General features: G+C 68.9%; 46 protein-coding genes and 1 pseudogene. 27 read left to right on the top strand and 20 right to left on the bottom strand.

Annotated elements, in window-relative coordinates; all coding sequences use genetic code 11:
- The first annotated feature begins 50 nt into the window (after positions 1–50).
- The 6 genes from HUW53_RS19030 (at position 51) to HUW53_RS19005 (ending at position 4174) form a co-directional block, all read left to right on the top strand.
- On the top strand, positions 51–662 hold the full coding sequence (locus HUW53_RS19030; protein WP_237347337.1) for a 50S ribosomal protein L25/general stress protein Ctc: 612 nt from the start codon (positions 51–53) through the stop codon (positions 660–662).
- Positions 663–768: 106 nt separating this feature from the next.
- A complete protein-coding gene (gene pth / locus HUW53_RS19025; protein ID WP_237347336.1) occupies positions 769–1377 on the top strand; it encodes an aminoacyl-tRNA hydrolase in 609 nt (202 codons plus the stop codon).
- A gap of 160 nt (positions 1378–1537) precedes the next feature.
- Positions 1538–2635 (top strand): redox-regulated ATPase YchF, encoded by a 1098-nt coding sequence (gene ychF / locus HUW53_RS19020; protein WP_237347338.1) that lies wholly within the window; start codon positions 1538–1540, stop codon positions 2633–2635.
- 15 nt (positions 2636–2650) lie between these two features.
- Positions 2651–3133: a MaoC/PaaZ C-terminal domain-containing protein gene (locus HUW53_RS19015; RefSeq protein WP_237347335.1), complete on the top strand. Its 483-nt coding sequence runs from the start codon at positions 2651–2653 to the stop codon at positions 3131–3133.
- A 115-nt stretch (positions 3134–3248) separates the two neighbouring features.
- The gene (locus HUW53_RS19010) at positions 3249–3713 is read left to right on the top strand and encodes a MaoC family dehydratase (protein WP_237347334.1); all 465 of its coding nucleotides are present in this window, start codon (positions 3249–3251) and stop codon (positions 3711–3713) included.
- Positions 3710–4174 (top strand): MaoC family dehydratase, encoded by a 465-nt coding sequence (locus HUW53_RS19005; protein WP_237347333.1) that lies wholly within the window; start codon positions 3710–3712, stop codon positions 4172–4174. The genes HUW53_RS19010 and HUW53_RS19005 overlap by 4 nt, the downstream gene beginning before the upstream one ends.
- Before the next feature lie 140 nt (positions 4175–4314).
- On the opposite strand, the gene HUW53_RS19000 is transcribed toward HUW53_RS19005, so the two are convergent.
- The 7 genes and pseudogenes from HUW53_RS19000 to HUW53_RS18970 all read right to left on the bottom strand — a co-directional run bounded on the left by HUW53_RS19000 (position 4315) and on the right by HUW53_RS18970 (position 10164).
- Positions 4315–5256 (bottom strand): prephenate/arogenate dehydrogenase family protein, encoded by a 942-nt coding sequence (locus HUW53_RS19000; RefSeq protein ID WP_237347332.1) that lies wholly within the window; start codon positions 5254–5256, stop codon positions 4315–4317.
- Positions 5253–6383 carry a histidinol-phosphate transaminase gene (hisC, locus tag HUW53_RS18995; RefSeq protein ID WP_237347331.1) on the bottom strand — a complete coding sequence of 377 codons (1131 nt, stop codon included), beginning with the start codon at positions 6381–6383 and terminating at the stop codon, positions 5253–5255. Before hisC ends, HUW53_RS19000 begins: the two co-directional genes overlap by 4 nt.
- Before the next feature lie 104 nt (positions 6384–6487).
- Positions 6488–7324, bottom strand: a complete 837-nt coding sequence (locus tag HUW53_RS18990; protein ID WP_237347330.1) for a chorismate mutase — start codon at positions 7322–7324, stop codon at positions 6488–6490.
- 95 nt (positions 7325–7419) lie between these two features.
- Positions 7420–7974, bottom strand: a complete 555-nt coding sequence (locus tag HUW53_RS18985; protein ID WP_370877818.1) for a hypothetical protein — start codon at positions 7972–7974, stop codon at positions 7420–7422.
- 17 nt (positions 7975–7991) lie between these two features.
- A pseudogene (locus tag HUW53_RS18980) lies at positions 7992–8135 on the bottom strand (VOC family protein); the annotation flags it as partial.
- An 82-nt stretch (positions 8136–8217) separates the two neighbouring features.
- Positions 8218–9477: a dual-specificity RNA methyltransferase RlmN gene (rlmN, locus tag HUW53_RS18975; RefSeq protein WP_237347328.1), complete on the bottom strand. Its 1260-nt coding sequence runs from the start codon at positions 9475–9477 to the stop codon at positions 8218–8220.
- A gap of 141 nt (positions 9478–9618) precedes the next feature.
- Positions 9619–10164, bottom strand: coding sequence for an invasion associated locus B family protein (locus HUW53_RS18970; protein ID WP_237347327.1), 546 nt, complete (start codon positions 10162–10164; stop codon positions 9619–9621).
- Between the two features lie 353 nt (positions 10165–10517).
- Between HUW53_RS18970 and HUW53_RS18965 the strand changes: the two genes are divergently transcribed.
- Complete coding sequence (locus HUW53_RS18965; RefSeq protein ID WP_237347326.1) at positions 10518–11495, top strand: NADPH:quinone oxidoreductase family protein; 978 nt, start codon at positions 10518–10520, stop codon at positions 11493–11495.
- 17 nt (positions 11496–11512) lie between these two features.
- Here HUW53_RS18965 and HUW53_RS18960 read toward each other — a convergent pair whose 3' ends face one another.
- The 3 genes from HUW53_RS18960 to HUW53_RS18950 form a co-directional block, all read right to left on the bottom strand.
- Complete coding sequence (locus tag HUW53_RS18960) at positions 11513–11917, bottom strand: YkvA family protein (protein ID WP_237347325.1); 405 nt, start codon at positions 11915–11917, stop codon at positions 11513–11515.
- 204 nt (positions 11918–12121) lie between these two features.
- The gene (thpR, locus tag HUW53_RS18955) at positions 12122–12655 is read right to left on the bottom strand and encodes an RNA 2',3'-cyclic phosphodiesterase (RefSeq protein ID WP_237347324.1); all 534 of its coding nucleotides are present in this window, start codon (positions 12653–12655) and stop codon (positions 12122–12124) included.
- A 124-nt stretch (positions 12656–12779) separates the two neighbouring features.
- The gene (locus HUW53_RS18950) at positions 12780–13496 is read right to left on the bottom strand and encodes a GyrI-like domain-containing protein (RefSeq protein ID WP_237347323.1); all 717 of its coding nucleotides are present in this window, start codon (positions 13494–13496) and stop codon (positions 12780–12782) included.
- 187 nt (positions 13497–13683) lie between these two features.
- Here HUW53_RS18950 and dapF point away from each other — a divergent pair, with 187 nt between their 5' ends.
- From dapF to ftsY, 3 genes are all read left to right on the top strand, one after another.
- Positions 13684–14541 carry a diaminopimelate epimerase gene (gene dapF / locus HUW53_RS18945; protein WP_237347322.1) on the top strand — a complete coding sequence of 286 codons (858 nt, stop codon included), beginning with the start codon at positions 13684–13686 and terminating at the stop codon, positions 14539–14541.
- Positions 14541–15815: a tRNA (N(6)-L-threonylcarbamoyladenosine(37)-C(2))-methylthiotransferase MtaB gene (gene mtaB / locus HUW53_RS18940; RefSeq protein ID WP_237347321.1), complete on the top strand. Its 1275-nt coding sequence runs from the start codon at positions 14541–14543 to the stop codon at positions 15813–15815. Before dapF ends, mtaB begins: the two co-directional genes overlap by 1 nt.
- Positions 15816–16106: 291 nt before the next feature.
- Positions 16107–17420: a signal recognition particle-docking protein FtsY gene (ftsY, locus tag HUW53_RS18935; RefSeq protein ID WP_419836132.1), complete on the top strand. Its 1314-nt coding sequence runs from the start codon at positions 16107–16109 to the stop codon at positions 17418–17420.
- A 91-nt stretch (positions 17421–17511) separates the two neighbouring features.
- On the opposite strand, the gene HUW53_RS18930 is transcribed toward ftsY, so the two are convergent.
- Together HUW53_RS18930 and HUW53_RS18925 are read right to left on the bottom strand one after the other, a co-directional pair.
- A complete protein-coding gene (locus tag HUW53_RS18930; protein ID WP_237347319.1) occupies positions 17512–17793 on the bottom strand; it encodes a hypothetical protein in 282 nt (93 codons plus the stop codon).
- 223 nt (positions 17794–18016) lie between these two features.
- On the bottom strand, positions 18017–19018 hold the full coding sequence (locus HUW53_RS18925) for an aldo/keto reductase (protein ID WP_237347318.1): 1002 nt from the start codon (positions 19016–19018) through the stop codon (positions 18017–18019).
- A gap of 136 nt (positions 19019–19154) precedes the next feature.
- On the opposite strand from HUW53_RS18925, the gene HUW53_RS18920 reads away from it, so the two are divergent.
- The 4 genes from HUW53_RS18920 (at position 19155) to HUW53_RS18905 (ending at position 23759) form a co-directional block, all read left to right on the top strand.
- On the top strand, positions 19155–19919 hold the full coding sequence (locus HUW53_RS18920) for a TetR/AcrR family transcriptional regulator (RefSeq protein ID WP_237347317.1): 765 nt from the start codon (positions 19155–19157) through the stop codon (positions 19917–19919).
- Between the two features lie 129 nt (positions 19920–20048).
- Positions 20049–20471, top strand: coding sequence for a nucleoside-diphosphate kinase (gene ndk, locus HUW53_RS18915; RefSeq protein ID WP_237347316.1), 423 nt, complete (start codon positions 20049–20051; stop codon positions 20469–20471).
- 229 nt (positions 20472–20700) lie between these two features.
- Positions 20701–21429, top strand: coding sequence for a TerC family protein (locus HUW53_RS18910; RefSeq protein WP_237347315.1), 729 nt, complete (start codon positions 20701–20703; stop codon positions 21427–21429).
- 206 nt (positions 21430–21635) lie between these two features.
- Positions 21636–23759, top strand: coding sequence for a molybdopterin-containing oxidoreductase family protein (locus HUW53_RS18905; protein ID WP_237347314.1), 2124 nt, complete (start codon positions 21636–21638; stop codon positions 23757–23759).
- 21 nt (positions 23760–23780) lie between these two features.
- On the opposite strand, the gene purN is transcribed toward HUW53_RS18905, so the two are convergent.
- Positions 23781–24434: a phosphoribosylglycinamide formyltransferase gene (gene purN, locus HUW53_RS18900; protein WP_237347313.1), complete on the bottom strand. Its 654-nt coding sequence runs from the start codon at positions 24432–24434 to the stop codon at positions 23781–23783.
- Positions 24431–25513 carry a phosphoribosylformylglycinamidine cyclo-ligase gene (gene purM, locus HUW53_RS18895; protein WP_237347312.1) on the bottom strand — a complete coding sequence of 361 codons (1083 nt, stop codon included), beginning with the start codon at positions 25511–25513 and terminating at the stop codon, positions 24431–24433. The genes purN and purM overlap by 4 nt, the downstream gene beginning before the upstream one ends.
- Positions 25514–26028: 515 nt before the next feature.
- Between purM and HUW53_RS21880 the strand changes: the two genes are divergently transcribed.
- The gene (locus HUW53_RS21880; RefSeq protein ID WP_272904319.1) at positions 26029–28893 is read left to right on the top strand and encodes a carbohydrate-binding family V/XII; all 2865 of its coding nucleotides are present in this window, start codon (positions 26029–26031) and stop codon (positions 28891–28893) included.
- 341 nt (positions 28894–29234) lie between these two features.
- Here the strand turns inward: HUW53_RS21880 and aqpZ are convergent, their stop codons facing one another.
- Positions 29235–29924 carry an aquaporin Z gene (aqpZ, locus tag HUW53_RS18885; protein ID WP_237347311.1) on the bottom strand — a complete coding sequence of 230 codons (690 nt, stop codon included), beginning with the start codon at positions 29922–29924 and terminating at the stop codon, positions 29235–29237.
- A 307-nt stretch (positions 29925–30231) separates the two neighbouring features.
- On the opposite strand from aqpZ, the gene HUW53_RS18880 reads away from it, so the two are divergent.
- From HUW53_RS18880 to HUW53_RS18840, 9 genes are all read left to right on the top strand, one after another.
- Positions 30232–32727 (top strand): carbohydrate-binding family V/XII, encoded by a 2496-nt coding sequence (locus tag HUW53_RS18880; protein WP_237347310.1) that lies wholly within the window; start codon positions 30232–30234, stop codon positions 32725–32727.
- A 231-nt stretch (positions 32728–32958) separates the two neighbouring features.
- A complete protein-coding gene (locus tag HUW53_RS18875; protein ID WP_237347309.1) occupies positions 32959–33513 on the top strand; it encodes a DinB family protein in 555 nt (184 codons plus the stop codon).
- 529 nt (positions 33514–34042) lie between these two features.
- Positions 34043–35617: a 2-isopropylmalate synthase gene (locus HUW53_RS18870; protein WP_237347308.1), complete on the top strand. Its 1575-nt coding sequence runs from the start codon at positions 34043–34045 to the stop codon at positions 35615–35617.
- A 452-nt stretch (positions 35618–36069) separates the two neighbouring features.
- Entirely contained in the window at positions 36070–36783 is a 714-nt protein-coding gene (locus tag HUW53_RS18865) for a CoA transferase subunit A (protein ID WP_237347307.1), read from the top strand.
- Entirely contained in the window at positions 36783–37424 is a 642-nt protein-coding gene (locus HUW53_RS18860; RefSeq protein WP_237347306.1) for a CoA transferase subunit B, read from the top strand. Before HUW53_RS18865 ends, HUW53_RS18860 begins: the two co-directional genes overlap by 1 nt.
- Positions 37425–37748: 324 nt before the next feature.
- On the top strand, positions 37749–38966 hold the full coding sequence (locus tag HUW53_RS18855; protein WP_237347305.1) for an acyl-CoA dehydrogenase family protein: 1218 nt from the start codon (positions 37749–37751) through the stop codon (positions 38964–38966).
- The gene (locus HUW53_RS18850) at positions 38963–39985 is read left to right on the top strand and encodes a phosphotransferase family protein (RefSeq protein WP_237347304.1); all 1023 of its coding nucleotides are present in this window, start codon (positions 38963–38965) and stop codon (positions 39983–39985) included. Before HUW53_RS18855 ends, HUW53_RS18850 begins: the two co-directional genes overlap by 4 nt.
- A 174-nt stretch (positions 39986–40159) precedes the next feature.
- Positions 40160–41236, top strand: coding sequence for a 3-hydroxyacyl-CoA dehydrogenase family protein (locus HUW53_RS18845; protein ID WP_237347303.1), 1077 nt, complete (start codon positions 40160–40162; stop codon positions 41234–41236).
- Positions 41237–41314: 78 nt separating this feature from the next.
- Positions 41315–42499, top strand: a complete 1185-nt coding sequence (locus HUW53_RS18840) for an acetyl-CoA C-acyltransferase family protein (RefSeq protein ID WP_237347302.1) — start codon at positions 41315–41317, stop codon at positions 42497–42499.
- A gap of 145 nt (positions 42500–42644) precedes the next feature.
- Here the strand turns inward: HUW53_RS18840 and HUW53_RS18835 are convergent, their stop codons facing one another.
- Positions 42645–43433 (bottom strand): TetR/AcrR family transcriptional regulator, encoded by a 789-nt coding sequence (locus HUW53_RS18835; RefSeq protein WP_237347301.1) that lies wholly within the window; start codon positions 43431–43433, stop codon positions 42645–42647.
- Between the two features lie 342 nt (positions 43434–43775).
- On the opposite strand from HUW53_RS18835, the gene HUW53_RS18830 reads away from it, so the two are divergent.
- Positions 43776–44492 carry an RICIN domain-containing protein gene (locus HUW53_RS18830; RefSeq protein WP_237347300.1) on the top strand — a complete coding sequence of 239 codons (717 nt, stop codon included), beginning with the start codon at positions 43776–43778 and terminating at the stop codon, positions 44490–44492.
- 45 nt (positions 44493–44537) lie between these two features.
- Here the strand turns inward: HUW53_RS18830 and HUW53_RS18825 are convergent, their stop codons facing one another.
- The 3 genes from HUW53_RS18825 to HUW53_RS18815 all read right to left on the bottom strand — a co-directional run bounded on the left by HUW53_RS18825 (position 44538) and on the right by HUW53_RS18815 (position 48875).
- Positions 44538–45800, bottom strand: coding sequence for a cytochrome P450 (locus HUW53_RS18825; protein ID WP_237347299.1), 1263 nt, complete (start codon positions 45798–45800; stop codon positions 44538–44540).
- Positions 45784–47508 carry a di-heme-cytochrome C peroxidase gene (locus HUW53_RS18820; protein ID WP_237347298.1) on the bottom strand — a complete coding sequence of 575 codons (1725 nt, stop codon included), beginning with the start codon at positions 47506–47508 and terminating at the stop codon, positions 45784–45786. Before HUW53_RS18820 ends, HUW53_RS18825 begins: the two co-directional genes overlap by 17 nt.
- 230 nt (positions 47509–47738) lie before the next feature.
- Entirely contained in the window at positions 47739–48875 is a 1137-nt protein-coding gene (locus tag HUW53_RS18815; protein ID WP_237347297.1) for a helix-turn-helix transcriptional regulator, read from the bottom strand.
- Between the two features lie 277 nt (positions 48876–49152).
- Here HUW53_RS18815 and HUW53_RS18810 point away from each other — a divergent pair, with 277 nt between their 5' ends.
- A complete protein-coding gene (locus tag HUW53_RS18810) occupies positions 49153–50628 on the top strand; it encodes a peroxidase family protein (protein WP_237347296.1) in 1476 nt (491 codons plus the stop codon).
- A 20-nt stretch (positions 50629–50648) separates the two neighbouring features.
- On the opposite strand, the gene HUW53_RS18805 is transcribed toward HUW53_RS18810, so the two are convergent.
- Positions 50649–51077: a potassium channel family protein gene (locus tag HUW53_RS18805; RefSeq protein WP_237347295.1), complete on the bottom strand. Its 429-nt coding sequence runs from the start codon at positions 51075–51077 to the stop codon at positions 50649–50651.
- 166 nt (positions 51078–51243) lie between these two features.
- Here HUW53_RS18805 and typA point away from each other — a divergent pair, with 166 nt between their 5' ends.
- Positions 51244–53073: a translational GTPase TypA gene (typA, locus tag HUW53_RS18800; protein WP_237347294.1), complete on the top strand. Its 1830-nt coding sequence runs from the start codon at positions 51244–51246 to the stop codon at positions 53071–53073.
- Positions 53074–53182 lie beyond the last annotated feature (109 nt).

The raw sequence follows: 53182 nt of genomic DNA, 5'->3' as shown, positions 1-53182 counted from the left end.
ACAAGCGGCCGCTGGCTGTTTTGGACCCTCAAGATTTCAGGATATTTGCCATGACCGCCATCAAGGAACTGAAGGCTGTGGCGCGCGCGCGGGCCGGCAAGGGGGCCGCCCGTGCTGAGCGCCGCGCCGGACGCGTGCCCGCCGTGATCTACGGCGAAAAGCAGGAACCCGTGACGATCTCGCTGAACTTCGTCGAGATCAACAAGGCCATCTATGCGGGCCACTTCCTCACCACCCTGTTCGAGATCGACGTGGACGGCGCCAAGCACCGTGTCATTCCGCGCGACTATCAGATGGACGTGGTGAAGGACTTCCCCATGCACGTGGACTTTCTGCGGGTGTCCAAGGGCACGACCCTCACCGTGGAAGTGCCGGTTCATTTCGTGAACCAGGACGCTTCCCCGGCGCTCAAGGCGGGCGGCACCCTCAACGTGGTGACCCACGCGGTGGAGCTCGATGCCCCGGCCGACTCGATCCCCGAGGCTGTGGTGGTGGACCTGACCGGCGCCAATTTCGGCGACATCTTCCACCTGTCCACGGTGCAGCTCCCGGCGGGCGTGACCTGGGCCGGCCATGGCGACGACACCCTCGCCACCGTGATGGCGCCGACGGTGGCTCCCGAGGCCGCGGTGGCTGCGGCTGCGGAAGAGACCAAGGCCTGAGCCTGGCCCTGAATTGGGTGAAGACCGGCCTTTAAGGCCGATCTTCACCTGATCCCCAGCGGCCACGAAAAGGTCGATCGGACACGTTTCGGGCCGGAGGCGCCTCATGTTCCTGTTCGCAGGGCTCGGCAATCCCGGCCCGAAATACGCCGGCAACCGGCACAACATCGGCTTCATGGCGCTTGACGCCATTTGCCGGCGACACCGTCTCGGCCCGCTGCGCCGGCGCTTCCAATCCATGGCGGCGGAAGGCGAGATCGCCGGGGAAAAAGTGATCGCGCTTTTCCCCGAGACCTACATGAACGAGAGCGGGCGCGCCGTCGGCGAGGCCATGCGTTTCTACAAGATCCCCCTCGACCACATCATCGTCTTCCACGACGAGCTCGACCTGCCCCCGGCCAGGCTGCGCATCAAGAAGGGCGGCGGCAACGCCGGCCATAACGGCCTGCGCTCCATCACCGCCCAGTGTGGCAACGAGTATTGGCGGGTGCGGCTCGGCATCGGTCATCCCGGCGACAAGGCGATGGTGATGCCCTATGTGCTCGGCGATTTCGCCAAGAGCGAAAAGGGCTGGCTCGATGCCCTGTGCGACGCCTGCGCCGATTTCGCCGATCAACTGGTGACCGGCCGCCCGGACGAATTCCAGAACCGCGCGCACCTGTTCATGGAGGCCCAGGGCTTTTCCGATCCGAAGCGGGTGGGCGAAAAGGGCTGAGGGCGCGCCCTCGCGACGGGAAGTGTCCCGGTGCGGCGGATGCGGGGTTGCGCGACAAACCTCTTGGACGATATGCGAGGGGCGATCCCAGGCCGCAGGCCATTTTCCTTCCCGTCACCCCGCCGAGCGATCGAACGGCGGGGCAACCTTGAGTATCGTCATGGGCTTCAAATGCGGCATCGTCGGCCTGCCGAACGTGGGCAAGTCGACTCTCTTCAACGCCCTCACCCAGACCGCCGCGGCCCAGGCCGCCAACTATCCGTTCTGCACCATCGAGCCGAATGTGGGCGACGTGGCGGTGCCTGATCCGCGCCTCGACACCCTGGCGGAGATCGCCGGCTCGGGGCAGATCATCCCCACCCGCCTCACCTTCGTGGATATCGCGGGCCTCGTGCGCGGCGCCTCCAAGGGAGAGGGGCTCGGCAACCAGTTCCTGGCCAATATCCGCGAGTGCGACGCCATCGCCCATGTGGTGCGCTGCTTCGAGGATGGCGACGTGACCCATGTGGAGGGCAAGATTGCCCCCATCAACGACATCGAGACCATCGAGACGGAGCTGATGCTGGCCGATCTCGACAGCCTGGAGAAGCGCTTCTCCACGCTGGAGAAGAAGGCCAAGGGCGCCGACAAGGAGGCCAAGGAGACGCTGGACCTCGTCACCCGCGCGCTGGTTCTGCTGCGCGAGGGCAAGCCGGCCCGTCTCGCCGAGGTGAAGCCGGAGGAGCGCAAGCTGTTCAACCAGCTGGGCCTGCTCTCCGCCAAGCCGGTGCTCTATGTGTGCAATGTGGAGGAGGGATCGGCCCAGGAGGGCAATGCCCTTTCGGCGCAGGTGTTCGCCCGCGCCAAGGAAGAAGGGGCAAAGGCGGTGGTGGTCTCGGCCAAGATCGAGAGCGAGATCGCGGTGCTGCCGCCGGACGAGCAGCGGGAGTATCTGGAGGCCATCGAGCTTGACGAGCCGGGCCTCAACCGGGTCATCCGCGCCGGCTACGACCTGCTGCAGCTCCTGACCTATTTCACTGTGGGGCCGAAGGAGGCGCGGGCCTGGACCATCACCGCCGGCACCAAGGCCCCGGCCGCGGCCGGCGTGATCCATTCCGACTTCGAGAAGGGCTTCATCCGCGCCGAGACGGTCGCGTTCGAGGACTATGTGAAGTTCAAGGGCGAGGCGGGTGCCCGCGAGGCCGGGCGGTTCCGCCTGGAAGGCAAGGACTATGTGGTCGCCGACGGCGACGTGCTGCACTTCCGCTTCGCCAACTGAAGGCGCCGAAACCTCATGGACGCCGCGCCGGTGGAGATCGGCCGCTTCACCTTTACGGAAGCGGAGATCACGCGCTTCGCGCTGAATTTCGATCCGCAGCCTGTCCATGTGGATGCGGAGGCGGCACGGCACGCGCCTTTCGGAGGGCTGGTGGCGTCCGGCTGGCATGTGGTGTGCGTGTGGATGGGCTTTTTCGTGCGCACGCAGGGCACCGGCGGCAGCGCGCCGGCGGTGCCCTCTGACCATCCGCGGATCGTTTCGCCGGTGGGCGTCGGCTTCGGCCTGCGGGCGCTGCGATGGACGGCACCGGTCCATGCCGGTGATCGCCTCGTGTTCCTGACCGAAGTCCTGGAGGCGCGCGCCAGCGGCAGCCGGCCGGGATGGACCATCGTCCGCCGCCGCAACAGCGCGCGGCGGGAGGACGGCGCCGAGGTGATGGCGTTTGAGCTCAGCCACCTGGCGCCGGAGGGCGAGCCCGCAGCGCGGATCCGGGGGTAGCGGTCGTGCTTCGCGTGGGCGCGCGCCGGCGGCCGGTGTTCATGCTCTTCCCCACGGCACCTTGACGTTTGCGGCGTCCTCCCCTTGGATCGGCGCGAACAGGGGGAGGCGTGCGTTGGCGGATTTCTTCTTTGAGGACTTCATCGTCGGTGAGGTGAAGACGTTCGGGTCTCACACCATGACCGAGGAGGAAATCGTCACCTTCGCGCGGGAGTTCGACCCCCAGCCCATGCACATCGATGCCGCGGCGGGGGCGAAATCGGTCCTGGGCGGGCTCGCGGCCTCGGGCTGGCACACCTGCGCCATCATGATGCGCCTCATCTGCGACGGCTTCCTGCTGCGCACGGCGGGCATGGGCTCGCCCGGCGTCACCGAGAACAATTGGCTTGCCCCGGTGCGGCCGGGCGACACGCTGACCCTGCGCCGCACGGTGCTGGAGGCGCGCACCTCCAAGAGCCGGCCGGAAATGGGCCTCGCCACGTTCCGCTTCGAGCTGGTGAAGCCGGACAAGACCGTCGTCGTGGACCAGACCTGCGTCATCATGATCGGACGCCGCAACCCGGGGGCGCGCCTCGCATGAACTATTTCGAAGACGTGGAAATCGGCCTGTCCGCCGTTCTCGGCAGCCACACCTTCACCCGCGAGGAGATCATCGCCTTCGCCAGCGTCTACGATCCGCAACCTTTCCATGTGGACGAGGAGGCGGCCAGGCGCTCGCCGTTCGGCGCCCTGTGCGCCTCCGGCTGGCACACCGCGGCCACCTGGATGAAATGCCTGATGGACTATCAGGCACGCACCCTCGCCGAGGGCAAGCCGGTGCGCGCCGCCGGCGCGTCTCCGGGGTTCCGCAACATGCGCTGGCTGAAGCCGGTCTATGCCGGCGACACCATCACCTACACCTCCGAGGTGACGGAGAAAACGGCGAGCCGCAGCAAGCCGGAATGGGGCGTGGTGCGCTCCCACAACACCGGCACCAACCAGCACGGGGATCTGGTGTTTGATTTCGAGGGCGCGGTGCTGGTGCGGCGGCGCAACGTCTGATTCGCTGCCGCCGGGCTCTTGCCCGCAGGCTCTTGCCCGGAGGCGTGGAGCGCGGGCGATCCGGGTTCCCATCGGGTCACGGCGCGCGCCTGGAGCGCCCGTGTCCCCCGCCCAGAGAGCGGGATCGGCCCCGCCCGCCCTCAGCTCTGCTCGTGCTTGGGCTTTTCCGCCGCGCGGCGGCCGAAGTCGGGAGCGGCGGTTTCCTGACCCTGCTCGATGATGGAGCGGCGGATGGCGCGGGTGCGGGTGAAATGGGCGAACAAGGTGTCGCCGTCGCCATAGCGGATGGCGCGCTGAAGCGCCGTCAGGTCCTCGGTGAAGCGGCCCAGCATCTCCAGCACCGCGTCCCGATTGTAGAGGAACACGTCGCGCCACATGGTGGGATCGGATGAGGCGATGCGCGTGAAGTCGCGGAAGCCGCCGGCGGAGAACTTGATGACCTCGGAGGCCAGCGTTTCCTCCAGCTCCGCCGCCGTGCCCACGATGTTGTAGGCGATGAGGTGGGGCACATGGGAGGTGATGGCGAGCACCAGGTCGTGGTGCTGGGCGCTCATGAATTCCACATTGGCGCCCATGCCCCGCCAGAGCGTGGCGAGTTTCTCCACCGCCTCGGGGTCGGCGCCCTCGGGCGGGGTGACGATGCACCAGCGGTTCTCGAACAGGCTCGCGAAACCCGCGTCCGGGCCTGAAAATTCCGTGCCCGCCACCGGATGGGCGGGGACTAGGTGGGCATGGGCCGGCACATGGGGCGCCATGGCCTCCAGAACCGCGCCCTTCACCGAGCCCACGTCGGAGAGGATGGCGCCGGGCTTCAGCTCCGGCCCTACCTCGGCGGCGATGGCGCGGGATGCCCCCACCGGCACGCAGGCGATGACCATGTCCGCGTCGCGCGCGGCCTCGGCCGCGGTCGCCGGAACCTCATCGGCGAAGCCCAGCTCCATCACCCGGCGGCGCACGGCCGGGTCGCGGTCCGCCACCACCAGGGTCTCGGCCAAGTGCTTCTCGCGCACGGCGCGGGCGAGCGAGGACCCGATGAGCCCCGCGCCGATCACCGCAAGGCGCTTCACGCGCGGCACGCTCACGCCGGTTTTCCTTCCAGGAAGTCCTTGAGGGCCTCGACCACCTTGAGGTTGGCTTCGGCGCTGCCCACCGTCATGCGCAGGGCGTCGGGCAGGCCATAGGACGCGACCGAGCGCAGGATCAGCCCGCGCCGGGTGAGGAAGGCATCCGCCTCCTTGGCGGTGCGCCCCTTCTCCGGCGGGAAGTGGATCAGCAGGAAATTGGCCACCGAGGGCGTGACATTGAGGCCGAGCTTGCCAATCTGGGTGGTGAGCCAGGGCAGCCACTCGGCATTGTGGGCCACCGCCTTTTCCACATGGGCCACATCCTCGATGGCGGCGGCGCCGGCGAGCAGGGCCGGGGTGTTCATGTTGAAGGGGCCGCGCACCCGGTTCAGGGCGTCGATGATGGGGGCCGGTCCCACCGCCCAGCCGATGCGCAAGGCCGCGAGGCCGTGGATCTTGGAGAAGGTGCGGGTCATCAGCACGTTCTCGGCCGACAAAGCGAGTTCCAGCCCGGTCTCGTAATCGTTCCGGCGCACATATTCCGCATAAGCGGCGTCGAGCACCAGCAGCACGTTCGGCGGCAGGCCGGCGTGCAGGCGCTTGACCTCGCTGAAGGGAATGTAGGTACCGGTCGGGTTGTTGGGATTGGCCACGAACACCACGCGGGTGCGCGCGGTGACCTTGGCGAGAAGGGCATCCACGTCGGTGGTGAGGTTGGCCTCCTTGGCCACCACCGGCACGCCGCCGGCCGCAAGCGCCGCGATGCGGTACACGAGGAAGCCATGCTCGGAGAACAGCACCTCGTCTCCCGGTCCCACGAAGGTGTGGGTGACAAGGTTCAGCAGCTCGTCGGAGCCGGCGCCGCAGATGATGCGGTCCGGATCGAGCCCCTGGGCGCGGGCGATGGCCTCGCGCAGCACATGGGCGGCGCCGTCGGGATAGTCCTGGAGGGTCCGCGCCGCCGCGTTGAAGGCGGTTACGGCCTTCTCGCTCGGGCCGAGGGGCGTCTCGTTGGAGGAGAGCTTGAACACCTTCTCCACCCCCGGCGCATGGCTCTTGCCCGGCACATAAGCCTCGATCTGGAGCACGCCCGGACGCGGCTGCGGACGGGAGGGGATGGCGGGGTCATTCAGCACGGCGGACATCGAAGGCAACTCCAGGACACTTTCGGCCCGCGGCGGCACGCCGCAGCAGGGCCAGCTTCCGGTTCGGCGCGCCCGTGGCAGGGACGAGAACCGGCTTTACGCGTTCACGCGTGAACCTTGTGGATGGCGGCATGGCTGCCCACGGCGCACATGCCGCGGATGCCGGCGCCCGCGCCCTTCAGGGCGGTGAGCACTTCGCCAATATCATGGCCCGGCGGCAGCGACACCAGCAGGGCCGCCCCGTCGAGGGCCTCATCGGGGGCGATCAGCACCTCGGCGAAGGCCGGCAGGGCATGGCCGGCGCGGGCGCTCCAGCCCGAAACCCGCACCGAATAGACCCGTACCTCGGTGACCGCCGCGTCCGGAATGGGATGGGACACCACGAATACCGGCAAGGCGGCGGGGTGGTCCGCCCGCTCCACGAACGGCAGGCGGGCGATGATCTTCGGCGCGCGCTCGGGCTCCAGCGCGGTCCACCAGGGGATGGTGCCGACGGTGGCCGGCAGCAGGCCGAGGTCGCCCTTGGAGGCTTCCACCGCCTCGATCACCCCGCTCGCCCCCATGTGCGGCACGAACGGCACGGTGAAGCCGAAATGGAAGCGCGCGCTGTCGCGCATGGCCGGCTCGCCCACGGCGAGATCGGCATGCACGGCATAGGGGGCCTGCACATAGGTGAAGGTGGCGATGATGACCCGCCAGATGCTTTCCACCGTGTCGAGGGGCAAAAGGCCGTGGTGGCGCTCCACCAGGCGACGCATCATGTCGGCCTCGCGGGCGGGGCGAAAGGCGGAACCGCCCTCGGTGCCCTGGCTCCGCTTCACCTGCACCAAGCGATCGATGATGGCGCTGCGCTCCATGAGGAGGTGATGCATGGCCGCGTCAATGCGGTCGATCTCGGCGCGCAGATCGGCAAGGGAGGGGGGGGCTGAAGGGTGTGTCATGATGGTGCCGGCTCGTGGCGAGGCTTAGCGGGAACGGTGGCGAGAATCAAAGGAATGTTGGCCTTCGCCCCTCTCGCACGCGGGAGCCGCAAGCATCAGGCCGCCCCCGGGGGCGGCGGGTCGGGCCGCGGCGGGTCTGGCTGCGGCGGGTCTGGCTGCGGCATGTCCGGTGCCGGGCGCCGCCGGCGGGCGGCACGCTCGGCGGGTGAGAGCAGCACCGGCTTGAAGAAGCCGGCGGTGGACCCCGCCACCACCCAATAGGCAAGTCCGCCCGCCAGCCCGGCGGCGAGGATATAGAAGCCGTCGCCCACCTCCAGCGCGCCGGCGTCCTTGGCAAAGAGCTGGTTCGCCACGAAGGCCGAGACCGCGCCGTTGGCCGCGTGAAACAGCCACGAGCGCACCGCGAACGCTTCCGAGAACAAGATGCCCACCGACGCCACCAGCCACATCAGCGACAACAGCAGCATCAGGAAGGTCACGGTGGAGATCACCGCGATGACCATGCCCAGCGCCACGTCGTCGGGCGGCAGATCGTCGAACAGGGTGCCGATCCGCCATTGGCCCACCACGATCACCACCGCGCCGGCCAGTACGGCGGCGAAGTAGCCGAGTGGCACCAGCAGCAGGCGCAGCAGAAGACGGACGAGCATATCCACGGGCAGTTTCCTCAGGCCGGCCGACGGCAGACGACTTCCACATTGATGCCGTCGGGGTCGAGCACGAAGGCCGCATAATAATCGGGGTGGTCAGGGGGCCGGAGGCCCGGCGCACCATTGTCGCGCCCGCCGGCCGCCAGGGCGGCGAGATAGAACGCCCGCGAACGCTCGAGATCGGTCACCGAGAGGCCCATATGGTCCAGCATCCGCCCGCCCCCTCGGCCGCGGCGCGCCGGCCTATTCCGCCGCCTCCGCCGCGGCGGCCATGGCCCGATAGGCGAGGCGCTCTCGGGCCGAGAGCTTTTCGCTCTCGCTCTTCAATTGCCCGCATGCGGCGAGGATGTCGCGCCCGCGCGGGGTGCGCACCGGGCTCGCATAGCCGGCCCGGAACACGATGTCCGAGAAGCGCTCGATGGTGTCCCAGTCGGAGCATTCATATTGCGTGCCCGGCCAGGGGTTGAAGGGGATGAGGTTGATCTTGGCCGGCACCCCTTCCAGTAGCTTCACCAAGGCGCGCGCGTCGGCGGGCGAATCGTTGACGCCCTTCAGCATCACATATTCGAAGGTGATGCGCTTGGCGTTGGAGGCGGCGGGATAGGTGCGGCAGGCCTCCATCAGTTCCTTGATGGGGTACTTCTTGTTGATGGGCACCAGCACGTCGCGCAGGTCGTCCCGCACCGCGTGCAGCGAGATGGCGAGCATGGGGCCTACCTCGGCGCCGAGCCGCTCAATCTCCGGCACCACGCCGGAGGTGGACACCGTGATCCGCCGCCGGCCGAGGCCAAGGCCATCGCCATCGGAGAGGATCTCGATGGCCTCCTTCACGCTGTCATAGGCATAAAGCGGCTCGCCCATGCCCATGAAGACGATGTTGGTAACGAGGCGATCGCCCTCGGTGGGCAGGCCCGGCCCCACCGCCCGCGCGCGGCCGGGATAGTCGCCGAGCCGGTCGCGCGCGACCATCACCTGGGACACGATCTCGGCGGCGGTAAGATTGCGCACCAGGCGCTGGGTGCCGGTGTGGCAGAAGGCGCAATTGAGGGTGCATCCGACCTGGCTCGACACGCACAGGGTGCCGCGGTCGCTTTCGGGGATGTAGACGGTCTCGATATCGTGGGGCTTCTCGCCCGGCTGGTCGGCGGGAAAGCGCAGCAGCCACTTGCGGGTGCCGTCCTGCGACACCTGCTCCATCACGATCTCGGGGCGGGCCAGCGTGAAGTGCGCCGCGAGCTTCGCCCGCAGATGCTTGGAGACGTTGGTCATCTCCTCGAACTCGGTGGCGCCGCGCAGATAGATCCAGTGCCATAGCTGGTTCACCCGCATGCGCCGCTCGCGCTCGGCAACCCCCGCCACGCCCAGCGCATCGGCGAGCTTCGCCCGGTCGAGGCCGATGAGGGAGGGCAGCGCGCCCGCGGGCGCGGCAAGGCCGTCCTCGGGCGAGGGACAGGGGGGCGCCACGGCGGCGTCGGCGAGGTCGGGTTCGAAAGCGCGGGTCATGACGTCACACATAAGCTGTCCCGCCGCACCTTTCCACAGGCACGACGGGTCGGGAAGACGCCTTCAACCAGCATATTGGGGCGCCGCCACGGCGGATGCCCCAGATCGCTCCTGCCGTGGCCACGCCTGTCGCGGGCGCGGCTACTTGCACTCCTGCGTCGCGCGATCGAGCGCCTGGCCGATGCCGGAGAGGGAATATTTGTCGGTGGTCGGGTTGCCCTTGGCCGAGGTGCTCACGACGGTGAGGTCGCGGCCCTTGCGCATGGCGTCCACGAGCTTGGTCTCGTCCGCCACGTTGCGCACCCAGGCCCCCTGGTCCTTGGTGTAGAGCTGGAGCGTGAGCGAACCCACGGTGAGGGTCGCATCCGAGCCCTCCTTCATGGGGAAGCCGACGGTGATGCTGACCTCGTTCTTCACGCTCTCGCCGGGGCGGGTGGACACGAAGAAATAGGCCGGATCACGCTTCAGCCCCGCCGGCAGGCGGGTCTTGGGCTGGGAGATGGCGTAGCAGACCTTCGGGCTCGACGTGGAGGCATAGACGCTCCAGTCGCCGAACTGGGCGATCGGCTTCGACTGCCCCTGCCCCTGCGCCGCGGCCGGCGTGGCCAGGGCGGCGGCGGCGAGAACGCCGAGGAGCGACAAAAAGCGCGGAAAAAGGCGCGTCGGACGGACACGACGGGGTGCCATAGCTTCTCCTTTTCGTTGCGGCCCGCGGTGGCGGCGCGGGCTGGCGAAATTGAGGGGTGAGCCTGTGTGCCGCGTGAGCGATCGAGGCGGTGCCGGCAGGATGACGAACATGCCTTGCGTTTTCTTAAACCGGCGACCGCGCTCACCTCAATGTGTGCAAAACTCGAACTTCCATGATCGAAACGCGGCCGCGGATCTTGCGCGATGCCGCCGGCCATGGCGCCAATTCGACGGATTGGAACGCATTCCGCGCCGCCGGACCTCGCGCCCTGGCGGGCCACCCTAGCCGCCAGTCCTTTGCGAAAAGGTAAACCAATGGTGAGCGGGCGCGGTCGAGACCGGAGGCTGGTGCCATGAAGGCGGTTCTGTGCGTGCGTCATGGGCCCCCGGAAGCCCTCGATGTGGTCGATCTGCCCGATCCGGTGCCCGGCCCCGGAGAGGTGGTGGTGGACGTCGCGGCGATCGGGCTCAATTTCTTCGACACGCTGATCATCCGCGATCTTTACCAGGTGAAGCCGCCGCTGCCCTTCTCCCCGGGCGCCGAGTTCGCGGGCCATGTGTCCGCCTTGGGCGTGGGGGTGAGCGGGCTTGCCGTCGGCGACCGCGTCTGCGGCTACATGACCTCCGGCGCCGCCCGCGAGAAGGTGGCGGTGGCGGCCGAGTTCCTGGCCCGTGTGCCCGACGATCTTGACCTCGTGAAGGCGGCCGGCCTCGTCGTGACCTACGGAACCGCGGTCTATGCCCTCAAGGATCGCGGAGAATTGAAGGCCGGCGAGACCCTGGCGGTGCTCGGCGCCTCCGGCGGGGTGGGTCTGGCGGCGGTGGAGATCGGCAAGATCCTGGGCGCGCGCATCATCGGCTGCGCCTCATCACCGGACAAGGTGGCTTTCGCACGCGCCCATGGAGCGGACGAAGGCTTCGACTATGGGGCGGGCGACCTGAAGGCGGGATTGAAGGCGTTTGCTGGCCCGCGCGGGCTCGACATGGTCTACGACCCGGTGGGTGGGGATTTCGCCGAGCCGGCCTTGCGGGCGTTGGGCTGGCAGGGGCGCTTCATGGTCGTGGGGTTTGCCGCGGGCGCCATTCCGAAGATCCCGCTCAACCTGCTGCTGCTGAAGAATTGCGATGCGCGGGGCGTCGCCTTCGGCGCGCAGGCGAATTCAAGTCCCCCCTGGCTCAGGGACACCATCCAAGAGCTCATGGGCTATGCGCGGGAGGGCCGCATCTCGGCCCATGTGGACAAGACCTTCCCCCTCCACCGATGCGCGGAGGCCATTGGCGAGATCGCGGGCCGCCGCGTGAAGGGCAAGGTGGTGCTCACCACCGGGTGAGGCCGCCCCGCGCGCCCTCAATGGGCGCTGCGCATGTCATCGAGTGCGTCGCGGGCGGCGTCGTGATGGTGCGGCTTGATGTGGTCCGACAGCAGCCGCATGGCGGTCATCAGCACCGCCGCGTCGTCGGTGAAGCCCAGCACCGGGAACACGTCCGGCACTGCGTCCACCGGCAGGATGAAATAGGCGAGCGCAGCCAGCAAGGTCGCCCGCACCTTCATCGGCGTGGTGCGGTCGAAGGCCGCGAAATAGGCCGCCGTCGCCTCTTCGGCGAAGGGCACATAGGTGGCCTGTCGCCGCAGCTTCTTCCAGAATCCAGTGCGAACGCGCGCCTCGTCCTTGGCCGCACTCGCCCCATCGGAACCCTTCCCGGCCCGCCACTCCAAAGCGGCGAACGAAGCGGTATTGGAAGACGTCGTCATGGCTCACTACTCGGTCGCGGCCATCGGACACACAAGATTTCGCGGGCACCGCGCTCTCAATCGCGCCGACGACCTTTGGTCATTTGATACAGATCATGTGTCAGGAAAATGAATTCTGCGCCGCAGCGCAATAACAAGCTGCATCAAGGTCGCCAAATAATAGCGCTTCTAAACTGAGGGCATCCCGATCTTCCGTGGGGGGTGTCATCCCAACGGATAGACCGCCTCCACCAGATAGGGGCCGCCGCCCACCGAATCCCGCGACGAGAACAGGACGAAGCGCGGCACATGGAACACGGTGCTGCGATAGGGCCCGCGCAGGGCGAGATAATCGGCCACCTGCCGGCTGGAGGCGTCGCGCAGGCGGGCTAGCGTCACATGAGGCCGGAAATTGCGACCCTCGGCGACGAGCCCCAGCCGCTGCATGATCCGCTCCTGCTCGGCCTGCAGCTCCATGATGGCGGCATTGACCTTCACCGCCGCGAACACCGAGCGCGGCTTGCGCCCGCCGAACTGGTCGAGCCCCTGTAACATCAGGTCGAATGCGGGACGGCGCACCGCTCCGAGCATGTCCATGATGTCGCGACCGGTGGCGTCGTCCACGTCGCCGACGAAACGCAGCGTCACATGGTAGTTTTCCGGATCGATCCAGCGCGCCCCGGTGAGGCCGCCCCGCAGAAAAGACAGGGCGAGGCCCACGTCCGGCGGGATCTCGATGGCGGTGAACAGGCGCGGCATGGCGGCCTCCGCAGTGATGTCCGGTCCGATCCTGCGCGCATCAAAGAAGATTCGCGCCGCCGAGGAAAGCCGTCCCGCGCCACATGACGAGATGGGCGCGAGCCGGTCCCCGCATCCCGCTGCCCTATTTGGGGGCCGGCACCAGAATGTCGATCTTGAGCGCGTCCGGCGCGGTGGTGACGAGATCGGTGCGGTAGCGCTCCACATAGAGCTCGTCGGCGTTCACATTTTTCTCGTCGAGATAATTGGCGATCTGCTCATAGGTGTTGTCCATGTCGGCGAACGAGCCGGAATGGGTGAATTTCAGCACCTTGCCCGCATAGGAGCCGCCGAGCTTCATGGCGCCGCCGGGCTTCTGGGTCGTGGTGCCGGAAAACGGCAGTTGCGCCTCGAATTCGAAGCCCCGGTCGTCGGACGAGGTGTAGACCACCAGGACGTCGCCGCCGCGGGTGAGCCCCAGCCGGGTCAGCTCCTTGTCGAGGGTCTTCATGGCATCGACCAGCTTGTCGTAGGCCTCTTCCCAGGTGGCGGTGCCGGACAAGGTCAGCACCGGCACCGGCGCCAGGGTCAGCTCCTCCGGGGGGGCGAAGGGCGCGGCGGGCGCGGGCGCCACCGGCTGAGTCGCCACGCTCTTGGGATCGACCACCGGCGGCGGGGTCAGGGCATCGTCTTTCTGCGCGGCGGGGGCGGGCGCCGTCTCCCCGGCGCGGGCGGGCGCGGCGGCGACCAGAGCCGACGATACGGCCAGCGCCAGCGCCAGCCGGCCCCTGGCTTTCAACATCGTCTTGGTGTCGAACATCATCGAAGTCCCATGGGTGCCCTGCGCCGCGCGAGCCGACATCGTCCGTCCTCCGTGCCGGCCCGAGTGCCCGGCAGCGCACCGTTTCTATCATGTTCGTCGGCATCTTGGAGGCCACACTGCGGCCGGGATGGGGCGCACGGGGGTGGCGCGCGGGCGCGTTCGGCGCCATATAGAACGCAACCAATCCGTTGATGCCCGCCCGTTCCCGGAAGGGGGCCGAAGACCCATGACCGCGCTCGCCCATAGCCCCTTCGTGAAGATGAACGGTCTCGGCAACGAGATCCTGGTGCTCGATCTGCGCGAAAATCCGGTGGACCTGACCCCCGCCGACGCCCGCGCCCTGGCGCGGCCGGGGGTGCTGCCGTTCGATCAGGCCATGGTGCTCTATCCGCCGCGGCGGGAGGACACCGCCGCCTTCGTGCGCATTCTCAACAATGACGGCTCGGAATCCGCGGCCTGTGGCAACGGCACCCGCTGCATCGCCGCCTATGAGGCCGAGCGCACCGACGCGCGCCACATCCGGTTCGAGAGCGAGGCGACCCTGCTCGACTGCCGGGTGCATGACGACGGCACCGTGACCGTGGACATGGGCGCCCCCCGCCTCGCCTGGCGCGACATCCCGCTCGCCCATGAGGTGGGCGACACCGCCGCCGTCACCGTGCCCGGCTTCGAGGCGCTGGGGCCGGCGAGCCTCGTCAGCATGGGCAATCCCCACGCGGTGTTCTTCGTGCCTGACGCCGATCAGGTGGATGTGGCGGGCCTGGGCGCGGCGCTGGAGCGCCATCCGTTGTTCCCCGAGCGGGCCAACATCTCGTTTGCCAGCCTCACTGGGCCGGACGACATTCTGCTTCATGTGTGGGAGCGTGGCGCGGGGCGCACCCGCGCCTGTGGCACCGCCGGCTGCGCCACCGCCGTCAGCGCCGCCCGCACCGGCCGCACCGGTCGCATGGTGCGGGTGCGCCTGCCCGGCGGCGACCTCGCCCTGGAGTGGCGGGCCGGCGACGACCATGTGCTCATGACCGGCCCGGTGGCCTACGAATTCCGCGGCAAGGTCACCCCCGCCATGATCGGGGAGAGCATCTGATGGCGGACCGCCCCGCCGTGCGGGTGGAAACCTTCGGTTGCCGGCTCAATGCCCTGGAAAGCGACGGCATGGCGCGCGCCGCCGCCGCCGCCGGCGTCGAGCGCACCTTGGTGGTGAACACCTGCGCGGTGACGGGCGAGGCGGTGCGGCAGGCGCGTCAGGCCATCCGCCGCGCGCGCCGCGCCGATCCGGACCTGCGCATCGTGGTCACCGGCTGCGCCGCCCAGACCGAGCCCGAGACCTTCGCCCGCATGGCGGAGGTGGACCTGGTGCTGGGCAACGCCGCCAAGGCGGCCCCCGCCACCTGGGTCGAGGTGCGCGCCAGCCTCGACTTCGGCCTGTCCGCCGAAGCGCGGGTGCGGGTGCAGGACATGGCCACCGTGCGCGAGGCCTCGCCCCATCTGGCCGCCGCCTTCGCCGGGCACACCCGTGCCTTCGTGGAGGTGCAGAACGGCTGCGACCATCGCTGCACCTTCTGCATCATCCCTTTCGGCCGCGGCCCGTCCCGCTCTGTCCCTATGGGCGTGGTGGTGGAGCAGGTGCGCCGGCTGGTGGAGGCCGGGCACCGGGAGGTGGTGCTGACCGGCGTCGACCTCACCTCCTACGGCGCCGGCCTGCCCGGCTCGCCCTCGCTTGGCCGGCTGGTGCGGACCCTGCTGCGGCAGGTGCCGGAGCTGGAGCGGCTGCGCCTGTCCTCCATCGACGCGGTGGAGGCGGATGCCGATCTTCTGGCCGCCCTCGCCGAGGAACCGCGGTTGATGCCGCATCTGCATCTCTCGCTGCAATCGGGCGATGATCTGGTGTTGAAGCGCATGAAGCGCCGCCACACCCGCGCCGAGGCCCTGGCCTTCATCGCCACCCTGCGCCGGCTGCGGCCGGATCTGGTGCTGGGCGCCGACATCATCGCCGGCTTTCCCACCGAGACCGATGGACAATTCCGCACCACCCTCGCGTTCCTGGAGGAGGCCGGGATCGCGTTCGTTCACGCCTTCCCGTTCTCGACCCGTCCCGGCACGCCGGCTGCCCGCATGCCCCAGGTGGCGCCCGCCGAGGTGAGCGCGCGCGCGGCGCGGCTGCGGGCGCTCGGCGCCCATCTGCTGCATCGCCACCTCGCCGGCGAGGTGGGGCGCCGCCGCGCGGTGCTGGTGGAAGCGGGCGGACGCGGGCATACGGAACACTTCACCCCGGTGCGCCTCGCCCGGCCGCTCGCGCGCGGCACGCTGGCGGATGTGCGCATCGCCGGCCACGACGGCGCGCGCCTGATCGCGGCCTGATCTCTCATCAAGGAACGGCACGACGCCATGAGCCAAGAGGACCTTCGACCGGAGCCCAAATCGGACCCCCAATCGGACTCCGAGGGCGCCGCTCCGACGCCCGCCGTGACTGAGGAAACGAAGAAAAAGAAGCGCGGCTTCTGGGGCTGGCTGACCGGCCGCGCCGCAGAATCTCCCCAAGACGAGGCTCGTGAAGGCGAGCCGCGTGAAGCCGAACCGGCGCCGGCCACCGGAGACGCCGGGCCCGCCGAGACCCCGCCCGCCGTCCCGGCGGATACGGGGACGCTGCCCGTGGAGCCCGAGCCAGAGCCGCAGCACCGAGGAGACGTCGCGGGCGACGGGGCTGGGGAGGCCGATACCGCGGCGGCTCCCTTCGCCGCCGAGATGGTCGCGACGGAAGCGGAGCCGGCGCCCGAAGTCCCGCCCATGCCGCAACCGCCCGTGCCGATGGTCTCAAGCCAGCCGCAGGCGCCCGAGGCCCCGCCATTGCCGGATAAGGTCGCGCCGGCAGAGGTTGCGATCGACGTGTTCCCCTTGCCGGTGTCCGCGCATCCGGCTCCCGCCGCCATGCCGGAGAGCGTGCCGGCGCCGGTCGAGCCCGCGGCTGCCCCGATGGCGGCTGTGCCGCACCAGGACGAGAGCGATGGCGCGCCGGTGGCCGGGGAGGCGGAGGCCAAGCCTGCGGCCAAGAAGAGCTTCTGGGCGCGGCTGACCTCCGGGCTGGCCCGCACCGCTTCGAGCCTCGGGCAGGGCATCACCGACCTCGTCTCCAAGCGCAAGCTGGATGCCGAGACGCTGGAGGATTTGGAAGACATCCTCATCCGCGCCGATTTGGGGGTGGAAACCGCGACGCGGATCGTCGAGGCCGTGGGCAAGGGCCGGCACGACAAGATGATTTCGCCCGAAGAGGTCAAGGGCCTGATCGCGGTCGAGGTGGAGCGCATCCTGGAGCCGGTGGCCAAGCCCCTGGTGGTGGATGTTCTCCACCGTCCGTTCGTGGTGCTCATGGTGGGGGTGAACGGGTCCGGCAAGACCACCACCATCGGCAAGCTCGCCGCCCAATGGCGGCATGAGGGCAAGAAGGTGGTGCTGGCCGCGGGCGACACGTTCCGCGCCGCCGCTGTTGACCAGCTCAAGGTGTGGGGCCAGCGCACCGGCACCAAGGTGATTGCCCGCGAGCCGGGCGCGGATGCCGCCGGCGTCGCCCACGAGGCCATTACCGAGGCCCGCGCTGATGGGGCGGATATCCTCCTCATCGACACCGCCGGCCGGCTCCAGAATCGCACCGAGCTGATGGCCGAGCTGGAAAAGATCGTGCGGGTGGTGAAGAAGCTGGAACCTTCCGCGCCCCATGCGGTGCTGCTGGTGCTCGACGCCACCGTGGGGCAGAACGCCCTTTCGCAAGTGGAAGTGTTCACCCGCATCGCCGGGGTGACGGGCCTTGTGATGACGAAGCTCGACGGTACCGCGCGCGGGGGCATCCTGGTGGCGATCGCGGCCAAGCACCGGCTGCCGGTGCATCTCATCGGCGTCGGCGAGGCGGCGGACGATCTTCAGCCCTTCACGGCCCGCGACTTCGCTCGCGCCATCGCCGGGCTGGAGTGAGCCGTTCCATGTCGCCCGGGTCCCGGAGCTGCCCCGCGGCGGAAGCGCCGCACCCGGCGCGGCGCCTTGGGCGCGGGCCGGGCGTGGAACGTCAGTGCGCCTTGGAGGATCCCGACCCGCCCCCGATCCGCTTGCCCAGCTGCGCGAACATGTCGCTGGCGGTGAGGATGATCAGGGACACCAGCATGGTGGCGGTGGCGGTCAGGGCCGACACGATCAAGAACGGGTAGCCGAACGCGTAGACAAGGCACGCGAAGGCCACGAACAAATTGAAAATGAAATAATATTTCGCGTCCGGCAAGCCGTGGACGGCATCCTTCAGGAGCCAACCGACGACGGGAACGTGAAAGAACGCGCGCGCGACCGCCTGCATATCCATACCATTCGAAATGAGGTTGAAACGTCATCCCGATGGGACGGCGCGGCGCTGATCCTTGTCCGGTTTTTGATCTGGATCAAGATATCACGCGCCACCGCGGGGCGACAGGTTGCCGCGACCCGGCCTCGGCCCATCCGGCCCGAGGCTTCGCGGCCCGGCAGAACCACCCAGGGGGGTCGTTCTGCCGGGCCGGCTCCGGCGTTCGCCTGAAGCGGGCCTAAAGGCCGAGCCCGGCCATGGCCGGCGTGGCATAGCGCGTGCCGGCCACTGCGTCGGGCGGGAACAGGGCGTCGAGGGTGGCGATCTCCTGCGCCGAGAGACGGATCGCGGCCGCTGCGACGTTCTCTTTCAGATATGTGACGCGGCGCGTGCCGGGGATTGGGATCACATGGTCCTGCTTGTTGAGGATCCAGGCGAGGGCGATCTGGGCGGAGGTGGCGCCCTTTCCTTCGGCGAAGGCGGCAAGCGCCTCGACCAGCTTGCGGTTCTCCGCGAAGGCGGCGCCCGAAAAGCGCGGATTGGAGCGGCGGAAGTCGTCCGGCGCCAAGGCGTCGGGCGAGGTCACCGCGCCTGTGAGGAAGGAGCGGCCGAGCGGCGAATAGGCGACGAAGGCCACGCCCAGTTCCCGGCAGGCGTCGAGCATGCCGGCCTCGGGCTCGCGGCTCCAGAGGGAATATTCCGTCTGCACGGCGGTGATGGGGTGCACCTTGTGGGCGCGCCGCAAGGTTTCCACCGAACATTCGGACAGGCCGAGAAAGCGCACCTTGCCGCGCTCCACCAGGCCCTTCATGGCGCCCACCGTCTCCTCGATGGGGGTCTTGGGATCGACCCGGTGCTGGTAATACAGGTCAATGGTGTCGATGCCGAGCCGGTCCAGGCTGGCGTCGCAGGCGGTGCGCACATAGTCGGGGCTGCCATCGACGCCGAGGCGCTCGCCGTTCGGCCCGCGCACATTGCCGAACTTGGTGGCGAGCACGACCGCGTCACGCCGTCCTTTCAGGAATCGGCCGAGCAGGCGCTCGTTGTGCCCAACCCCATACATGTCGGCGGTGTCGAGCAAGGTGATGCCGAGATCGAGCGCGGCCGCGAGGGTCTCAAGCGATTGCGCTTCGTCACTGGCGCCGTAGAATTCGGACATGCCCATGCAGCCGAGGCCGAGGGCGGATACAGTGATGCCGGAGCGACCGAGCGGGCGCTGAGCGAGAAGGGGATGGCCCATGACGGGACCTCATGAAAAGGGGAGGGGGGATCGACGCAAACCGCGCTGAACCGAAATGTAAACTACACTGTACCGTTTACTTTGTCAAGGGCGGCGCTCGGCGCCGTCCAGCCGCGCGCGGCAACGGGGACACCACATGGAGAAGACCCGCCAGCAGGCGGATAGGGACCGGCCCGGCAAGCCGGCCGAAGCCGAAGCCGAAGAAGCCCCTTCGCAGGCGCCGACTGCGCCTGGAGCCGCGGCGCCTGGAGCCGCAGCGCCTGCCCACGGCCCGGACGGCGATCGCCCCGTCGCCGACAAGCGCGGCGCGGCGGCGCGGATCCGCAAGGCGGCGCGCGGGCTGTTCCTGGACAAGGGTTATGGGGGCACGTCGATGGATGCGGTGGCGGCGGCGGCGCCCGTGTCCAAGCGCACGCTCTACCATCACTTCGCCAGCAAGGCGGATCTGTTCGCCGCGGTCATCGACGAGGCGTGGTCGCATCTGACGCGCGCGCCCCTGCTGCCCGGCGATGCGCGGGGCGACCCCCGGCCGGTCCTGACGGCTTATGTGGAGCGCCTGCAGGCCCATTGGGATCGGCCGGACGTGATCCCCCTGCTGCGGCTGGTGATCGCCGAGGCGCCGCGCTTTCCCGAATTGTCGCAGGCCTATTTCGCGGCCGGAAAGGAGCCGGCGGTCAAGGGGCTCTCGGCTTATTTCGCGGCCCTGGCGGCCCATGGCCGCCTCGCGCCGGGGATTGAGCCGACACTGGCGGCGGCGCAATTCCTCGGCGCCATCAAGGAGCCCCTGTTCTGGCCGCGGGTGCTCGGGGTTCCCGTGGCGTTTTCCGTCGAGGCGGCCGTGGATCGCGCCATCGGCGCCTTGCTGCACGACACCCCGCCGCCTGCCCGCCGCGCCCCCTGACGCCGGCGCGCGCCGGGCGCAGGGGAGCAGCGCGGCCGGCTCCCTTGCCCCGTGCTGGCGCCCCTGCTAAGAGCCGCGCCATCGCGCCGACGCGCGCGCCCATCCCTCTCATAAGACAGGACGATCCCCATGGCGATCGAGCGCACCTTCTCGATCATCAAGCCCGATGCGACCCGTCGCAACCTCACCGGCGCCGTCAATGCCGTGATCGAGGCCGCCGGACTGCGCATCGTTGCGCAGAAGCGCATGCTGATGACCAAGGCCCAGGCCGAGACCTTCTACGCGGTCCACAAGGAGCGCCCCTTCTTCGGCGAACTCGTGTCCTTCATGATCTCCGGCCCGGTGGTGGTCCAGGTGCTCGAAGGTGAGAACGGCGTTGCCAAGTACCGCGACGTGATGGGCGCCACCAACCCGGCCAACGCCGCCGAGGGCACCATCCGCAAGCTGTTCGCCGAATCCATCGAGGCCAATTCGGCCCACGGTTCCGACAGCGTCGAGAACGCCGCGGTGGAAATCGCGCAGTTCTTCGCCGGCAACGAAATCGTCGGCTGACGTCCCAGGGAGCACGGCGCCGGACGGCCGGGCTCCCTTCACGTCCCCGTGGCCGGCCGCTCGGATGGCGAACGGCTCTGGATTTTGACAGAACTTCACCTTAAGACACCCCGTCACAGTGGCCGCCGCGAGGGCTCATGCCCGCCCGCCGCCCGGACCCCGCGACCTCTGCCCCGGCACCGCCCGATCCGGGGCGACGGGACCAGCGCGGAACCGACGGGACCTTCCCATGGATTTTTCTTCCCCCACTTTCTGGCTTTCGGTGCTGCAGATCGTTTGGATCGATCTGCTGCTGTCGGGCGACAACGCGGTCGTGATCGCCCTGGCCTGCCGCTCGCTGCCGAAGGCCCAGCGCAAATGGGGCATCCTACTTGGCGCCGCCGCCGCGGTGGTGCTGCGCATCATCTTCGCCTTGGCCGTCTCGCTGCTGCTCGGCGTGCCGCTGCTGAAGGTGGTGGGCGCGCTGCTCCTGTTCTGGATCGCCATCAAGCTCGCCACCGGCGAGGACGACGACGGCCATGAGGTGAAGGCCGCCGACACCTTGTTCAAGGCGGTGCGCACCATCGCCATCGCCGATGCGGTGATGAGCCTCGACAATGTGGTGGCGGTGGCCGCCGCCGCGCGCGGCCATGCGGAGCTGTTCGTGTTCGGGCTGGTGCTGACCATTCCGCTGATCGTGTTCGGCGCGCAGATCCTGCTCAATCTGCTGCAGCGCTTCCCGCTGCTCATCTGGGCCGGCGCCGCGCTGCTGGGCTGGATCGCCGGTGACATGCTCCTGCGCGATACCCTCGCGCTCGATCTCCTTGCCCACATCGATCCGGCGCTGGTGGTGGAGAATGAGCACGGCCTCAACCCGGCGGCGCTGCCCCATTATGCGGCGAGCGGGTTCGGTGCCCTGTTGGTGGTGGTGTCGGGGCTGGTGCTGCGCCGCCGTGCGTCCTCGGAAGGCGCGACCTGATCCCATCGAGAGCCCGGCGCGCGGTCTCGATCGCCTTCGGCGAACCCCGGTTCACCGAAGGCGCTCTAACTATTTGTTTCCACGAAATTCTGGACGCAAGATCGCTTCCCGCTCTCGCTGAAATTGTCCTAGGCACTTGAGTTCACGCGTTTTCTTCAGGCGAAACCGATATCCACTTCGCGTGAAAATGCTCTAAGGTCGGCGCCATGAACCACCGCGTCGCTCCGCCGTCCGCCCCGGCCGCCGCGCGCCCGCATGTGCGCGCCTCGGTCTGTCCCCACGATTGCCCGTCCACCTGCGCCCTGGAGGTGGAGATCGAACCCACGGGTCGCATCGGCCGCATCCGGGGGGCGAAAGACAACAGCTACACCGCCGGCGTCATCTGCGCCAAGGTTGCCCGTTATGCCGAGCGCGCCAACCATCCCGAGCGGCTGCTGACGCCTGTGTTGCGCACCGGGCCGAAGGGCTCCGGCCAATTCCGGCCCATCGACTGGGACGAGGCTCTGGACCGGGTCGCCGAAGGGCTCCTCGCCGCCGAGCGGGCGCATGGGGCGCAGTCCGTGTGGCCCTATCATTACGCCGGCACCATGGGGCTCGTAATGCGGGACGGCCTCACCCGCCTGACCCATGCTAAGGGCTATTCGCGCTTCTTCTCCACCATCTGCGTCAACCCGGCCTGGAGCGGCTACCTCGCCGGCGCCGGGCGCATCGCGGGAGCCGACGCGCGTGAGATGGGGGTGTCGGACCTCATCACCTTGTGGGGCACCAATGCGGTCGCAACCCAGGTGAATGTGATGACCCACGCCGTGCGCGCCCGCAAGGAGCGCGGGGCGAAGATCGCGGTGGTGGACGTCTATCGCACCCCCACCATGGAGCAGGCGGACGTGGCCCTGCTCATCCGCCCGGGCACCGACGGGGCGCTCGCCTGCGCCGTCATGCATGTGCTGTTCCGCGACGGTTTGGCCGATCGCGCCTATCTCGACCGCTATGCCCGCGACACCGCCGCCCTGGAGGCGCATCTTGAAACGCGCGGCCCGGCCTGGGCCGCGGCCATCACCGGCCTGCCGGAAGCGGAGATCGAGGCCTATGCCCGGCTCGTGGGCGCGACGCCACGGGCCTTCTTCCGCATCGGCTACGGCTTCTCCCGCTCCCGCAACGGCGCGGTGAACATGCATGCGGTCGCCTCGATCCCGGTGGTGGCGGGCGCCTGGCAGCACGAGGGCGGCGGGGCGGTGCATTCCATGTCCGGCATCTACGGCTGGAACAAGAGCATGATCGAGGGGCTCGACCTGCGCGATCCGGCGGTGCGGGCGCTCGACCAGTCGCGCATCGGGCCGATCCTCATGGGCGAGGTGGACGCGCTCGCGGGCGGTCCGCCGGTGGCGGCGCTGTTCATCCAGAACACCAATCCGATGGCGGTGGCGCCTGAACAGGAGAAGGTGCGCGCCGGCTTTGCCCGCGACGACCTGTTCACCGTGGTGCACGAGCATTTTCTCACCGATACCGCGCGCATGGCGGATATCGTGCTGCCGGCCACCATGTTCACCGAGCATGACGACCTCTACCAAGCCGCCGGCCATCCCCACATCCTGTTCGGCCCGAAGCTGGTGGAGCCGCCGGGGGCGTGCCGCTCCAACCATGAGGTGGTGTGCGCGTTGGCGGCGCGGCTCGGGGCGTCCCATCCAGGGTTCGGCATGAGCCCGCGCGGCTTGATCGACTGGACCTTGCAGGCCTCAGGCCGCGGCACGCTCGCGGAGCTGGAGGCCGCACGCTTTCTCGACGTGACGCCGCCATTCGCCACGGCCCATTTCCTCGATGGCTTCGGCCATGCGGACCTGCGCTTCCACTTCGCCGTCGATTGGGGGGCGCTGAAGTTCTCCGCGCCCCGCACGTTCGGGCCGGTGGCCGAGATGCCCACCCTGCCGGACCATTGGGCGGTGATCGAGGAGGCGACAGCCGATTATCCGTTCCGCCTGGTGACGGCACCGGCCCGCAACTTCCTGAATTCCACCTTCACCGAGACCGGAACCTCGGCGGGGCGGGAGGGGACGCCCTCCCTGCTCATCCATCCGGAGGATGCGGCCGCGCAGGGGCTCGTGGAGGGGGACATGGTGGTGGTGGAGAGCGTCCGGGGCCGGGTGCTGCTGAAGGCCCGCCTGTTCGAGGGGCTCCGGCGCGGGGTGGTGGTGTCGGAGCAGATCCAGCCCAACCGGGCGCACCGGGAGGGGCGGGGCATCAATACCCTGACCGGCGCCGATCCGGTCGCCCCGGCGGGCGGCGCCGCGTTCCACGACAACCGGGTGCGCCTCGCTAAGGTGGCGGTGGAATAGCGGGCGCCAGCGCCCGCCGTCTCACACCTTCGGCGCGATCAGGGGCGCAAGGCCGCCTTCGACCCCGGCGATCTCGACCCGCTCCTGCGCCACCGTGAGCCGGCCCGCGGCCAGCAGCTCCAGGCCCTTGGGGTAGATCACATGCTCCTGGGTCAGCACCCGGTGGGCGAGCCGATCCGGCGTGTCGCCGGGCTCGATGGGCACCACGGCCTGGAGGATGATCGGGCCTTCGTCCATCTCGGCGCGCACGAAATGCACCGTGCAGCCATGCACCCGCACCCCTGCTTCGAGCGCGCGCTCGTGGGTGTTGAGGCCCTTGAAGCTGGGCAGCAAGGACGGGTGCACATTGATCATGCGGTCGCGCCAGCGCTCCACCAGCCAGGGGGTGAGCAGGCGCATGAAGCCGGCGAGGCACACGATCTCGATGCCCGCTTCCCGCAGCACGCCGTCAAGGGCGGCGTCGAAGGCGAGCCGGTCGGCAAAGCCCTTGTGGCTGAGCACGCGGGTGGGGATGCCGTGGGCGGCGGCGAAGTCGAGCCCGGCCGCATCGGCACGGTTGGACAGCACCAGCGCGATCTCGGCGGGAAAATCCGGCCCGGCGGCCGCCTGCACCAGCGCCGCCATGTTGGAGCCCCGGCCGGAAATGAGGACGGCGGCGCGCTTGCGGCCGCTCATGCCGCAAACCCGAAGTTGGCAACCCCTTCATAGACCACGTGCGGCGCTTGGGCTCCGTCCGCGCCCGGCGCGATGACGCCCAGACGCACGACGCTGTCCCCCGCATCGGCGAAGGCGGCGGCGACAGCCGCTTCCCGGTCTGCCGGCACCACCACCGCCATGCCGATGCCGCAGTTGAAGGCGCGCAGCATCTCCTCGGGGGCGACGGCGCCGGTGGCGGCGAGCCAGCGGAAGACCGGCGGCACCTCGAGGGTGGAAAGGTCAATGCGGGCGACGGTGCCCTTCGGCAGCACCCGCGGCAGGTTCTCGGTAATGCCGCCGCCGGTGATGTGGGCGAGGGCCTTCACCGCGCCCGTCTCGCGGATGACTGCGAGCGTGCTCTTCACATAGAGCCGGGTGGGCGTGAGCAGGGCCTTGCCCAGGCTCGTCTGTGGTGCGAACGGCGCCGGCGCGTCCCAGGCGAGGCCGGAGCGCTCGACGATGCGGCGCACCAGGGAATAGCCGTTGGAATGCACGCCCGCCGAGGCGAGGCCGAGGATGACGTCACCGGGCGCGACGTCCGGGCGGGGCAGCAGGCCGTGGCGCTCCACGGCGCCCACGGCGAAGCCGGCGAGATCATAGTCGCCGTCCGCATACATGCCGGGCATCTCGGCGGTTTCGCCGCCGATCAGCGCGCAGCCCGACTCCTTGCAGCCGCGCGCGACGCCGGCGACGATGTGCGCGCCCACCTCCGGCGCGAGCCGGCCGGTGGCGAAATAGTCCAGGAAGAAGAGCGGCTCGGCGCCCTGCACCACGAGGTCGTTCACACACATGGCGACGAGGTCGATGCCGATGGTGTCGTGCACGCCGGTTTCGATGGCGATCTTCAGCTTGGTGCCGACGCCGTCGGTGGCGGCCACCAGCAGCGGGTCGGTGTAGCCGGCGGCCTTCAGGTCGAACACGCCACCGAACCCGCCGATGTCGGCATCGGCGCCGGGGCGGGCGGTGGCCTTCACCAGGGGCTTGATGAGATCGACGAGGCGATTGCCGGCGTCGATATCGACCCCCGCGTCGCGATAGGAAAGTCCGTCCTGAGCCATCGGGTCCTCGCGGCAGGGCGGCGCGTCGTGGCCTGACGCTGGCCGAGCCCTGACCTGGTTTGGGCGGCAGGCGCTAGGTCGCCCGCCCTCGCGGCTTAGCCGCGAACGGCCGGCAAGGCAAGGCGGGGCAGGGCTGCGGCCCGCATGGGGCGGGTTGGCCGCCACCGGTTTCGCGGCGAGGGGTTTCAGCCAAAGCAGAAGGAGGGGTGAACACGCCCGCCGCCCCGGGGTGGCCGACGGACGAGGACGGCGCCGGCTGCCGCCCGCGCCGTCAACCATGCGCCGGCGATCTGGAGGCCGCGTCTAGCGGTGGGAAAGCGGGAGAGGTCGCAACCGGATTTCGGGACATGCTGTGTGGCGTAATGACGCATGGCGGTGGTGGTGGCGGCAAAGCCTTGGCGCCTCTCGGTCAAGGGGCGCGTGCGCATCACTCTCCATGCGCCTCCGTGACCTCAGGAGCCCTTGTAGGTCTATACGACGGAGGTAGTATTTACCCTCTCCCTTGAGGGTGCCTCATGAAGACGCGACAACTTCTGGTTTCTTCGACCGTCCTTGTAGCCGCGTTGGCTGTTGGTCCGCTCGTCATCGGCGGGGCCGCGGCACAGACCCCCGCTCCGCCCGCCGGCAGCGCGGCGCCGCAAGCGGTCCAGCCCGCGTGGCCACGCACCTATGCGGTGGGCAGCGCACAGCTTCAGCTCTACCAGCCCGAGGCCCGCGCGTGGCAGGGCGGCAGAATCGCGGGCCGTGCCGCGCTGGCGGTGGGACCTGCGGGCGCCGTGCCCCATTACGGCTTCGCGGAGATCTCCGCCCGTGCCCATGTGGATAAGAAGAAGGGCATCGTGGTCCTGACCGACGTGAGGGTCCAGAGTGTGGATCTGCCGGCGGCTCCGGACCAGGCCACCGCGGTGAACGCGGCGCTGCAAGCGGATTTCACCAAGCAGCCGCTCTCCCTGCCGCTCTCGCTGGTGCGCGCGACCGCCGGAGCGCCACCGGCGGCGGTCGCGCCCAATCCCAAGCCGCCGCAGATTGCCTTTACGGACAAGCTCACGGTTCATGTGCCCATTTCGGGCGATCCGGTCTTGCGCCCGGTTTCCGGCGCCCCGGGCTTCGCGCGTGTGCTCAACACGCAGGCGATGCTGCTGAAGGACCCGAGCGGCACCTATTTCCTTCAAGCGGGCGGTTCCTGGTTTCAGTCGGCGGCGGTGAAGGGGCCGTGGGCCGTCGTCGCCAACGTCCCCGACACGGTGACCGCCGCGGCCAAGGCCGCCAATGGGGTGCGGCAGGCCAATCCGCTCCTGCCGCAGAACGGCAAGCCGATCTCGCCGCCGCCCGCCGTCACCGTCTCCACCGAACCGACCGAGGTGGTGCAGACCGATGGTCCGGTGCAGCTCTCGCCCGTCATCGGCACCGGGCTCATGAGCATGTCCAACGCGGACCATGCGGTCTTCATCGATCCGTCGAATGGCGCATTTTATGTCCTGATTTCCGGTCGCTGGTTCACTGGGCCGGCGACGACGGGTCCCTGGACCCTGGTGGCCAATCATGCCCTGCCGGCCGACTTCGTCAACATCTCGACGCAGGATCCCAAGGCGCAGTCCCTGATCTCCGTCTCCGGCACGCCGCAGGCGAAGGAGGCGGCGATTGCCGCGACCATCCCGAAGACCGCGGTGGTTCCGCGTTCCACCACCGCCAAGGCGGTTTATGACGGCAAGCCGCGCTTTTCGCCCATCCCCGGCACCCGCCTGAAATACGCGGTGAACAGCACCGAACCGGTGATCCGGGTGGCCGAGCACCGGTACTATCTGGTCTCGAAGGGGGTCTGGTTCAGGGCGGCCGATCCGCGCGGACCCTGGGTTCTGGCGGTGGAGGTGCCGGAAGAGATCTATGCCATTCCGGCCACCTCTCCGGTCTATTATGTCACCGGCGCCCGCATCTATGACGTGACCGCCGATGCGGTGACCGCGGGCTACACGCCCCTTTACATGGGCGTTCTTGTTGGCCCGTCCAATACTGTTGTCTACGGCACCGGATATAGCTACGCCGATTATGTGGGGACCCAGTGGGTTCCCGCGCCGGGCACCTTCGGCTATGGCGCCGGCTTCACCATCGGCGCCACGGGGTTTGGTTTCGGGTTCGCGCCGGGCTGGTCGTGGGGGGCAGGCATCGCGCCCTATTGGGGGCCCTATGCGGGATCCACGCCCTTTGGCCTCGGCTGGGGCTTTGCGAATGTGGGCGTCGCCAACATCTACGGCGCCTGGGGGCCGGGCGTGTCACTGGGCGCGGGCTGGGGCGGCGTCGGGGTCGGCGTCTCCGCCTGGTCCTACGGTGCGTGGGGCGGCGTGGGGGTGAGCTTCGGCGGTTTCGGCGGTGGCTTTGCCGGGTCCTTCGGCGGCTTCAGCGCCTATGGCGGCAATTACATGAACGGCGCCGCCAATGTCCATGTCGGAAACACGATTATCAATAATAACAATATAAATGTCAATAATGATAATATAAACAACAATTCCGATAATGGGCATAATGCCAATATTGGCAATAACAGGCCGCCCGCTCCCAACGTGAATCACGGCCCCAACCCGGGCGCTGGCCCGAACCAGGGCCATCCCGGTCCGGATGGCGCGCCGGGCGGTGGTCCGAATCCGAATCATCCCAGTCCGAGCGGCGCGCCCGGCGGCGGCCCGTTGACGGACCATGGTCCGAGCAACAACGGCGGCCCACTGACGGACCACGGCCCCAATCCGGGCGGCAGCCCGACCACGAGCGCTCCTGGCCCGAGTGGTGCGCCCGGCGGCGGCCCGTTGACGGACCATGGTCCGAGCAACAACGGCGGCCCACTGACGGACCACGGCCCCAATCCGGGCGGCAGCCCGACCACGAGCGCTCCTGGCCCGAGTGGTGCGCCCGGCGGTGGCCCGTTGACGGACCATGCTCCCAATCAGGGGAGCGGTCCGATCCCGAGCGGCCCTGGCCCAAGCGACAAGCCCAGTGGTGGCTCGACCACGAGTAGTCCGGGGTCGAGCGAAGGCAGCGGTGGCGGTTCAACGACCACGGGCGGGCCGAGCGACAGCGCGGCGGCGCGAGATCCGCAGAACCTGGACCGGACCTTCAGCGGGGCGGCCAGGCCGGACGCCGCCGCGGAGGAGCAGCGCCGGGCGCTTGAGGATCGTGAGCGCCGTGGTGGTGGCGACGAACAGCGCCTTCGTGAGGATCGCGAAGGACAGGAGGAACGCGAACGCGCCGAACGCGAGCGGCGGGAGGGCGGCGAGCGGAGCCTCCGCGAGAACCGCGAACGCCAGGAGAACCGCGAACGCCAGGAGGAGCGCCAACGTCAAGAGGAGCGAGAGCGCCGTCGCGGCGAGGAGGATCGCGGTCGCCGGTGACAGGGTAGGGGGCTGCTTCAGCTCGGGCTGGAGCCGCCCGCCGCATTCCGCGCCTCGCGAGGGGGCTTATGAAAGACGACCCCGGGGGCATCCTTGCGCCCGGTTTTTTTTACGGATGCCGGTCGATGTGGGGCATGAGATGAGGCGTTCTTCGCCCGTGTCCGTTCAAGGCCGTCGCTTGGCGCGCGACGGACGCGTGCGCATGGCTTCGCTGCCGCCGAAGGCATCGGTGGTGATGTCTCATTGTCGGCTGCCGGCCCGCAGGCGCACCCGGAGGCCAAGGGGCCGAGAGATGACCGGCGCGTGGTGGCGCTGGCCGAATGCCCCATGCCGGGGAAACGTCAGTCCTCCAGCACCTTCAGCTTGAACAGAAGGCCCGCGAGATAGGCCCCCACCAGCGGTACCACGATGAACAGCCAGAGCTGGCTGATGGCCTTGCCCCCGGCGAACAGCGCCGGGCCGATGGAGCGGGCGGGGTTCACCGACACGCCGGTGACGGGAATGAAGACGATATGGATCATCACCAGCGACAGGCCGATGGCGAGGCCCGCCGCCTGGGTGATGCCGGCCTTGGAGGTGGAGCCGAGAATCACCACCAGGAACACGAACGTGCCCACCAGCTCCGCCACGATGGCGGCCCCCGGCCCATAGCCGCCGAGATAACCCTCGCCCCACCCGTTCTGGCCAAGGCCGGCAGTGGAGACATCGAACCCGGCGAGCTTGCCTGAGGCGATGATGTAGAGAATGCCCGCGCCGGCGATGCCGCCGAGCACCTGGGCGATCCAGTAGAGCGGCACTTCCGAAGCCGGGATGCGCCCCGCCGCCCACACGCCGATGGTGACGGCCGGATTGATGTGGCAACCGGAGATATGGCCGATGCCATAGGCCATGGAGGTGACCGCGAGGCCGAAGGCGAACGCGATGGCGAGCATGCCGATGGGCGCGGCGCCATAGCCCGTGAGTACAGCGGATCCGCATCCGAACAAGACCAGGACCGCCGTGCCGATGAATTCGGCGACATATTTGTTCATGTCATCTCCTTGTCAGCGCGCGCTCGCATGAGAGTGGATCGGAGCCGTTCGAGGTAAGCTCAAGTCGCGGTTGCGCTCAAGAAAAATGCGCCGCTTTCCGGTGCTGCGGCGCGATGCGAACGGGGGGCCTTCCGGCCGGATTCCGCCAGCTTTGCCCGCCGGCTGTGGGCAGACGCCCAGATAAGAACATGGTAGGTCTGGGCGCCCCTTTTGTTGCCGAGGCGAAGAGGAAAGATCCATGATGTGGTCACCACCCAGCGGCACCTGTGTTGCGCGCGCCAGAGACCGTCGCCCGGCGTGGCCGGCGATGGCGGCGGCAGCGCTGATTGCGCTTCTCGGCGCCACGCCGGCGCCGGCGCAGCCGGCGGCGGCGCCCCAGAGCGCCGGCCAGGGCACCGCCGTTGCACAGCCGCCATCGTGGCCGCGCACCTATCCGCTGCCCGATGACAGCCAGCTTCAGCTCTATCAGCCCCAGATCGACGCTTGGGATGGGGATGTGATGAGCGGCCGCGCGGCGGTTGCCCTCGGTCCGAAGTCGGGCGCGCCGACCTATGGCATGGTGCGCTTCACGAGCCGGGTCGCGGTGGACAAGCCGGCCGGTCTCGTCCATCTCGCCAGCTTCGCCATCACCGGCGTCGAGGTGCCCACCGAGCCGGGCAAGGCGAGCCTCATCCGCAGCACCCTCCAGGCCCATCTGCCGTCCGAGGGCATGACCATTCCCCTCGACCAGCTTCAGGCGAGCTACGCCGTGAACAAGGAGCTGGCGGAGCTGAAGACCCAGCCGGTGGACAACACCCCGCCGCAGATCCTGTTCACCACCACCGCCACGGTGCAGGTGCCCATAGCCGGCCAGCCGGTGCTGAAGCCCATCACCGGGGTCACCGGCTTCCAGCGGGTCATCAATACCCGCCCGCTGCTGCTGGTGGACGACGCCGGGGGCTATCACCTCCAGGCCGCCGGAACCTGGTATGAGTCCACCGCGCTTGCGGGCAATTGGGTGATCACGCCCAAGGTGTCCGACGCGCTCACCGCCGCCGCCAAGACGGCGACCGACGAATTGGCGGCCGATCCGCTGCTGGGGAAAGACGGCAAGGCCATCACCCCGCCGCCGGCGATCCTGGTCACCACCCAGCCTTCCGAGCTGATCCAGACCGAGGGCCAGCCGCAGATGCTGCCGGTGGTGGGCACTAACCTGCTCACCATGAACAACGCCGACCACGCCGTGTTCCTGGAGACCACCAGCAACAGCTATTACGTCCTCATCGCCGGCCGCTGGTTCACCGCCGGCGACCTGAAGGGACCGTGGAGCTTCGTGGCGTCGAACGCGCTGCCGAAGGACTTCGCCAAGATCAACCCCAACGATCCCAAGGCGAACGTGCTGGTCTCGGTGGCGGGCACGCCGCAGGCCAAGGAAGCGGCCATCGCCGCCACCATTCCGCAGACCGCCACCGTGAAGCGCGACGTGCCGCTGAACGTGGTCTATGACGGCACGCCGCGGTTCGAGACCATTTCCGGCACCGCGCTATCCTACGCCCTGAACACACCGGTTCCGGTGATCCGCTTCAATGCGGAGCGCTATTACGCGGTCGCCAACGGCATCTGGTTCGTGGCCGCCTCGCCCATGGGACCGTGGCGCGTCGCCGATGTGGTGCCGGACACCATCTATACGATCCCGGTTTCCTCCCCGGTCCATTACGTGACCTATGTGCGCATCTACGGCAACACGCCGGACACGGTGGTGGTCGGCTACACGCCCGGCTACATGGGCGTGGTGCTGGCGCCCGGCGGCACGGTCGTCTACGGCACCGGCTATTCCTGCCCGGGCTATGTGGGCACCTATTGGGTGTCCTGCCCGGTCACCTACGGCCTCGGCGCCGGCTTCGCCCTCGGCGCGGCGGAGGGCTTCGCCTTCGGCTTTGCCGCCGGCTGGCCGTGGAGCGTGGCGGTGGGCCCCTATTGGGGACCGTACTGGCATCCCTGGGGTCCGGGTCCGTGGGGTCCCGGCCCGTGGGGACCGCATCCGTGGGGGCCTGGTCCTTGGGGTCCGGGTCCGTGGGGCGGCCACTGGGGCTACACCAACGTGAACCAGACCAACATTTATGGCCGCTGGGGCGGCGCCGCCACGGTCAACCACGCCTGGGGCACCACCTGGAACGGTACCGAGTGGGCCGGGCGTGATTATCGCGGCACCACCGCCAATGGCACCGCCTTCACCGGGCGCGGCGCGGCGGCGTTCAATCCCTATTCGGGCAATTGGGCCGCGGGCCACGAAGGGGCGCACGCCAACCCCTACACCGGTGCCGAGGGTGCCTCGCGCGCCGGCGCCGTGGGCAATGCCTATACCGGCAACGCCGCGGCGGGTCGCGAATCGGCGGGCTACAACCCGGCGACGGGGACCGCGCACGCGTCGCAGACCGCGGTGACGGACAACCATGGCAATGTGAACGTGGACAGCCGCGGCGCCGCCGTGGATACCCACACCAACACCGCCGCCGCCTGGAACAACGGCAACGTGATGGTGGACCACGACGGCAACGTCTATCGCCACTCGGATACCGGCTGGAACCGCAACACCGGGACCGGCTGGCACGACGTGGACAACAATTACAACACGCGGAACCTGGACAACGAGGCGCAGGCCCGCTCCTGGGGTCAGCAACGCGTGGACAATTTCGGCGGCGGCAATCGCTTTGGCGGCGACGACTTCGGCGGCGGTGATCGCTTCGGCAGCGGCGGTTTCGACCGTGGCTTCGGCGGTTTCGGCGGTGGTGGGTTCCATGGCGGTGGCGGGTTCCGTCGCTAACGTCACGCGCCATCCTGGCGACCTTCACCGGGCGCACCGCGTCCGGTGAAGGTCCGTTTCGACGGGCGGGCGAACATGGCCGCCTGTCTTTCCGAACATCGCCTCCCGGTTTCGGGCCCGAGCCCACCGCCTCGACGAGGCGCGAACGCGGCCCGGTTCGGCGGTCGGGATCCCCCGCAGCGCCGAACCCGCGGCATCGACCCGACGACTTGCCATGCCCAAGGACGTGCCATGACCAACACGTGGTCTTCCACCGCAGCGGGGGATAGTCCTTCGCACGCGGTCCGCAGCTATCGCCAGCTTGCCGCCTACAATGCCTGGGCCAACGCCCGCCTTTATGCGGCTGCGGCGGAGCTGGGCGCGGAAGCGTGCGCCAAGCCCATGGGCGCCTTCTTCGGCTCGATCCTGGGCACCTTGAACCATCTGGTGGTGACCGATCGGATCTGGCTTGCCCGGCTGCTGGCCACGGGCGCGCCGCAGCCGCCGCTCGACACCCTGCTGGAGACGGATCTTGCGCGGCTGTTGCCCCTGCGGGTGGCGGAAGACGCGCGCCTGACGGCGTTCGTCGCGGCGCTCGATGCCGCGCGTCTGGTGGCGCCGCTCACCTATGCCAACAGCAGCGGCCAATCGTTCAGCCAAAGCTGTGCCAGCGCGCTCGACCATGTGTTCAACCACCAGACTCATCATCGCGGGCAGGCCCACACCCTGCTCGCGCAGCTCGGTGGTCGCGCGGCAGCGCCATCGCTGGACCTCATCGTCTTCCAGCGGGAACAGCCGAGGGCCTGAGGGCGAGCCGGGCGGATCGACGCCATCTGCCTGTTGAGCCGCCCCACACATCTCAAGACCGAGACGGTGTTCCCCGATCGGATCGGCGCGCCGGGGACGCGGCGGTTCTGGAACTCGGACGGGGCGGCCGGCGCGCGGGCGCGCCAAGATCGGGACCATCGGTTGAGGCGCCGGGGCGGGGCACCGCTGATCATGACAACCCCTTGCTTTGCGCGCGTGGCTCGGGTATCAGGACAATTCCTGAGCGCAACCGCCGAGAGCTGAGCCCGTGTCGTCCCGCACGACCAAGATCGCCGCCTCTGCCCCCCGAATCATCAAGGTTCCGGGGAACAACGCTCTTATTCTGCGCGCTCTTCTTCTCCTTAGCCGCCCCTGAGGGCCGGCCGGGCCATGCCTGGGCGCTCAGGGGACCTGATCCGCCGCCGGGAGAAGAACCGGCGTTCGTTTCGGCTTATGATCCGGCCCCTGTGGCGCCCCTGATCTCCGGGATGGAGACGGCGCCCGCCGGAATGCGAGAAGGACCATTCCGATGACCGACACCGCCAACAGCTCCTCTCCCGCCTCGGAGAAGGCCCGCGTCATCATCTTCGACACCACCTTGCGCGACGGCGAGCAGTGCCCCGGCGCCTCCATGACCTTCGAGGAGAAGCTCCAGGTCGCCGAGCTGCTCGACGACATGGGCGTCGATGTCATCGAGGCCGGCTTCCCCATCGCCTCCATCGGCGATTTCGAGAGCGTGTCCGAGATTGCCCGCCGCGCCAAGCGCGCCACCATCTGCGGCCTCTCCCGCGCGGCGCTGAACGACATCGACCGCTGCGCCGAAGCAGTGAAGAATGCCGCGCGCGGGCGCATCCATACCTTCCTGTCCACCTCGCCGGTGCACATGAAGTACAAGCTCCAGAAGGAGCCGCACCAGGTCCTGGAGATGATCGTGGCCTCGGTCTCCCGCGCCCGCAACCATGTGGACGACGTGGAGTGGTCGGCCGAGGACGGCACCCGCACCGAGATGGATTTTCTCTGCCGCTGCGTGGAGGCGGCCATCGACGCCGGCGCCACCACCATCAATATTCCCGATACGGTGGGCTACACCACGCCGGCCGAATACCAGGCCTTGTTCCGCACCGTGATCGAGCGGGTGCCGAACTCGGACAAGGCGGTGTTCTCGGTGCATTGCCACAATGATCTCGGCATGGCGGTGGCCAATTCGCTGGCCGGCATCGCCGGCGGCGCGCGGCAGATCGAGTGCACGGTGAACGGCATCGGCGAACGGGCCGGCAATGCGGCGCTGGAGGAGGTGGTGATGGCCATCGACACCCGCTCCGACGCCTTCCCCTACGCGACCGGCATCAACACCCGCATGCTGACCCGCGCCTCCAAGCTGGTCTCGGCGGTCACCTCGTTCCCGGTGCAGTACAACAAGGCGATCGTCGGCCGGAACGCCTTCGCCCATGAAAGCGGCATCCACCAGGACGGGATGCTCAAGCACACCCAGACCTACGAGATCATGACCCCCGACAGCGTCGGGGTTTCCAAGACCTCGCTGGTGATGGGCAAGCATTCCGGCCGCGCCGCCTTCCGCGACAAGCTCAAGGCCATGGGCTACGAACTGGGCGAGAACGCCCTGAACGACGCTTTCGCCCGCTTCAAGGACCTCGCCGACCGCAAGAAGGTGGTCTATGACGAGGATATCGAGGCGCTGGTGGACCAGGGCATCGCGGCGGCCTATGACCGTATCAAGCTCATCTCCTTGTCCATCATCGCCGGCACCCATGGGCCACAGCGCGCCACCATGAAGGTGGAGGTGGATGGCGTGGTGAAGACCGAGGAGGCCGAGGGCAACGGCCCGGTGGACGCCACCTTCAACGCCATCAAGGCCCTGGTGCCCCACACGGCGAAGCTGGAGCTCTACCAGGTGCATGCGGTAACCGAGGGCACCGACGCCCAGGCCGAAGTCTCGGTGCGGCTGGAGGAGGATGGCAAGGTGGTGACCGCCCGTGCCGCCGATCCCGACACCCTGGTGGCCTCCGCCCGCGCCTATGTCACCGCCCTCAACAAGTTGCAGATGAAGCGCCAGAGCGTGAATCCGCAGACGGCGGTCGGCTGATCGCGCATCATTGCGAGAGCGACAGGCGCCCGGCTTCGGCCGGGCGTTTGCGTTTGGAGGGGTGTTCCATCCGCGCGCGGCCCGCGTCGTCCGGGCATGGCGCCGAAGCGGCGGGCGCGGCGACTCCTTCGCAGTGCAGCATTTTGGGCGGCGTCGGGTGTTTTCCCCTATCCCGCGTCAAGACCTCTCTCAACCCCTTGGCATGATCGGCGACGCGCATTACGACACACGACGACCGCCGCCATTCGCCACGGCGCGCGGGCGCTGCCCGATGGGCCCGGAAAGTCCCTTCCCGGTGATCGTCGAGAGCCTCGCCCTGTGTTCGGGGTTCCGGGTTCCAGGGGAAGCGCCTGTCCATGTCGCGAGACAGATGAAGCGGGTCACGGTTGCCTTCGCCGGCGAGGCCGCCGAACTGATCGGGGGAAAACCGGCTCCACGGAGGGACTTCATCGATGCGTAACAAGGTTTTCGCTGACGCGAAAAGTGCTCTCGACGGCATCGTCGCCGACGGCATGACCATCATGGCCGGCGGCTTCGGGCTCTGCGGCATCCCCGAGAACCTCATCGCCGCCATTCGCGATCTCGGCCCCAAGCACCTCACCGTGATCTCGAACAATTGCGGCATTGACGATTTCGGCCTTGGCATCCTGCTCGCCAACGACCAGATCAAGAAGATGGTGTCGTCCTACGTGGGCGAGAACAAGCTGTTCGAGAAGCTCTACATCGAGGGCGCGCTGGAGCTGGAATTCAACCCCCAGGGCACGCTCGCCGAGCGCATCCGCGCCGGCGGCGCCGGCATCCCGGCCTTCTACACCAAGACCGGCTACGGCACCGTGATCGCCGAGGGCAAGCCCACCGCCGAGTTCGACGGCCACATGTATGTGCTGGAGACCGCGCTGCATGCGGACCTCTCTATCGTCAAGGCATGGAAGGCCGACAAGGCGGGCAACCTCGTCTACCGCAAGACCGCCCGCAACTTTAACCCGATGATGGCCACCGCCGGCAAGATCACGGTGGCGGAAGTCGAGGAACTGGTGGAGGTCGGCGAACTCGACGGCGATCACATCCACACCCCCGGCATCTATGTGGACCGCATCATCGTCTCCAAGGACGCCGAGAAGCGGATCGAGAAGGTGACCACCCGCAAGCGCGAAGAGGTGAAGTGATGGCCTGGACCCGTGACGAGATGGCGGCCCGCGCCGCCCAGCAGATCCGCGACGGCTTTTATGTGAACCTCGGCATCGGCATTCCGACCCTGGTGGCCAACGCTTTGCCCCCGGGCATGACCGTGACGTTCCAGAGCGAGAACGGCATGCTCGGCATCGGCCCCTTCCCCTATGAGGGCGAGGAAGACGCCGACCTCATCAATGCCGGCAAGCAGACCGTGACCGAGGTGCCGGAGACCGCTTATTTCTCCAGCTCCGATTCGTTCGCCATGATCCGCGGCGGCCACATGGACCTGTCCATCCTCGGCTCCATGCAGGTGTCCGAGCACGGCGACATCGCCAATTGGATGGTGCCGGGCAAGATGGTGAAGGGCATGGGCGGCGCCATGGACTTGGTGGCCGGCGCCAAGGAAGTGATCGTGCTCATGGAGCATGTGGAGAAGTCCGGCGCGCCGAAGCTGGTGGAGCGCTGCACCCTGCCGCTCACTGGCACCCATGTCACCGACTTCGTCATCACCGACCTTGCGGTGTTCGAGTTCACCAAGCGTGGTGGCGCGCTGGTGCTGAAGGAACTGGCGCCGGGCGTCAGCCTCGACGAGGTGAAGGCCAAGACCGCCGCCAAGTTCGAGGTCGGCCTCTGAGAACCGGCATCGCGCGCCCGCCGGGCGCGCGCCGGGCGTGATCTGCGGGCGGGGTGGCGCGGCCATCCCGCCCGCTTTGCGTTTGCGACCGGTGTTGCTGGCGGGGCCGGACGCCGTTGCCGCAAGCCACCATCGTCGCCCGCCTTCTCCCGAGTGGGCTGGGGCGGGCTCTTGCGTGCCTTTCTTTGCTCCTATAGAAAACGAGCGCTCGCTCGAAATTTACGGGCGAGCCTTTTGCGCCGCGGGATGTTCCGAAGGTCTCGGGGCGCCCTCCCGGTGCCGGCCGGGGGCGAGGCAACGCCCCGGCGAAAGCGGAGAGACGCCATGGATTTCGCCATCTCCCCCGAGCTTGAGGCGCTGCGCGCCCGCATCGCCGATTTCGTGGCCGCGGAAATCCTGCCCCACGAGGGCGATCCGCAGGCCTACGACGCGCACGAAAACATCCGCGCCGACCTGCTGGCCGCGCTGCGCGCGAAGGCGCGGGCCGCCGGCCTGTGGTGCCTCCAGCTCAAGCGGGAGAGCGGCGGGCTGGGCGTGGGCCGGGTGGGCATGGCGGTGTGCTACCCGCAGATGAACCGCTCCATTTTCGGCCCCGTGGTGTTCAATTCGGCCGCCCCCGACGACGGCAACATGATGATGTTCGAGGCGGTGGGCACGCCCGACCAGAAGGCGCGCTGGCTCGCCCCCATCGTGGCAGGCCGGGTGCGTTCCGCCTTCGCCATGACCGAGCCCCATCCCGGCGGCGGTTCCGACCCCGGCATGATGCTGACCCGGGCCGAGGCCCAGCCCAACGGCGCCTATCGCCTGTATGGCCGCAAATGGTTCATCACCGGGGCGGAGGAGGCGGCCCACTTCACCGTCATCGCCCGCATGTCCGATGATCCGCGCACCGGCCTCACCGCCTTCGCCTTCCATCGCGACGCGCCGGGCTGGCGCATCCTGCGGCGCATTCCCATCATGGGGCCGGAGGAGCACGGCGGTCATTGCGAGCTGGAGTTCGACGGGCTGGAAATTCCGCCGCAAGACATTCTGCTGGGCGTCGGCAGGGGCCTGAAGGTGACGCAGATCCGCCTGGGGCCGGCGCGCCTCACCCATTGCATGCGCTGGCTGGGCCTCGCCGCCCGCTGCGTGGAGATCGCCCGCGACTATGCCGCCGAGCGCCACGGCTTCGGTGTGCGGCTGGCCGACCGGGAAAGCGTGCAGCTCATGCTGGGCCGGCTCGCCATGGAGATCGAGATCGGCCACCTTCTGGTGATGAAGGCGGCGTGGGAGCTGGATCGCGGCGGCCTCGCCCGCAAGGAGGTGTCCATGGCCAAGATCCAGGCCGCCAACACGCTGCACAAGGCGGCCGATACCGCCATCCAGATCAACGGCGCGCGCGGCTATTCCAAGGACACGGTCCTGGAGTGGGTCTATCGCTACGCCCGTCAGGCGCGGCTGGTGGACGGCGCCGACGAGGTCCACCAGATGGTGCTGAACCGCTTCCTGGACAAGGAACAGGGCGATTTCTGGCGCTGGCCGGTGGCGGGGGGCGTGGCATGAGCCTGGAGCGCGATCGTTTGGGTTTCGATCCCGCCGCCCTCGATGCCTATCTGAAGGCGCAGGTGGGGGGCCTTGTCGGCGCGCCGCGCCTCACCCCCATCGCCGGGGGACAGTCCAACCCCACCTATTTCGTGGATTACGACGACCGCGCCCTGGTGCTGCGCAAGCAGCCGGCGGGCAATCTGCTGCCGTCCGCCCATGCGGTCGATCGCGAATACCGCATCATCCGCGCGCTGGCGCAGACCGACGTACCGGTGCCGCCGGCGCTCGCCTCTTGCGCCGATCGGGACATCATCGGTACGCCGTTCTACGTCATGGAAAAAGTGGAAGGGCGGGTGTTCCACGACTGCACCCTGCCGGGCGTCGCGCCGGGGGAGCGGCGGGCCATGTATGGCGCCATGGCGCGGACCCTTGCCGCGTTCCACAATGTGGATGTCGCGGCGGTGGGCCTTTCCGATTTCGGAAAGCCGGGCAATTACTTCGCCCGCCAGATCGGGCGCTGGACGCGGCAGTGGGCGCTCTCCAAGACCCGTGAGGATGCCCATATCGACCACCTTGTGGCGTGGCTGCCGGCGCACCTGCCCACGGACGACACCACCAGCCTCGTGCATGGCGATTATCGCATCGGCAATCTCATGTTCCATCCCACGAAGCCCGAGGTGGTGGCGGTGCTGGACTGGGAATTGTCCACCCTTGGCCATCCGCTGGCGGACCTCGCCCATTGCGCTATGGCCTGGGTGTCGCGACCGGACGAATATGGCGGCATCGCGGGATTGGATCTCGAAGACCTCGGCATCCCGGAGCTGCGGGATGTGGTGGCGCAATATGATGCCGTGGCGCGCCATGGGCAGGCGCTCACCGATTTCCACATGGCCTTTGCCCTGTTCCGCTGGGCGGTGATCTTCGAGGGCATCGCCGCCCGCGCCAAGGCCGGCAACGCCAATTCCGCCAATGCCGGGGACACCGGCCGCCTCGCCGCCGCCTTCGCGGCGCGCGCCGCGGCGCTGACCGAGGGCTGAGCGGCGCGGTTCGCGACCTGCGGGCGCTCCCAAACCATTGCGCGCCTCGGCGGGGAGGGGTATGGGGTGCGAACCAAACAATCGTTTGATACAATTTAGGGGCGGTGGCCGGCGACCGGCCGCGTGCGAAGCGGCGGAGCCCGGTGGCGTCCGGGCCGGCGGGGAGGAACGGGAATGAAGCGTTTGGCTGTCATCGGCGCCGGCCTCATGGGCGGCGGTATCGCCCTCGACGCGGCGCGCCATGGGCTCGACGTGCTGGTGTTCGACCAGAGGCCCGACGGCGTGGACAAACTGAAGGCGCGCGCGGCCCATGTCTATGGGCGCTGGGTGAAGAATGGCCGCCTGTCGCAGGCCGATGCGGACGCCGCCCTGGCCCGTCTCGCACCGGCGGCCACGCTCTCCGCCATTCGTGCCGCCGACGTGGTGATCGAGGCGGTGTTCGAGGATCTTGCGGTGAAGCGCGCGCTGTTCACGGAACTGGAGGCCCATCTGGCCCCGTCCGCCATCCTCGCCACCAACACCAGCGCCTTGAAGGTGGGTGATCTCGCGCAGGGCTTTTCCTTCGCGCCGCGGGTCCTGGGGCTGCACTATTTCAGCCCGGCGGAAGTCTCGCCCCTGGTGGAGGTGGTGCGCTCTGCGGCGACCGCCGACGCCACGGTGGAACAGGCGCTGGCCTTCCTTGAAGCGACCCGCCGCACGCCGCTGCCGTGCAAGGACCGGCCGGGCTTTGCCATCAACCGCTTCTTCTGCCCCTATTACAACGAGGCCACCCGGATCGTGGAGGACGGCATCGCCGGCCCAGCGGATGTGGACCAGGTGGCGCAGGAGCGCCTCGGCGCCGCGGCTGGGCCGTTCACGGTGATGAACCTGATCCGCCCGGCCGTCTCGGCCCATGCCATGACCAATCTGGCGTCGCTGGGGCCGTTCTACACCACGAGCCGGCTTCTCGACGCCCAGGCCAAGACCGGCGCCGACTGGCCGCTGGAGGATCGCGTGGCCGGCGCCGATCTCGATCTCGTGGAGCGGCGCCTGCTGGGCGCGCTGGCGCTGCCGGCGCTGGAACTCGCGGCCGAGCAGGTGGCGGCGCCCGCGGCCGTGGATCAGGGCGCGGTGCTGGCGTTGAAGTTCAAGGAGGGGCCGTTCGCCCTCATGCACCGTTACGGTGCCGTGGCCGTCGAGGCGGCGGTGGGGGCCCTGTGCGCCCGCGATCATCATCCGGTGCCGGCGTTCGCGCCGGTGGCGGCGGCCTGAGATCGGTTCCATAAGCGCTTCATTCTCCCGACGCGGGGCGGCGACGCCTTCGCCCACAGGTTCCCGGAGGAGCCCCCAATGAGCACGACCGAGGTCTTCATCGTTTCCGGCGCCCGCACGCCCATCGGCGACTTCGGCGGTGCGCTGAAGGATATCCCGCCCACCGCCCTCGGCGCCCATGCCGCCAAGGCGGCCATCGCCCGCGCCGGCATCGAGGCGGCCGATGTCGGCCACGCGGTGGTGGGCAACGTGATCCACACCGAAGCACGCGACATGTACGTCTCGCGCGTCGTGGCCATGGACGCGGGCGTGCCCCAGGAGACGCCGGCCCTCACCGTGAACCGCCTGTGCGGCTCGGGGCTCCAGGCCATCGTCAACGCCACCCAGCTCCTGAAGCTGGGCGATGCCGATATCGCCCTCGCCGGCGGCGCCGAGAGCATGAGCCGCGGCGGCTACCTGATGCCCGCCGCCCGCTGGGGCCAGCGCATGGGCGCGACCACGGCGGTGGACATGATGGTGGGCGTGCTCACCGATCCGTTCGGCCATGGCCACATGGGTGTCACCGCCGAGAACGTGTCCGCGCGCTATGCCATCTCCCGCGAGGACCAGGACGCGGCCGCGGTGGAGAGCCATCGCCGGGCCGCCGCCGCCATCGCCGCCGGCCATTTCAAGGACCAGATCGCCCCGGTGGAGATCACCACCCGCAAGGGCACCGTGGTGTTCGACACCGACGAGCATGTGCGCGCCGAGGTGAGCGTGGCCGACATGACCAAGCTGCGCCCGGTGTTCAAGAAGGATGGCACGGTCACGGCGGGCAACGCCTCCGGCATCAATGACGGCGCCGGCATGGTGATCCTCGCCACCGGCGAGACGGTCAAGGCCAAGGGCCTGAAGCCCATGGCGCGGCTCGTCTCCTACGGGCTCGCAGGGGTCGATCCCTCCGAGATGGGCATGGGTCCGGTGCCGGCGGTGAAGATCGCCCTCGCCAAGGCGGGTCTGCCGCTCGACGCCATCGACCTCATCGAATCGAACGAGGCGTTCGCGGCCCAGTCGTGCGCGGTGAGCCGCGCGCTCGGCTTCGATCCGGCCAAGGTGAACCCCAATGGCGGCGCCATCGCGCTCGGCCATCCGGTGGGCGCTTCCGGTGCCATCCTCGCCATCAAGGCGATCTATGAGTTGCAGCGCACCGGCCAGCGCTATGGCCTCATCACAATGTGCATCGGCGGCGGCCAGGGTATCGCCGCCATTGTCGAGCGGGTCTGAGACCCTTCGCGGGAAGGTCCGGTGTGGTCGGGCCTTCCCGGTCCTCGGGGCGGGCGCGCCAAGGCGCGGATCATGCCGCGGCGGGAGCTTGCGGCCACGTCGGCGCGGCGTGATCGGTTCGGCGCCGGCCGAAGGGGCGGCGGCCTCAGTCCACCTTGCGCTTGCGGGTCGGATTTCGGGGGGTGGATGCCTTGCCCACGGGCAAGGACGCCTTGGGCGGAAGCGGCGTTTCCGACTCTGCCGCCGGACGCGGCGTCAGCGCGGCGAGCACGAAGTCGCTCACGCGGGCGGCATAGGTGGCGGCGTTCACGCCGCGCTTTCGGTATTTGCCGCGCTTCACATACCAGTCTTGCAGCAGCGGCTTGATGAGGGTGGCGGTGAAGTCCACGTCGGCCACGCTGAAGCAGCCGGCGCGCACGCCCGCCTCCAGCACCTGGGCGAACATGCGCTCGGTGGCAAGTTCGCTGGCGACCGCCGCCTTGCGGGCCGGCGGCGGAAACGCCTTCGCCTCCATGTAGGCGAACACGAACCAGGGCTGCATGGTCTCCGAGAGCGCCACATGGGTGGCGATGAGCCAGGCCAGATGCTCGGCGGGATCGGCGCGCACCGGCTCCGGCACGGCCTCCAGCGCCTCGATGACCGCGTCGGCCACCTGCTCCAGGATCATCAGCAGCAGCGTGTCCTTGCCGTCGAAGTAGGAATACAGGCCGCCCATGCTGATGCCGGCCGCGCGCGAGAGGTCGCGCAGGGTGGTGGCGTGAAAGCCGTGCCGGTTGGACAGGGTGAGCACCGCCTCGACGATGCGGACGAGGTTGGCCACCGCCACATGGGGCTTCTGTACCTTGATGGTGTCGCGGTGCCGCTCGTAGATGCGTCCGCAGAGGGCCTCCAGCGCATAATCCGCGCCTGCGGCGGGCTGCCGCTGTTCGCTCAACGTGATGTCTCCCCGGCGGCTTCGATCCACGCAACCGTCATGTATGACAGGCGAGGCCGCCCAAAAGTCAAGCGAGCGTTCGTTCGATGCTGCGGCCAGTGCGCTCCGGCGCGGCGTTCGGAGGATCGGCGCCGACGGTGGAACTGGGCCGTGGTTTCGGGTCCTGAGCGGGATCGGGCGCGGGTCCCTGTGCCGGACCGTCAAGACAAGCTATAGCTTGGACGGCGGTGATGACACGCGGACGGCGCCGCCGGTGCGAAGGTGCCGGCGCATCCGCGAGGCGCGATGGCCGCGCGCAGCCGGATCCGCGCTTATATTCCCACCGGGGAACGGGCGGTCTCCATGTTCAGGACAATTGCCATTGCCGGGGCGGCGCTGCTGCTGCCCGCGTTCGAGGTCGCGCAGGCGGCCGAGCCGGGCGTCTGCGAGCCTTATGCCAATGCCATGGTCGCCATGACCGTGCGCGGCCAGAAGGCCAAATGCAGCATGTTCACGCCCGCCGGCCTCAATTGGGAGGGGCACTTCAACTGGTGCACGGGGCAGGATCGGGCGAAGGTGAAGGACGCGGAGGAAACCTGGTCGGCCAAGCTCGACGGTTGCCTCATCTCGGCCCAGGCGCCGGCGCCGCGCGGCAAGCCGATCGTCAACGAGCTGTCCGGCAAGTGCGTGGTCACGGCGGGCGGCCCCGGCGCCGCGAACGGCACCGACCTTGTCCTTTGGGATTGCGCCAACGACAAGATGAACGGGGCAAACCGCTGGGAGCTGACCAAGAGCGGGCTGATCCGCAGTGTCGCCACCGGCAAATGCGTCGATGTGTCCGGCGCTCCGGGCACGGCGGATGGCAGCGCGATCCAGGTGTGGGATTGCGAAACCAGCGCCAATACGGATCAGCGCTGGGTGTTGCGCAACGGCTTCATCGTCAACCAGTTGTCGAACAAATGCATCGACGTGTCCGGCGCGCCGGGTGTCGCCGATGGCTCCAAGCTGCTGCTGTGGACCTGCGAGGCCTCCGGCCGCAATCCCAACGGCAGCATCACCGACCAGCGCTGGCGGTTCTGACCCGCCTCCCGCGACGCCGGCCGGAGCCGGTGTCGCGTCGGCCGGTCAGGACAGGGCGAGCGGCCAGCTCTGGGGAAAGGGCGTGCCCGCCATGTCCACCGGGCCGAGCGGGCGCGCCGCCGGGCGCTTCAGCACGCGCCGCACCATTTCCGGGATCATCACCGCGCCCACATAGCGGCCGAGGCACTCGTGGTGCCCGTAGCCGAAGTGCAAATAGGTGTGGAACGGCCGGTCGGGGCGGAACGCCTCCGGCGCCTCCACGAAATCGGGATCGAACATGGCGGAGAGGCTGAGCGGCAGCACCACGGTGCCCTTGCCGATCACCTTTTCGCGGGCGGTGCCCTTGGCGAGGGTGTAGGTGCTGGCCGCTTCGCGGAACATGAAGGCGACAATGGGGGAAAAGCGCAGCGCTTCCCACACATAGCCGTCGAGGCTGTCGTCGTCCCGCGCAGCGGCGGCGCGGGCGCCCGCCAGCACCTCGGGCCGGGCGAACAGCTCGGCCAGGGCGTTCACCACCGCTTCCGCCGTGGTTTCGATGGCGCCGATGAGTAGGCCGCCCACATTGATGACCACCCGGTCCATGCCGAAATGGGCGCTCTCCGGCAGGTTGAGCTTCAGGATGCGGGTCAGGCTGTCGTCGGGCGCGGTGCCGGCCTTGATGGCGGCGATCCGCGCCGGAATGAGCGTGGCGAACAGCGCCCGCAGCTTCACCCGCGATTCTTCCGCGGCTGCGTGGATCGCCTCGGCATCGGGGCGGCCGTCATAGGGCAGGTTGTTGAACTGGTCCATCTGGTTGGCATAGGACCAGTCCAGCAGGTCCGCGTCCGGCCCCTCGATGCCGAAATAGCGCTGCACCAGGCGCAGCGGCACGATCCGGGCAAATTGCGACACCAGCTCGATGCGCCCGTCCGGCGCGCCGGCGAGGATGGCGTCCGCCACCTCGCCCACCAGGGCCCGCACCTTGGGCAGGTCGTCCCAGGTCAGGATGGCGCGCATGACGGACTTGTCACGATAGTTCACCACCGTCTCATCCTGGGCCAGCATGAAGTCGCCCATCTTGGGCCGGTAGAGGTCCACCGTGAACACCTTGGGCACCGACAGCGCCTCGATCACGTCGGCCCGCTTGGCGAGCAGAGTCACGTCGGGCGTCTCGAAGATGGGCGCGTGGGCGCGCAACTCGGCGAAGAAGCCGCGCGGGTCGCGGGTGACGAGGTCGCGGGCGAACGGCCAGCGCTCCTTCGGCGCCAGTGCCGCCAGACGGTCGAGATAGGGCGTCGCGGGACGGGGCGTCTTATTTGCCGTCGGCATGGGGACCCTCCAGCACCTTCAGGTATTCGATGATGGCGTAGCGGTCGGAGGGCGAGAGCTGCGCCACCGACGGGTCCGGGAAAGCGTGACCGGAGTTGGAATTGCCGGGCAGGGTGGTGTCGAACAGGAACAGTCCGGCGCGGTCCTTCTCGGGCACCTTGTCCACGTCCGAGACATAGCCGAGCTTTTTTGCGTCGTAGCGCTCGTCGCCCACATAGAAGCGCCGCGGGCGCTCCTGGGGCGGGGACAGCAGGTCGTAGACCGTGGGCACCGAGCCATTGTGCAGGAACGGGCCGGTGGCCCACACGCCGGCCAGCGGCCCGGCCTTGTAGGCGAGCGACGTGGTCCAGCCCGACTGCGGCTTGGCGCTGCCGGGGGCGAAGCGCCAGCCGTAATAGGCGAGCCGCGCATCCCCCGAGATGGCGAGATTGCGCAAATCGTTCTCGACGATGTTGCCCACCACCGCCAGCAGCACGCTGCCCGCCGGCACCACCGTGGCGCCGCCGAACACGGGCGCGAGGACGCCGGTCTGCGCGGTGCGGGTGGCGAAGTTTTGCAGCATCTTGGGGTCGGTCTTCACGGTGGCGAGGTCCACCATCTCCACCGCCAGCCACTGCCGCCCACCGATGGTGTCGGCGGCGGGGGTGAGGGGGTAGTCCGGCCCGCCGTGGCAGCCTGCGCAATATTGCGCGTAGAGCTTGGCGCCGCGCTTGGCGCGGGAGGGGCTCACGCGGCCGAGCTCGCGCGGCCACGGCGGCGGCTTCAGCGCGCCGGCCCAGTCCTCCAGGGCCTTCAGGCTTTCGACGAGGGCGCTCGATGTGAAACTGGCGGGCGTGCCATTGCCGATGGACGGGTGCCCGAACACCCCCAGCACTTCCCCGAGATTGCGGCCGATCGGGTTGCCGGCCACCCCGTTCCACTGGGCATAGCGCTGGTCGGGCGTGGTCCACAGGAAGGGATAGCTCACCGGCGCGTCGGGCACCCGGAAGTTGGCGGGCTGGCCCAGGGCTTCGGCCGCCACCGCGTTCAGGATGTGGCCGAAGGCGTCGATCCGGCCCCGACCGTAGGCGGTGGGGGTCCAGCCGGCGGCATTGACCCGGCGGAGCTCGGTGGCGGTGGCCTCCAGCGCCGGGCGCACCGCCTTGGGGTCGGCCTTCAGCCGCGCGGCGAAGCGCTGGAACTTGGCCGGGTTGGCAAGCGTCGCATCAAGCGCCTGGGACAGCCGCGCCATGAGCATTTGGAAGTCGCCGAGGGAGGCGCCGCCGTCGATGCGGATGCGGGTGGCGCCCGCCCGGATGTCATTGGTGTGGCAGGCGGCGCAGGTGAGCCCCACCGCCGGGCCGAACGCGCCGCCGGGATGCGGGTCCCTGGCGAAGCCGATGGGCAGGCCGTCCGGGTTGAGTTCCGAGGGGCCTTCGGACGGCAGGTAGCCGGTCTCGGCGACATAAGCGGGGTCGAGGAACAGTCCGGTGCCGGCGGGCTGTTCCAGGGCCTTCAGGAAGGCATAGGGGAGGAGCTGGCTGCCCTGCGGCGTGTAATAGAACTCCTCGCGCCGGGTCTGCGACCAGCCTTGGTCGAGATGCACGACCCTTTCCGTGTGCTTGCCGGCGCCGTCCGGCTCCTTGCGCACCACCGCCCCGGTCAGCGCCGCCAAGGCCACCACCGCGGTGAAACCGCCGAGCGCGATCCACGTTGTCCGCCCCACCATATCGCCCCCTTTGCTGTCGCTCTTGCTGTTGCGCCCCGCGGGCGCCGTGGCTGGATGGACCGCGGGCAGGCCGCGTCCTCGGCCGCGTGAATGGAGATTCGCGTGTGATCGGGTCGCAGCCTAATCCAGAAGGGTTCCAGGTTGTATCGCGCCGGCCGCGTCCATTGGTCTCCGGCGCGCGGCCGGCGGCGACGTTCGGGAGGGCAGCGCGCGGGGACGGGCGATGTCGGTCAGGCGAGGGTGAGGTCGAGGCTGCCGCGCAGGTGGGCAACAAGCTCGCCCTGGCGCCGGGTGTCGGTCTTCTCGTACAGGGCCTTGAGCTGGCTGCGCACGGTGGAGAGGGCGACGTTGCGCTGCTGGGCATAGTCGGCGAGCGAGGCGCCCGCCGCCAGCGCCGCCGCCAGCGCCGATTCGGCGGGGGTCAGGTGAAAGCTGGTTTGCAACCGCCGGGCCACGTCGGCGCCGCTACGGCGGGGTGCGCGCACCACCACCGCGATCTGTGAGCGTTGCGTCAGCCGGGCCGCGCCCTCGCCCGCCGGCAGCGGATGGAGCGAGACCCGATAGGGCGTCGCGTCGCCGTCGTGGCGGGGCAGTTCGATGTGGTCGGCGTGGGGCAGGGGGGTCTCGCCCCGCGCGGCCGACAGGGCCTGCGTCACGGCCGAGGTCATCTGCCGGCCGGCGCGGGCATCCTTGAAGGCGAGCCGGCCGCCGCGCACGGCGATGTCCCCGCCCTTCAGGAGGGTCTCGCCGGCGCGGTTCACATGGGCCACGTTGAGGTCGCCGTCGGTGAGGAAAATGCCGGCGTCGACAATGTCGAGGGCGGCGCCGATGTCGGCCACCTTGGCCTTCGCCTCATCGAGCAGAGCGTAATATTCGAACGCGCGGCGCAGGTGGGGCACCACCAGGCCGAGGCGTTGCTTCTCCCGCGCGCCGAAGGGGCCGATCTCGCGTCCGCGCATGGAGGCGATGGTGGCCATCACGTCCGCTTCCTGGGCGAAATAGGACACGAGCGAATGCTCGAGGTCCATGGGCTCCACCACCTCGCGGAACCAGGGGGTGGCGCGGAACTGCTCGGTGTCCACCCCGTCCTCGGCGCAGATGACGCGGCCGGGGTTGGAGAGGATGTAGGACAGGCGGGGATCCTCGGTCGCGTGGCGGGCGATGAAGGTGCGGTAGTCCTGGTGGTCGTGGCCGAACACGCGCCAGGTGGGGCGCCGGTCCGGCTTCAGGCTGTAGACCGCGAGCTGGGTCACGCGGCCGTCGAGGAAGTCGGTGATGTCCGCCAGCAGCAGAGCCCACTGGTCCGGGTCGCCCGAGAGCTCGTACACGTTCTGAATGAGCCGCGAATATCGCTCCAGATCGTCCATGCCTGCCCCAATCCTGCCGGTTCGTGCGGGTGGCGCGGCGGCCGGGCCGGCGGGGGATCAGCCGGAGCGGACGGCGGCGCCACGGTGCGCCGGCCCGACGCCGGCGCGCCGTCACTCGCGTTGACCGAGCATCGCACACTGGGTCCAACCTGCAAAATCGGGACGCCGGATTCATCCCCCATATTGAGGATGAACGGCGCGATGCGACGTGGTGCCTTCATCGACGCCGGAACAACCGGGGCGGACGACATCGGGACCGGGTGGGTGGAGGACGGGGATGGACATGGGCCGCGGGCGTGACCCGTTCCGGACCGCCGAGCGCGACGCCATCGGCGCGCGCGTGCGGGCCATGGCCCTGAAGGCGGGTGCGCGTCCCAGCGCGGCGGGCTTCTGTCGCATGTTTCCCGAGCTGGCGGCGGCGGAGCACCGGCTGCCGGAGGGCGGGCGCACCATCGTCGAGCTGCTTGGGCTCGGCTCGGCCATGGCCGAGCCTGCGGCGGCGCTGCCGGAACCGCGGGTGCGCTCGGCTGGCGACGGCTGTGTGCCGGCGGGCTACACCTATCTGCTGGCCTTTGTTCTCAATGATCTGGTGATGGAACGCATGGGCGTGCTCGACGGTCGCGCTGCCGATTTCGTGCCGCGCGACGATGTGTCGGGCCTGTTCAACCGTCGGACCGGCCGGCTGGAGCTGGACAGTCTTTATGACGCGCCACGGGATCCGGCGGACCTCGCCCGTCTGCTGGTCGGCCCGGTCGCGTCCAGCGGCGGCGGCTTGCCACGGCCGCCGCGCAAGGCCGATCGCAACGACCTGCCGCGTCTCTCCCGCAGCCTGGATGCCGGGCGTGACCGCGTCGCCCGCTGCGGCGATCCGCGCAATGACGACCTGCTCATCCTCTCGCAGCTCCATGTGGCCTTTCTGAAGGCGCACAATGCGCTGGTGGGGGCCGGGCGCAGCTTCGAGGGGGCGCGGCGCGCCCTGCGGCAACGCTACCAATGGATGGTGCTGTTCGACCTTCTGGCGCAGCTTTGCGATCCGGTCGTGCTCGACGATGTCGCCGCGCGGGGGCCGCGCGTTTTCACCGGGGCGGGGGAAAGCGGGCGCGCCATGCCGGTGGAGTTCTGCGCGGCGGCCTTCGCCCTGGCGCCGACCATGATGCGGGCCAGCTACGACTACAATCCGAGCTTCCGCCAGATCGCGCGCGGGGCCCTGGTCACGCGGTTCGCGCTGGGCACGGCGGGGCGGGGGCCGGATAGCCTGCCGGAACAGTGGATCATCGGCTGGGAGGGCTTCCTGCCCCTGGAAGGGCGGGCGCCGCAGCGGGCGCGGGCCTTCAACACGGAGCTGGCGGGCGCGCCGCGCACCGCCGCGGCCATCGCCACCTATCATCTGCTCGACGGCTACCGGCTGGGCCTGCCCACCGGGCAGGCGGTGGCGCGGACCTTGGGAATCGCCCCGCTTGCTGGCGATGCGCTTCTGGCGGGCCTGCCGGAGCGCCAGCGGGCGGCGGTCCGGCCGTTTTCCGCGGCGACGCCCCTTTGGTTCTACCTGCTCGCGGAGGCGGGTGCGCCGGACGGTCCCGCCGGGCGGCACCTGGGTGTGGTGGGCAGCCGCATCGTGGCGGAAACCCTGTGGCGGCTGGTGGGCGCCTCGGACAGCTCCATCCTGGCCCCCGACGCCGACCTGGATTTCGAGCGCTTCACCTTGAGCGACCTGGTGTTGCTGGCGGGCGAGCAGGACCTTTTCACCGACTGAGCGCGGCTTCCGGCGTTGGGTCAGAACAGGCGCAGCGCCTGCACGGCGCGGTTCAGGACCGCGTACAGCAGCGCCGTGGACCATCCGAACATCAGCACGCCGTTGGCGGCGGTGATGGGGCCGAGCAGCCGCCATTCGGGCGAGGGGACCATGTCGCCATAGCCCAGGGTCGTGAAGTTCTGGAGGGCGAGATAGAAGGCATTGTGGGCCGGGGCCGCCCCCACCATGATGTAAAGCACGGCCCACACCATGGCCTGAAGGAAATGGCCGAGAGTGAGCGCCGCCCCGGCCCCGCACATGACGGCGAGCAGGGTCGGCAGCGAATGTTCCTTCACGCGGTGGAGGGCGCGACGCTGCAGGGCGCGGACCAGGGCCAACGTGAGCACCGCCTGCATGGCGATGGTGATGGCGCTGACCAAGAGGCCGAAGACGATTTCGCCAAGCTGCATGAACCCTCCCAGACCGCTCCGCGGACCCCGTCCAGATGCCATTCCGCGGCAATGAATGCCAGCGGTGCATTGATCTTCGGCCCTTTGTGTGTATTTTGCGCCGCAAAACTCCCTCTTCTCCGGCGGGCCCGAGGATCTCGGACCCGCGTTTTGGTGCTGGAAGCTCATGAAGCTGCGCAATATCGCCATCATCGCCCACGTCGACCACGGCAAGACCACCCTGGTGGACGAATTGCTCAAGCAGTCGGGCTCCTACCGCGAGAACCAGCGCGTGGCCGAGCGCGTGATGGATTCCAACGACCTGGAAAAGGAACGCGGCATCACCATCCTCGCCAAGGCCACCTCGGTGGTCTGGAAGGACACCCGCATCAACATCGTCGACACCCCCGGCCACGCCGACTTCGGCGGTGAGGTGGAGCGCATCCTGAACATGGTGGACGGCGCCATCGTGCTGGTGGATGCCGCCGAAGGCCCCATGCCCCAGACCAAGTTCGTGGTCGGCAAGGCGCTCAAGATCGGCCTGAAGCCCATCGTCGCCATCAACAAAGTGGACCGCTCCGACGCCCGCGCCGGTGAAGTCATCAACGAGGTGTTCGACCTGTTCGCGGCCCTCGACGCCACCGACGAGCAGCTTGATTTCCCCATCCTTTACGGTTCCGGCCGCAACGGCTGGATGGCCGAGAGCCCGGAAGGCCCCTCCGACCAGGGCATGGCGCCCCTGTTCGATCTGGTGCTGAAGCATGTGCCCGAACCCACCGTGGATGATGGCCCGTTCCGCATGATCGGCACGCTGCTGGAAGCCAATCCCTTCCTCGGCCGCATGATCACCGGGCGCATCACCTCCGGCTCGATCAAGCCGAACCAGGCGATCAAGGTGCTGGCGCAGGACGGCTCCCTGGTGGAGCAGGGTCGCGTGTCCAAGATCCTGGCCTTCCGCGGCATCGAGCGCCAGCCCATCGAAGAGGGCGTGCAGGGCGACATCGTCGCCATCGCCGGCCTGTCCAAGGGCACGGTGGCCGACACCTTCTGCGCGCTCGAAGTGACCGAGCCGCTGGCGGCTCAGCCCATCGACCCGCCCACCGTCACCATGACCTTCCTCGTGAATGATTCGCCGCTCGCCGGCACCGAGGGCGACAAGGTGACGAGCCGCGTGATCCGCGACCGCCTGTTCCGCGAGGCGGAAGGCAACGTGGCGCTCAAGATCGAGGAATCCACCGAGAAGGACTCCTTCTTCGTGTCCGGTCGCGGCGAGTTGCAGCTCGCGGTGCTGATCGAGACCATGCGCCGCGAGGGCTTCGAGCTGGCCGTGTCGCGGCCGCGCGTGGTGTTCCAGAAGGACGAGGCCACCGGCGCGGTGATGGAGCCGATCGAGGAAGTCCTCATCGACGTGGACGAGGAATATTCCGGCACGGTCGTGCAGAAGATGAGCGAGCGCAAGGCCGAGATGGTCGAGATGCGCCCCTCCGGCGGCAACCGCCAGCGGCTGGTGTTCTACGCCCCCACCCGTGGCCTTATCGGCTACCAGTCGGAGCTGCTCACCGACACCCGCGGCACCGCCATCATGAACCGCCTGTTCCACGGCTACGCCCCCTACAAGGGCGAGATCGCCGGCCGCGTGAACGGGGTGCTGATCTCCAACGAGCAGGGCGAGGCGGTGGCCTATGCCCTGTGGAACCTGGAAGACCGCGGCCCGATGATCATCGAGCCCGGCTGGAAGGTGTATCAGGGCATGCTGGTGGGCGTCCACAACCGGGACAACGACCTGGAAGTGAACGTGCTCAAAGGCAAGAAGCTCACCAATATCCGCACCACCTCCAAGGACGAGGCGGTGCGTCTGACCCCGCCCATCCGCATGACGCTGGAGCGTGCCTTGGCCTGGATCCAGGACGACGAGCTGGTGGAAGTGACGCCCAAGTCCATCCGCCTGCGCAAGCGCTACCTCGATCCCAACGAGCGCAAGCGCAACGAGCGCAAGGGCGTGGGCGAGATGGCCTGAGGGCCGCCGCCCGCTGTTTGCCGAGCCTCCAAGAGCCGGGTGCGCCTGAGCGCGCGGGCTCTTGGGTTCTTGGGCTTTTGGGTTTCATGCAGAAGGGGGCCTGTCCGCA

The organism is Xanthobacter agilis (assembly GCF_021730435.1).
In the GTDB taxonomy this organism is placed as follows: domain Bacteria; phylum Pseudomonadota; class Alphaproteobacteria; order Rhizobiales; family Xanthobacteraceae; genus Xanthobacter; species Xanthobacter agilis.
Note: the sequence above shows the minus strand (reverse complement) of the source record. Positions and strands in the feature narration are given on the sequence as shown.

Excerpts from the sequence above, each read along its gene's own strand:
- HUW53_RS18850 (WP_237347304.1), top strand. The coding sequence starts at position 38,963 with ATGAGCCTGGAGCGCGATCGTTTGGGTTTCGATCCCGCCGCCCTCGAT.
- dapF (WP_237347322.1), top strand. The coding sequence starts at position 13,684 with ATGACCGCGCTCGCCCATAGCCCCTTCGTGAAGATGAACGGTCTCGGC.
- HUW53_RS18845 (WP_237347303.1), top strand. The coding sequence starts at position 40,160 with ATGAAGCGTTTGGCTGTCATCGGCGCCGGCCTCATGGGCGGCGGTATC.
- HUW53_RS18860 (WP_237347306.1), top strand. The coding sequence starts at position 36,783 with ATGGCCTGGACCCGTGACGAGATGGCGGCCCGCGCCGCCCAGCAGATC.
- purM (WP_237347312.1), bottom strand. The coding sequence starts at position 25,513 with ATGGCTCAGGACGGACTTTCCTATCGCGACGCGGGGGTCGATATCGAC.
- HUW53_RS18930 (WP_237347319.1), bottom strand. The coding sequence starts at position 17,793 with ATGCAGGCGGTCGCGCGCGCGTTCTTTCACGTTCCCGTCGTCGGTTGG.
- typA (WP_237347294.1), top strand. The coding sequence starts at position 51,244 with ATGAAGCTGCGCAATATCGCCATCATCGCCCACGTCGACCACGGCAAG.
- HUW53_RS21880 (WP_272904319.1), top strand. The coding sequence starts at position 26,029 with ATGAAGACGCGACAACTTCTGGTTTCTTCGACCGTCCTTGTAGCCGCG.
- HUW53_RS18870 (WP_237347308.1), top strand. The coding sequence starts at position 34,043 with ATGACCGACACCGCCAACAGCTCCTCTCCCGCCTCGGAGAAGGCCCGC.
- HUW53_RS18875 (WP_237347309.1), top strand. The coding sequence starts at position 32,959 with ATGACCAACACGTGGTCTTCCACCGCAGCGGGGGATAGTCCTTCGCAC.
- HUW53_RS18990 (WP_237347330.1), bottom strand. The coding sequence starts at position 7,324 with ATGACACACCCTTCAGCCCCCCCCTCCCTTGCCGATCTGCGCGCCGAG.
- HUW53_RS18810 (WP_237347296.1), top strand. The coding sequence starts at position 49,153 with ATGGACATGGGCCGCGGGCGTGACCCGTTCCGGACCGCCGAGCGCGAC.
- HUW53_RS18910 (WP_237347315.1), top strand. The coding sequence starts at position 20,701 with ATGGATTTTTCTTCCCCCACTTTCTGGCTTTCGGTGCTGCAGATCGTT.
- HUW53_RS18815 (WP_237347297.1), bottom strand. The coding sequence starts at position 48,875 with ATGGACGATCTGGAGCGATATTCGCGGCTCATTCAGAACGTGTACGAG.
- hisC (WP_237347331.1), bottom strand. The coding sequence starts at position 6,383 with ATGTCCGCCGTGCTGAATGACCCCGCCATCCCCTCCCGTCCGCAGCCG.
- mtaB (WP_237347321.1), top strand. The coding sequence starts at position 14,541 with ATGGCGGACCGCCCCGCCGTGCGGGTGGAAACCTTCGGTTGCCGGCTC.
- HUW53_RS19015 (WP_237347335.1), top strand. The coding sequence starts at position 2,651 with ATGGACGCCGCGCCGGTGGAGATCGGCCGCTTCACCTTTACGGAAGCG.
- ychF (WP_237347338.1), top strand. The coding sequence starts at position 1,538 with ATGGGCTTCAAATGCGGCATCGTCGGCCTGCCGAACGTGGGCAAGTCG.
- HUW53_RS18840 (WP_237347302.1), top strand. The coding sequence starts at position 41,315 with ATGAGCACGACCGAGGTCTTCATCGTTTCCGGCGCCCGCACGCCCATC.
- HUW53_RS18880 (WP_237347310.1), top strand. The coding sequence starts at position 30,232 with ATGGCGGCGGCAGCGCTGATTGCGCTTCTCGGCGCCACGCCGGCGCCG.
- thpR (WP_237347324.1), bottom strand. The coding sequence starts at position 12,655 with ATGCCGCGCCTGTTCACCGCCATCGAGATCCCGCCGGACGTGGGCCTC.
- purN (WP_237347313.1), bottom strand. The coding sequence starts at position 24,434 with ATGAGCGGCCGCAAGCGCGCCGCCGTCCTCATTTCCGGCCGGGGCTCC.
- HUW53_RS18985 (WP_370877818.1), bottom strand. The coding sequence starts at position 7,974 with ATGCTCGTCCGTCTTCTGCTGCGCCTGCTGCTGGTGCCACTCGGCTAC.
- ndk (WP_237347316.1), top strand. The coding sequence starts at position 20,049 with ATGGCGATCGAGCGCACCTTCTCGATCATCAAGCCCGATGCGACCCGT.
- HUW53_RS18905 (WP_237347314.1), top strand. The coding sequence starts at position 21,636 with ATGAACCACCGCGTCGCTCCGCCGTCCGCCCCGGCCGCCGCGCGCCCG.
- HUW53_RS19005 (WP_237347333.1), top strand. The coding sequence starts at position 3,710 with ATGAACTATTTCGAAGACGTGGAAATCGGCCTGTCCGCCGTTCTCGGC.
- HUW53_RS18855 (WP_237347305.1), top strand. The coding sequence starts at position 37,749 with ATGGATTTCGCCATCTCCCCCGAGCTTGAGGCGCTGCGCGCCCGCATC.
- aqpZ (WP_237347311.1), bottom strand. The coding sequence starts at position 29,924 with ATGAACAAATATGTCGCCGAATTCATCGGCACGGCGGTCCTGGTCTTG.
- HUW53_RS18920 (WP_237347317.1), top strand. The coding sequence starts at position 19,155 with ATGGAGAAGACCCGCCAGCAGGCGGATAGGGACCGGCCCGGCAAGCCG.
- rlmN (WP_237347328.1), bottom strand. The coding sequence starts at position 9,477 with ATGACCCGCGCTTTCGAACCCGACCTCGCCGACGCCGCCGTGGCGCCC.
- HUW53_RS18865 (WP_237347307.1), top strand. The coding sequence starts at position 36,070 with ATGCGTAACAAGGTTTTCGCTGACGCGAAAAGTGCTCTCGACGGCATC.
- HUW53_RS18825 (WP_237347299.1), bottom strand. The coding sequence starts at position 45,800 with ATGCCGACGGCAAATAAGACGCCCCGTCCCGCGACGCCCTATCTCGAC.
- HUW53_RS18820 (WP_237347298.1), bottom strand. The coding sequence starts at position 47,508 with ATGGTGGGGCGGACAACGTGGATCGCGCTCGGCGGTTTCACCGCGGTG.
- HUW53_RS18925 (WP_237347318.1), bottom strand. The coding sequence starts at position 19,018 with ATGGGCCATCCCCTTCTCGCTCAGCGCCCGCTCGGTCGCTCCGGCATC.
- HUW53_RS19030 (WP_237347337.1), top strand. The coding sequence starts at position 51 with ATGACCGCCATCAAGGAACTGAAGGCTGTGGCGCGCGCGCGGGCCGGC.
- HUW53_RS18965 (WP_237347326.1), top strand. The coding sequence starts at position 10,518 with ATGAAGGCGGTTCTGTGCGTGCGTCATGGGCCCCCGGAAGCCCTCGAT.
- HUW53_RS18805 (WP_237347295.1), bottom strand. The coding sequence starts at position 51,077 with ATGCAGCTTGGCGAAATCGTCTTCGGCCTCTTGGTCAGCGCCATCACC.
- HUW53_RS18950 (WP_237347323.1), bottom strand. The coding sequence starts at position 13,496 with ATGTCGGCTCGCGCGGCGCAGGGCACCCATGGGACTTCGATGATGTTC.
- HUW53_RS18830 (WP_237347300.1), top strand. The coding sequence starts at position 43,776 with ATGTTCAGGACAATTGCCATTGCCGGGGCGGCGCTGCTGCTGCCCGCG.
- HUW53_RS18960 (WP_237347325.1), bottom strand. The coding sequence starts at position 11,917 with ATGACGACGTCTTCCAATACCGCTTCGTTCGCCGCTTTGGAGTGGCGG.
- HUW53_RS18970 (WP_237347327.1), bottom strand. The coding sequence starts at position 10,164 with ATGGCACCCCGTCGTGTCCGTCCGACGCGCCTTTTTCCGCGCTTTTTG.
- pth (WP_237347336.1), top strand. The coding sequence starts at position 769 with ATGTTCCTGTTCGCAGGGCTCGGCAATCCCGGCCCGAAATACGCCGGC.